The following is a 57,671-nucleotide window of genomic DNA, read 5'->3' on the forward strand; positions in this document are numbered from 1 at the left end:
TCGCTGGTGTCGGTAATCGGTTTTGAAGAGCTTACCCGGCGCGGCCAGCTGATTATTGCCCGTACCTATGGCTCATTTGAAATTTGGCTGACTGTCGCTTTTATTTACCTGATTATGACCTTTACCATATCCCGCCTTGTGGATTATCTTGAGCGGAGGTACAAGACTGATGATAAGCATTAAAAATCTTCATAAAAAGTTTGGTAATTTGCATGTGTTAAAAGGCGTTAATGCCCATATCAGCGAACAAGAGGTTGTTGTTATTATTGGACCGAGCGGCTCCGGCAAGAGTACGCTGCTCCGGTGCATGAATTATCTGGAACAGCCTACAGACGGCGAAATCATTGTGGGCGGCATTCCCCTCACTAATGAGGCTAATATCAATAAAGTCCGAGAAGAAGTCGGCATGGTTTTTCAGCGCTTCAATCTGTTTCCCCATATGACAGTACTGCAAAATATTGCTTTGGCTCCGGTAAAAGTCCGTAAGCTGACGCAGCCGGAAGCCGACAAGATAGCCCGCGACCTGCTGGAAAAGGTTGGGCTGGAGGACAAAGCCGACGCTTACCCTGATCAGCTCTCCGGCGGCCAGCAGCAACGGGTGGCTATTGCCCGGGCGCTTGCCATGAAGCCGAAAGTCATGTTATTTGACGAGCCTACCTCGGCACTTGACCCGGAAATGATTAAGGAAGTTCTGGATGTTATGAAGACTCTGGCTAATGAAGGCATGACCATGGTGGTGGTTACCCACGAGATGGGTTTTGCCCGCGAAGTGGGCGACAGAGTCATTTTTATGGATGAAGGCCGGATTGTGGAAGAAGGCACGCCTGATGCGGTATTTTTGCATGCTAAAGAAGAGCGGACCCAGGCCTTTTTGTCGAAGATTTTATAAATTGACACTGCTGCCAATATATGTTATACTTCCTCTTGTGGCTGCATAGTGCAGTCGGTAGTTTATCTTAGGAGGAGTTTCACATGATTGGTAAAGTTAAATGGTTTAGCGCAGAAAAAGGTTACGGATTCATTGAAAGAGAAGATGGTGGCGACGTGTTCGTACACTTCTCGGCTATTCAAGATCAAGGTTTCAAAACCCTGAATGAAGGCCAGCAAGTTGAATTTGAAATCGTTGAAGGCGCTCGCGGACCTCAAGCCAGCAACGTATACAAGTGCAACTAAATATAAACATATACCCGGCAATGTAACTACATTGCCGGGTTTTAATTTAGTCTGCCAGAAAGTATATGTTTTCGTCTGGGTATAATTACCAATTTGCACGATTCTGAGTTTGTAGAAAACACAGAAAAAATATTGCAAATTAGGACAGGAATTTTACGTTTTATAGGGAATATTAAATATATAGGATCCAGAAAGGGGATGGGTAGTATGGCAATTACAGTACGAGGAAGAAATATTGAGATTACACCGGCACTAAAAGATCATGTCGCAAAACGCATTGGTAAAATTACCAAGTATTTTGACAGTGCCAATATGGGAGAAATTACTGCAATCCTCACTGTTAACAAGGGTAGGCATATTGTTGAGGTTACCGTACCGATTAATGGCATACTCTTACGCGGCGAAGAAGCTACCACCGACATGTACGCGTCCATTGACTTAGTTATTGATAAGCTGGAACGGCAAATTGAAAAATATAAGACGAAATTGTCCCGTAACCTTAAAAACGGTACTTTCAAGGCAGAACCGGTGCCTGCCGCAGCCTTAGCCAGTGATGATGAGGATTCCAATATTATTGTTAAAACCAAGCGCTTTGCCGTTAAACCAATGGCAGTTGATGAAGCGGTTATGCAAATGAATTTGATTAATCACGACTTTTTCGTATTCACCAATGCGGAAACAGAAGAAGTGAATGTTGTATACCGGCGTAAAGATGGCCAATACGGATTGATTGAGCCGGAATTCTAGACCTTAAAACCAAAAAATGAGCCGGGTACGCATCCGGCTCATTTTTGTGTAAAGTATTATTTTCGTTAACGCGGCTTTCGCAGTTCTGAGCGGCGTTTAATAATCATCTCGGCCAGGGAAGCTGATTCGAGTTCCTGCGTTTTTTGCGCGAACTCCTGTCTGGTAAAGAGCCCTTTATCAATTAATAACTCTATCAGTGCCGCAATTGCCAGTGTATTTTTATAATCAACATCTTTTAGGCTGGCAAGCTGACCGGCTATATCCAGTATCCCAAGCACATCACGACTCACAATGATACCTCCAGGAAAAATCGATACTTTATATAGTATGCACAAGGCGGGACATTTTTAAACCATTCTTTGAATATTTTGTCAATGAGTGAAATAAATAACTTGTTCAGACTATTCCAATATTTATTGACAAGTCCTGCTTTTTACACTACAGTTAAATCGTGGCAATTCTCTAATACCAAATAGGCTTTAAATGTTCCAAATTTCACAATACCAGTTTTGTACAGGAATTTTATATCAATTTTTATGGGGTGAGGAGGTTTTGTCTTGAAAGGTTTTCAATCACAGGAGTTAACCAGCATCATTGAGATTGACCGCAAGACATGCAAAGGCTGTGACTCATGCAAGTCGTTTTGCCCAACAGATGCAATTGAGGGCAAGTATGGAGCCGTTCACAGAGTCAACAGCGAGAAATGTATTTCCTGTGGTCAATGCCTTATCAACTGTCCGTTTGGGGCTCCCAAGGATACGGTTGACGTGGTGGATAAGGTAATTGAAAAACTCAAAAACAAACAACTGACAGTAGTTGGCACCATTGCACCGGCCGTTAGGGTGGCCATCGGTGAAGAGTTTGGCATGGAGCCGGGCAGCCTGGTAACGGAAAAATTGTATGGCGCGATGAAACAAGCCGGGTTCAAGGTGCTTGATACCAACTTTACTGCCGACCAGACAATCATGGAAGAAGGCATGGAACTGATTGCCAAAATCCGGCACTTCGCTCTGGGTGAACCGTCAGAGCATCATTTAGGGCCATTGCCGCAGTTTACTTCCTGCTGTCCGGCCTGGGTCCGGTATGTAGAGCTTTACTATCCGACACTGCTGCCGAATATGTCTTCCGCCAAGTCGCCGATGATGATGGCCGGCGCGCTGGCTAAGACTTATGGGGCTAAAGAGGTTTGGAAAGTTAATCCGGAAGACATTTATATGGTTGGGATTATGCCCTGTACGGCTAAAAAGTTTGAGGCTTCACGGCCTGAGTTCCACAGTGCGGCCCACTACTGGCAAAACCAGGGCAGAGCAGGCAGCTACCCGGATATTGATGTGGTTTTAACCACCAGAGATCTGGCCCGCCTGTTTAAAAAGCTGGGGATTGATTTTAACACAGTTCCGGAGTTTACCGATAAAGATAATCCGTTGGCCCAGTACAGCGGTGCAGGCACTATTTTTGGCAATACCGGCGGGGTAATGGAAGCGGCGCTAAGAACAGCCTACTTTGTTATTACCGGCCAGGAGCTGGATGTGCTGGACTTCAAGCCTGTACGCGGTCTGCAGGGTGTGAAAGAAGCCAGTGTTACGATGAAAGACGCCAAGACCGGCAAAGAGGTTACCCTTAAAGTTGCGGTGGCGCATGGCATTAAGGAAAATGTGAAGGCACTGCTGGAAGAAACCAAAGCCGGCAAATCACCTTATCACTTTATTGAGATAATGAACTGTCCCGGCGGCTGTGTCAACGGTGGTGGCCAGCCAATCAATCCGATGGGCACCTCATGGCTGGGTAAAGCCAAGGCCGTACTGCCTTGGTCATAAGGAGGGAACAAGAGTGGCGCGTTATGATTATGTAGAAAAGGCCGTCAAAGTAACACGGCGCGAATTTTTAGGAGTAATGGGTGTGGCTGGTGCAGTCTTGTGGACCGGCGCTTATGTGGCCACCGATTTGGTTCAGGACCGCACAAAGTACATTAAGATGCGGGCGCAGGGCATCTACAAAGATGATGTAAAAGCAAAAATCCGTCAAAGCCACAACAACCAGGCGGTAACAGATGTCTATAAAAAATTTGCTCAAAACCCACTGAGTCATTTGGCCGAAGAACTGTTTCATACCAAATATGTAGACAGAACTAAGTTGGTGTAGGAGGGATAATCAATGAGTCATCATGATGAACATGGTCCGCGGGTACTCAAGCACCCTCTTATCTCACGGTTGTTTCACTGGGGCTTGATTTTAGGTTTTTTACCGGCTGCCATTACCGGCTTTGCTATTTGGCTGCAGCCTTTTAGCGAGAATGTACAAAATCTGATCATGCAAATTCATATTATTGGTGCCAGCATTCTTACCATATCTTGTATACTTTACACCATATTTGGATTTGACAGAGTGATTGCCTTTACCCGCCGTATATTTTCCTGGGATGACCGGGATATTGCCTGGATGATGATTGGCGGCGGCTATCCGCAAAAAATGCTGCTCGGGAAAAAGATTCCTGTGCCGCCGATGGGAAAAATGAATTCAGGGCAGAAACAGATGGGAATTATGATGCTGTTCGGCGGTATCATTCTGATTGTTACCGGGTGGGCGCTGTACGCTTTCCTGCCGGTAGCTCCCAAAGCAACGATGTACTGGTTTGATATGGTGCATTTGGTTATCGGTATCTTCCTTGGACTATGTGTATTTGCTCATATTTTTCTTGGCATCTACAATTGGGGTGAGTTCCTGTGCATGTTTGGCGATGGCACTCAATCCATTGAAGAAGCCAAACATCATAATCCGGTATGGGTAGAAAATGAAATTGAGCCGGTTAAAGGTGGTCAAACCAACCTTCCCGGTCAGCATCAGGCAGGTTAAATCTTTATTTGACCTGAGTAGTTCGGAGAAAAAGTGAAAAGCGAGATTGCTTGCAAAGCAATCTCGCTTTTGCATGTTTTAACCAATCCAGTTTTTGACTTTGAACAGGGTTTCTGTTAAAATCATATATTAGGCACATACTAACCGTAGGACTGTTTATAAATGCGGCCTCTGCGCACTTGTAAGCCGTCTTTTGGGCTTACTGTGTATTCATTGTTTGGCGGGGAGTTGATATTTTGTTTAAATTTTTGAAGAACATATTTGGCGATGATAATGAAAAAGAAATTAAGCGCATGTTAAAGCTGGTGGAAACCATTAACGCGTTTGAACCCGAGCTTCAGAACATGAGTGATACGACGCTGACTGCCAAGACGGCTGAGTTTAAGCGGCGTCTGGACAAAGGGCAGACAGTGGATGACATTTTGCCGGAAGCCTTTGCCGTTGTGCGGGAAGCGTCCCGCCGGGTGCTGGCCATGCGTCATTTTGATGTGCAAATGTTAGGCGGCATTACCCTGCATGAAGGCAAAATTGCCGAAATGCGGACAGGGGAAGGTAAAACCCTGGTGGCCACCCTGCCGGTGTACCTGAATGCGTTAACCGGCAAAGGCGTGCATGTCGTTACTGTCAACGATTATTTGGCTCGCCGTGACAGCGAGTGGATGGGAAAATTGTATCGCTATCTTGGCTTGTCTGTGGGACTTATTGTGCATGGACTTGACTTTGATGAACGTAAATTAGCGTATAGCGCTGATGTTACATACGGCACCAATAATGAGTTTGGTTTCGATTATCTGCGGGATAATATGGTGATTTATCCGGAGCAGATGGTACAGCGGCCGCTTAACTATTCTATTGTCGACGAAGTTGACAGTATTTTAGTCGACGAAGCGCGGACACCGCTCATTATTTCCGGCCCTGGCGAGAAGTCTACCGAGCTTTATTATGTGCTGGCCAAAATTGTGCCAAAACTAAAAGCCGTCGAAGACTATACCATTGACGAAAAGGCCAATACGGTGGCACCTACCGAGGCCGGTGTTGCGAAAGCCGAGAAGCTGTTAAATGTGCAAAACCTCTATGACAGCGAAAATATGGAGATGTCCCATCACTTTAACCAGGCGCTCCGGGCGCATGCCTTGATGAAGCGGGATAAGGATTATGTGGTTAAAGACGGCGAAGTGGTTATTGTTGACGAATTTACCGGCCGTTTAATGTTTGGCCGGCGCTATTCCGAAGGTTTGCATCAGGCCATTGAGGCGAAGGAAGGCGTTAAAATTGAGCGTGAAAGCCAGACACTGGCCACCATTACCTTCCAGAACTATTTCCGGATGTACAAAAAATTAGCCGGCATGACCGGCACGGCCAAGACCGAGGAACCGGAATTCCGCAAAATCTATAATCTTGACGTTATTGTCATTCCGCCGAACAAGGATATGCAGCGGCAGGATTTGTCAGATGTAATTTATAAAACCAAGCGGGCCAAATATAAGGCTGTTGTGACTGAGATTGTGGAACGGCATAAAAATGGCCAGCCGATTCTTGTCGGTACGACCTCGATTGCCCAGTCGGAAGAATTGTCGGCCATGCTGAAGAAGCAAGGCGTGCCCCATAATGTGCTGAATGCCAAGTATCACGAAATGGAGGCCCAGATTGTGGCGCAAGCCGGTCAGGCGGGCGCGGTCACCATTGCCACCAACATGGCCGGACGCGGTACCGACATTGTATTGGGAACAGGTGTGGCTGAACGGGGCGGTCTTCATATTATCGGCACCGAACGCCACGAAAGCCGCCGGATTGACAACCAGCTGCGCGGCCGTGCCGGACGCCAGGGCGATCCGGGTTCCACCCGTTTTTATTTGTCCCTGGAAGATGATCTTATGCGCTTGTTCGGTTCTGACAACATTGCCGGTATCATGGATAAGCTGGGCATGGAAGAAGACGAACCAATTGAGCATGCGCTTATTACCCGTTCCATTGAACAGGCGCAGAAGAAAGTGGAAGCCCGCAACTTTGACATCCGGAAATATGTTCTGGAATATGATAATGTCATGAACCAGCAGCGGGAAGTTATCTATAGCCAGCGCCGGAAAATCCTCACAGGCGAGAATCTCAAAGAAAATATTTACAATATGATTGAGAAAATCATTGACCAGGGCATGGATGTATATGCCAATGAAAAGATCTATCCGGAAGAATGGGATTATGCCGGCCTGATTGAGTTCTGCGAGGGTTATTTTGCACCCGCAGGCGAGCTGACAGAGGCTGTGCTTGATAAAATGAGCCGGGATGAACTTCGGGAAGAGCTTATGCGGGTGGCCGATGCCGCTTATAGTGGCCGGGAAGCCCTGTTTGGCGCCGACAATATGCGCGAACTCGAAAAGGTGGTTATGCTCAAAACGCTTGACGCCAAATGGATGGAGCATCTTGACGCCATGGATATGCTGCGTCAGGGGATTGGCCTGAGAGCCTACGGGCAAAAAGATCCGTTGATTGAGTACAAAATTGAAGGCTATGACATGTTCCAGCAAATGATGGAGTATATCCAGGAGGATATTGTCCGTTATATGTTCAGGGTCAATATTATTTCCCAGGCGCAGCCGGAGGATCATCTGCGCGGCGCTCATGCAATGCGTGGCGGTGAAGAAGGTGAAGAACAGACTCAGCCGCTGGAGCCGATTGTCAATAAGGATGTAACCGGCCGCAATGAATTGTGCCCCTGTGGCAGCGGTAAGAAATATAAGCGTTGCTGCGGCGCTAACTAAGGCTGGCAGCCTAACCCGAGTTTGTAAGAGGGAGTTGAAAAAATGCTGTTGGAAGATTTACGCGGGGCTATTGAGACCCTGGCCCACAGGCTTGATGAAATGAGGGCTTCTCTTTGACGTTGCCGGTAAAACGGAACAGATTGAGGAACTGGAAGATAAAATGAGTGACCCGGCCTTCTGGGATAATCCGGACGAGGCGCAAAAAATTGCTCAGGAGGTCACCCGGTTAAAAGACAGTATCGGCCAGTACCGGGACATGGCTGACCGCCACAGCGATATGGCTGTTTTATGGCAACTGGGCATGGAAGAAAATGATGAAAGTGTTTATCCTGAGGTAGCGGCAGCACTTACCGCTCTTGAACGGGATATGGAACACCTGGAACTTACGCTGATGCTGTCAGGCGAATATGACGCCAATAACGCCATCCTGACCTTGCATGCCGGTGCCGGTGGTACCGAAGCCCAGGACTGGGCGCAAATGCTGCTCAGGATGTATGTCCGCTGGGCAGAAAAAAATAATTACAAACTGGAAACTATGGACTTTTTGGCCGGAGATGAGGCTGGGGTGAAGAGCGTTACCCTTATGGTGGCGGGTACTAATGCTTATGGTTACTTGAAATCCGAAAAAGGCGTCCACCGCCTTGTCCGGATTTCACCCTTTGACACCAGCGGCCGTCGCCATACCTCGTTTGCCGCTGTCGATGTCATGCCGGAAATTGATGATTCGGTGCAAATTGATATTAACCCGGCTGATCTTAGGGTAGATACCTTCCGCGCCGGCGGTGCCGGCGGCCAGCATATTAATAAAACCGATTCCGCTGTCCGCATGACTCACCTGCCGACAGGCGTTGTGGTGCAATGCCAAAGCGAACGGTCCCAGATTCAAAACCGCGAGCAGTGCATGCGCTTGCTGCGGGCCAGGCTGTTTGAGCTTGAACGGCAAAAGCAGGCAGACAAGAAGGCGGAATTGGGCGGCGAATATCAGGCAATCGAATGGGGCAGCCAGATCAGGTCTTATGTTTTTCATCCCTATAACCTGGTTAAAGATCATCGGACAGCTGCGGAGACAGGCAATGTTCAGGCTGTCATGGACGGAGAGATTGAATTGTTTATTGAAGCTTACTTGAAAAGCGGTACACGGTAAGCTTATTCGGTAGTTTGCTTAAGGGGGATTCCCGATGAATCGTTTTACCAGAATCATCCTGTTTCTCGTAATGGTGATAGCTGCCGTGCAAATGATCTTACCCAAGGTTGTGTCAGATGCGGTGGCCCAGGGACTGCGTGAAATGACCGGCAGCAAGCAGGTGACGGCTAAGGTTGATAAAAGTCCGGCCCTCTTAATGCTTGGTGGTAAGTTTGACAGGGTAACGGCAGAGGTCAGTGATGTAAAAACCGAAAAAATCACCTTTCGCACAATGAATATCAATCTCACCGATGTGGATGTTGATATTAAAACCTTGCTAACCGGCCGCAAACTGGTGCTGGAAAAGCTTGGCGACGCTGCGATTACGGCAACGCTTACCCAGGAAGAACTGGCCGCTTTTCTCAACAGCTCGGTAAAAGGGGTTAAAAACGCGGTTGTATCCATACATTCCGGCAAGGTTGAGGTCAGCAGCTCTTTGACGTTAGGCGGGTTTGCCCGTGTTGATGTCAAGTTTGAGGGACGGATTGCCGGTGACCGTGAGCAACAGCGGATTACCTTTGTTACCGACCGGTTTTTGTTAAACAACACCCCGGTAGGCAATATTGGCGGCTCGCTGCTGACCGAGGTGCCGCTGGTTGACCTCAAGAAACTTCCGTTTGGTGTGAATGTGCGTGAGGTTGTCATGGAAGATGGCCAGGTTATTATTTATACCGATAACCGGGAATAGTAATATTACAAAGTAGATAACACTTGAAACCGTACTTGACAGTTTCAAAAAGGTGGAGAGATTTTGTCAACCTTTCAATATAATAAAGGGCTGATTGCCTTGATTATCCTGGGCTTATTGGCTTCGCTTACAATTAACTGGCAGCGTCATACTGTTGAACAAGCCAATGCTACTGTTGAAATGGTCATGGAATATGAAGATATTATGGAATTGGCGCAGATGGAAGGCGCTGAGCCGGCCGGACTGTTTCAGCAATTTAAAGCAGCAGGCATTACTTCTTTGGCTGTCTATGAGACCACTCTGGAAAAGCTTAATAAAAGCGGCAAGCTTACTGCACTGCCTGGGGCGGATATTCTCCACCAGGACCGCACCGGCATGCTGACCGATCCTTTTTGGCGCAGCTTAATTGCCGGTGGCAGGGTATTGGCTGAGGATGTTTATATTGTCGGTCAGGATAAACAGGTTTTTGCGGAAGTCATGAGTGATTTAGAGCGGCGGTTAGGCCCGGACAGGGTGACGCTGCTGGCCGAGGGCGACCGCCCGGTACTGGCGGTAAAAGCCAACTTTGAAAAAGTGGTAAAATGGAATCTGGGATTACCGTCTGACGAACTTAGGGCTGTTGATAACCTGGGCTTCTACATAGTGGCCCGTCCAACCAACTATACTAAAGTAACGGCAGACGATGTCAATGCGGTATTTCAACGCCTGGCAAGCGCTAAAAACCTTTCGGCCATTATGTTTTCCGGGGATGAGGTACTGGGTTATCCGGATCTGCTGCCACTGACTGTCAGTTATTTTAAAGAGCGCCAAATAACCCTGGCCATGATTGAGCACCCGCTGCAATTGCAGTTTTTAAAACAGGAAGGTCTGACTCAGGTGGCGACAGCTATTAACTATCAAGCTGCCCGGGTATATGCCATTCCGAAAGATGAACAGCCTAAACTTAAAATGCGTGATGCCATTCAGCGTTGGGCGGTTACGGATCAGGAACGCAATATTCGTATCAATCTTATGCGCAAGTATGACAAGCCTGAGCCTGGAAAAACGCTGGTGGAGACTAACCTGCAGTATATTGCCGATACGAAAGCGGCATTACTGGCCGAGGGCTTTGTTATGGGGAAGGCGGCTATTTATCAGCCGTACTTTGCTGCGCCCTGGCTTTTAGTTTTAATTGTGCTGGGGGCCACTGCCGCCGGTGTATTGTTTTTGTCACAGGTGTATCCGTTTGCCGCCCGGTGGCAGTATCTGCTTACAGGGCTCATCGCTATCCTGTTAATCTTCCCGGTGCTTAAAGGCGGCGGGACTTTGAGCCGTCAAATGGCTGCCCTGGCCAGTGCCATTATTTTTCCCGTCCTGGCTATGACCTGGCAGCTTGACCGCTGGCGCAAACAGGAGGCGGCCGGCCAATTTGCCGGTTCTGTAGGCATTGGGCGCATTATTACCGCCGGTATCGGTGCGCTGATTGCCACCACCTGTTTATCGTTAATCGGCGGACTGTATGTCGGTGCCGTTCTTAGTGATGTGCGCTTTTTCCTGGAGATGGAAATCTATCGTGGCGTAAAATTAACCTTTGTTGCGCCGCTTATTTTAGTGACTGTCATATACTTAACCCGTTACAATGTATTTGATAAAGTTCAGACAGTCAATGCCCGGGGCTTGTGGCGTCAGCTAACCGGGATTATGGAACACCCGGTCACCATCAAAATCCTCTGCCTGTTCGGCGCAGCCGCCGTGGTGGCCTGGATATTTATCGGGCGTTCCGGACATACCGCCGGTGTGCCTGTACCAGCTATCGAACTCAAGCTAAGGGCACTGTTGGAGCAGGCCATGTACGCCAGACCCCGCAGCAAGGAATTTTTAATTGGTCATCCGGCCTTTTTGCTGGCGGCAATGGCTATATACCAGCAATGGCCGCGGCTGGCTCAGTTCCTCCTGATTGTGGCGGCTACACTGGCCCAGGGTTCACTGGTTGAGACTTTTGCACACCTTAGAACTCCGGTGTTGATGTCAACCATCCGCGGACTTGACGGTTTGCTGCTGGGGGCCGTGATTGGCGCGGCGGCGGTGGTTGGCGTATATGTGATCCAACTCATAGCGGCCCGGTTGGTGGGAAGGAGTCCGTCAGCCCATGAGTGATATCGTTGTTTCAGGCTATTATGGTTTTGGCAATGCCGGTGATGAAGCTATGCTGGCGGCCATGATTGAGGCTTTGACCGACATTGAACCCAATGTTCAGATTACGGTTATTTCCGGAAATCCTGATGATACTAAACGACGGCACGGTGTTTGTGCCGTCTATCGCCTCAATTATCCGGAGATTGTTAAAGCGCTGGCCAAAAGCCGGCTCTTGATTAGTGGCGGCGGCAGTTTGCTGCAGGACGTGACCAGTGATCGCAGTCTCTACTATTATCTGAGCATTATGATGCTGGCCAAAAAGCTGAACAAACCGGTTATGCTTTATGCGCAAGGCATTGGGCCGGTGCAGGGAACGCTGGCTCAGAGTGCCATGCGGTATATCGGCAATATGGTGGATTTGATTACCGTCCGTGATGACGGATCTTATGAAGAGCTTAAGCGGCTGAAGGTAACGGTACCGCCCATTTATGTAACAGCCGATCCGGTGCTGGCCATGCATCCGGTGGACAGGCAGATTGGCCGCAGTATTTTGCGCAAACACGGTCAGGAAGGGGTGGCGCCGCTTATCGGCATTTCGGTGCGGGAGTGGAAGGAATGGGGGCATTTTAAGCAGGTATTGTCCCACGCTGCCGACCGGATGATTGAGGAATTGGGCGTCCGGGTTGTATTTATTCCCATGCAGTGTCCTGATGACCTGGGTGTTTCACAAAAAATAGCCGGCCGGATGAAAAATAAAGCCGAAGTGCTGCCAGGTGAATATACTACCAGTGAGCTATTATCACTTGTCGGCAACTTGGATCTGCTAATCGGTATCAGGCTGCACGCCCTTATCTTTGCTGCGGTTATGCATGTGCCGATGGCCGGTATATCCTATGACCCCAAAATTGACCGTTTTTTGGAAACCATTGGTGAACGGCATGTTGGTACCTTAAAAACAGTTACTACCGACAGCCTGATGGCACGAATACTGCAATTGTGGGATGAACGCAAACATCCTAATAAGCAGCGGGAAGAACGGATTACTATGTTAAGAAATAAAGCTTTTCAGAATGCCGAACTGGCGCTAAGCCTGATGAAATAATGCAAGCAGGAGGTAGCCATGGTAAAATGGAAGTGGCTGCGGGGCTATCTGGGAATCGTGCTGGGTACGGTGATTACCGCCTTGGCACTGAATATGTTTCTCATTCCTAACAAAGTCGCGGCAGGCGGCACAAGCGGCCTGGCTACAGTACTTCACCATACTTTTGGACTGCCGGTGGGTTTGACCATGCTGGCCATGGATATTCCCATGTTTTTGCTCAGTATTAAATTATTAGGTGCCCGTTTTGGTGTGAATACGCTGCTGGGAGCGGGAGTTCTGGCGCTCACCATTGATCTGACGGCAGCGTATGTGCCGCTGTTAACCCGGGACTTATTGCTTAATTCCTTGTACGGCGGCGTTCTTTCCGGTATTGGCATGGGGATTGTGTTTAAGTTCAAAGGAACCACTGCCGGTACGGATTTAGCGGCCGCGATTATTAATAAATTAACAGGCATTAGCGTGGGGAAGGCACTTCTGTCTGTCGACCTGTTCGTTATTGCCCTGGCCGGAGTGGTATTCGGCAGCGCGGAATTAGCCCTGTATGGCATTATTTCTTTATTTATCACCACGCAGATTATCGACCTGGTGCAGGAAGGCCCCAGTGCCGCCAAAGCCTTTTTCATCATGTCCCGCTCCTCGAAAGAAGTGGCAGATGCCATTATGGACGAGCTTGGACGGGGTGTAACCCTGTTAGCCGGACGCGGCGGCTATACGCAGGCTGACGGCGAAATTGTTTTCTGTGTGGTCAGCACCAGGGAGGTTTCACAAATAAAAGAACTGGTGTACCGTATTGACCGCCAGGCGTTTGTTATTGTTGCCGATGCGCATGAGGTGCTGGGCGAAGGCTTCCAGTCCCCGCGCTGAAACTGGCAATAAACGCCCACCTGCCGATGCTGTTACAACGAGTATGCTGCCTACCATGCAGCGTATCGTAGTCTCGTAGGCGACGGTGTTGCTCCTGCGGGCGTTCCCTCCGCGTACTTCCCAGTACGACTGCGGTCACGTCCTCGTCGCGCCTCGCATCTGGGCATTTCTTGCCAGTTTCAGGCTTTGTGGTTATTCAGATATTTAGTGCATACCAGTTATATCGATTATAGGAGGTTGAAAGAATGACACAGAAACTTACCCCGGAACAGCTTAAGGAACTGGCTGTTCGGGCCACATCCATCAGACGCAATATTGTAAGCATGGTTACCGAAGCTAAATCCGGTCATCCCGGCGGTTCACTGTCGGCTGCGGATATGCTGGCGGTACTTTATTTTGCCGAAATGAAGGTAGACCCTGCCAATCCTACGGATGCCGGCCGTGACCGCTTTGTGCTGTCAAAAGGTCATGGCGCTCCGGTATTGTATGCTACCCTTGCGGAGAAAGGCTATCTGCCGGCGGCAGAATTGCTTACCCTGCGCAAAATTGACAGCCGCCTGCAGGGACATCCGGAAATGAAACACATTCCCGGTATTGATATGTCGACAGGTTCTTTGGGACAGGGCTTAAGCGCCGCCAATGGCATGGCGCTGGCCGGCAAACTGGATGCCAGGGACTATCGTGTATATGCCCTGCTGGGAGATGGCGAGCTGGAGGAAGGACAGATTTGGGAAGCCGCCATGTTTGCTGCTCACTACAAGTTGGACAACCTTACGGCCTTTGTTGATTTTAACGGCTTGCAGATCGACGGCCCGGTTGCCGAGGTTATGTCGCCGCTGCCTATTCCGGAGAAGTGGCAGGCTTTCGGCTGGCATGTACTGATTATTGACGGCCATGACTATAATGCCATTTATGACGCCATTCAAACGGCTAAGACCGTAAAGGGCAAGCCAACCATGATTGTGGCCAAGACCATTAAAGGCAAGGGTGTTTGCCAGATGGAAAATGTCGCCGACTGGCATGGCAAGGCTCCCAGCCGCGAGGAATGTACCAAGTTTTTGGCAGAGCTGGAAGACTTGAAAGATAAATAAAAGTTACCAATACATATCATCATTGTTTGCAACTTCAAACTGAAAGAACGAGGTGTGAGATACATATGGCTAATCAATTAGCAACCAGAGAAGCCTACGGCTTAGCCCTGAAAGACCTGGGCGACCGTAATAAAAATGTTGTAGTTCTGGACGCCGACCTGTCCAAGTCTACTAAAACCAATGTATTTGCCAAAGCCCATCCTGACCGGTTCTTCAATGTCGGTATTGCCGAGCAAAACATGATGGGGGTTGCGGCAGGACTGGCTGCTGCCGGCAAGATTCCGTTTGCTTCCACTTTTGCCATGTTCGCTACCGGCCGGGCCTTCGAACAAGTCCGCAATTCCATTTGCTATCCCAAGCTCAATGTTAAGATTGCTGCCACTCATGCCGGACTGACTGTCGGTGAGGACGGTGCATCCCATCAATCCATTGAGGATATTGCCATTATGCGGGTGTTGCCGAATATGACTGTTATCGTTCCGGCAGATCCGGCTGAAACCAGGCAGGTAATCGATTTTGCCGCCGAATATCAGGGGCCTGTATACATCCGGCTGGGCCGGGCGGCCGTGCCGGATGTTTTCGGCGAGGACTACCGGTTCCAGCTTGGCAAAGCGGCTTTACTGGCTGACGGCAAGGATGTAACCCTTATCGCTTGCGGCATTATGGTGGCTCCGGCGCGGCATGCGGCCGAGCAACTTATTTCCCAGGGAATAAGCGCCAGGGTGCTTAACATGGCCTCCATTAAACCGATTGACAAAGAGGCCATTATTGCTGCCGCCCGTGACACCGGTGCGATTGTTACCTGTGAAGAACACAGTATTATCGGCGGTCTTGGCAGCGCTGTTGCCGAAGTACTGGGAGAAAATGAGCCTGTGCCGCTGGAGCGGGTAGGTGTCATGGATACCTTCGGTGAGTCCGGTACACCTGGTGATCTGTTGAAAAAATATAATTTGACCGAAGCGGCTGTTGTGGCTGCTGCTAAGAAGGCAGTCAGCCGTAAAAAGGCTTAAAAAATCAGTCAAGAGCATTAAAGGAGCCCGCACGTGCATATGTATTATGTATGTGCGGGCTTCTTTTGGCTGTCTGGCGGACGGCCGTCATGCAACGCTGCGACGCTGGTGCTTAACCTCCGCTTATGCATAACGGCCGTCCGCGCCTTAGCAGTATTGACGGCGCCTGTGGTTTTTCTCATTTAGAAAGGAGGGACGGCAGTGAACTCCTGGAGAGTGATTAATCTGGGCCGGCGGGTAGTGCGCCGGGCCGGAATTGGTTTAGTTGGCCTGCTGGCGCTGGTACAAATGGGCGGAGCCTTGTCAACCACGGCATCGATGCTGGTGTCACTGGCCTTCTATGCAATGGCTTTTGGCTTTAAGTTTGCCGTTGGCTTTGTCCTATTGCTGCTTGTGCATGAATTAGGTCATGTAGCTGCCTCGCGCATTGTCGGGCTGCGGGCAAAGGGGCCTACCTTCATTCCGTTTATTGGTGCTGTTATCAGCCTGAATCGTGCGCCGGTTAACGCTAAAATGACGGCTAATATCGCTATTGGCGGACCGGCTGCCGGTACTCTCAGCGCGCTGGTGTGTCTGGCGTTTTACCTGTGGAGTGACAGTACCCTGATGCTGGTATTGGCGTATACCGCCTGTTTGCTGAACCTGTTTAATCTTATTCCCTGCGCGCCGCTTGACGGCGAACGGATTGCTGCCGCTATTTCCCCGCGGCTTTGGTGGCTTGGCAGTTTGGTTATCGGTATTGTGTTCTTATATACACACAATATATTGGTTTTAATTATTTTTCTATTTTCGCTGTTTGCCTTATGGCGCGGCGAGGAAGAACAAGATGAGCGCTATTATCAATTAACCGCCACCCAGCGTCTTAATGTTGCTTGGTGGTATTTTGGTCTGTTAACTGTCCTTGCCCTGACAACACTCTATACGATGGATCTGCTAAAGTGACCCGGGTTTCAGGTGGAGCGCCTGCTCCGCCTGAACCGACACCGTCTGCAGCGGCAAGAGCCCGGGGCGGCGTTTATGAGAAAAATGTATGGAAAAATATAGAAATAAAGGTATTAAATTTATAGAAAAAAGAGGTTTTGCATGACAAATGTCGAATAAGTAATCGTTTTGTCTTTCACTTTACAATGGAGGTACTTTAGTATTGATTTACATGAATGAAGTGTCGAAAGTATATAGTAGCGGCTCGGTTGCATTATCAGATATTACAGTGGAAATTGGCAAAGGCGAGTTTGTTTTCGTAGTAGGTCCGAGCGGTGCAGGCAAGTCGACCTTCATAAAGCTTATCCTCCGGGAAGAATTGCCTACCAGCGGGCGGCTTGTAGTTAATGGCCGCAGCTTGCTTGAGATGCCGTCAAACCAAGTGCCGTATTTACGGCGGGGCCTGGGGATTGTTTTCCAGGATTATCGCCTGTTACCCAATAAAACGGTATATGATAATGTGGCCTTTGCTATGCAGGTCATTGAATCTTCCCGCCGGGAGATGCAGAAGCGGGTACATAATGTGCTTGATCTAGTAGGTCTTAGACATAAGGTGCGTACTTATCCGTCAGAACTGTCAGGCGGTGAGCAGCAGCGGGTGGCGATTGCCCGGGCCATTGTCAATAACCCGGCAATTGTTATTGCCGATGAACCGACAGGCAACCTGGACCCGGAGACTTCATGGGAAATTATGAAGGTTTTTGACACCATCAACAAAGCCGGTACCACTATTGTTATGGCTACCCATGATAAGACGGTGGTTGATGCCATGCGAAAACGGGTTATCGCCATAGAAAGAGGCCGTATTGTCCGTGACCAGGTGAAAGGGGTATACGGCTATGAAAATTAGAACCTTGGAATATTTTGTGCGGGAGGCTGCTTCCTCCATCCGCCGCAATGGCCTTATGAGCATTGCTTCGGTGAGTACGGTGGCGCTGTCGCTCCTGATATTGGGCATGTTTTTGGTTATGGTGCTTAATCTTAACCATATGGCCTCCACCTTGGAAACCCAGGTGCAGATTACTGTCTATATGGAAGACGGTTTGTCCGATTTGGAAATGCGGGAAATCGGCACCCGGATTACCCGGTTGCACGGTGTTACCCAGGTTATGTTTGTGGATAAAGAAGAAGCAATGACCCGGTTTAAGGAACGTTTGGGAGAACAGCAAGGCTTGCTTACGGCATTAGGGGAAACCAATCCGTTGCCCAATGCCTTTGAAGTGAAAGTGGACAGGCCTGAGTATGTTAAGCCGGTGGCCCAGGCCATTGGCGAGCTAAAAGGGATTGAAACGGCCAAATATGGTCAGGAAGTTATTGAACAATTGTTCTCGTTGACAAAAATGATTCGGATTTTTGGCTTGATCCTGATTGTCTTCCTGGCGCTAGCCGCTTTGTTCATTATTTCCAACACCATCCGGATTACCGTTTTTGCCCGCCGCCGGGAGATCGGAATTATGAAGTATATTGGTGCTACCGATTGGTTTATCCGGCTGCCGTTTATGATTGAAGGCATGATTCTGGGCTTTGGCGGTGCGTTGTTCGCGGTGCTGATTCTTAGTCAGACCTATAGATCGCTTACCGAAAAAGTGTATGAGTCACTGGCGTTTTTGCCGCTGATTCCGCAGGATCCGTTCTTAACCCATATCAGTATTGTGCTGCTCATTGTCGGTACGGCGATTGGGGCGCTCGGCAGCACGATTTCCTTGCGTCGGTTTATGAATGTCTAGGAGGGAGAATTTTGCCAAGTAAACGAATTTTATCGGCAGGGCTGGCCGTTGTTCTGGGCATTAGTGTGCTGGGAACCGCGCTGGCGGATGAGCTTGACCAGAAGCAGCGTGAACTGCAAACGATTCAACGGCAGATGGAGGCGCAGCAAAGCAAGGTTGCGCAGGCACAGCAGCAGGTAGACAGCGTATCAGACCAATTGCGGCTGATCCAGGGAGATTTGGATGCTGCTGCCGCCGATTATAAATCAATCTTAGCCAAACTGGAAGCCACAGAACAGCAAATCGAGCTTAATACGGAATTATTGGCTAAGGTGGAGAAGAATCTGGCTGAGCGCAGCCAAATTCTTAACAAGCGGATGCGGGATATTTATAAGAATGGACAAGTCAATTATCTTGATGTACTGTTTGGCGCAGCCGATTTTGTCGATTTTACCACCAGAGCCGATTTGTTGAAGCGGGTGGTTAACCTTGATATGACACTGGTTGCCCAGGTAAAGGCCGAGCGCGAGCTGGTAGTGCAGAAGCGGGCTGAGCTGGAGCGGGATAAAGCCGCTATTACTGAGCTTAAAGCCGAGGCTGCTGCCAAAAAAGCCATTATTGAAGCCAGGAAAAATGACCGGGAAAAGGTTCTGGATGATGCGGTGAGTGAACGCGATACTGCTGAGCGCGCGTATCAGGAACTTATGGAAACTTCCCGCCAAATTGAACAAATGATTCGCCGCAGTCAGAAGGGCGGTGCTGTCGAAGGCACCGGCGCACTCTTATGGCCGGCTTCCGGTCCGATTACTTCCCCCTTCGGCTGGCGGACCCATCCGATTTTTGGCACCCAGCGTTTCCACAGCGGTATTGATATTGGCGCCGACTATGGCGACGCCATTGCTGCAGCCGACAACGGTACTGTTATTTTCAGCGGCTGGATGGGCGGTTATGGCAAGGCTGTTATTATTGATCACGGCGGCGGCATATCAACCCTGTATGCTCATAACTCCGAACTGCTGGTGGAGGAAGGCTACCGGGTATATAAAGGCCAGACAATTTCCCGCTGCGGTTCGACCGGTTACTCGACCGGCCCGCACCTGCATTTTGAAGTACGGGAAAATGGTTCGCCGGTCAGTCCGATGGGATATTTGCCCTAGAGGAGTATTAGAATATTTACAGCCATTTTGACATATAGTTAAAAGGATGAAATGAAAAAAGGCGTAGTCCGGAGCGAGGCGGCTGCCGGGTTCTGCGAATGCGCAGAACCCTGTATCCATCCAACCCGCGACTCTTGCGAGGTGTGTTGATTGAGCCGCCGTAAAATACTTTTTGGCGCAGTACTTTTGGTTTTGATGACATTTTTGGCTACATCTGCCGGCTTCTTATATTTGATGAATGCCTGGTCATCTGATGTTGTGAGCACGCTCAGAGTGCTACGTGCATTGCAGGTCGTTAAGTCACGGTATGTCGAGGATGTGTCTGTTGACACCCTGATGGCCGGGTCAATCAAGGGAATGGTCAACTCCCTGAATGATCCGCACTCCATCTATATGGACAACAAGATGTTTAAGGATTTCATGATTGAGACAGAAGGCTCTTTCGGCGGTGTCGGTATTGTTATTGGCACCAAAGATAAACTGCTTACCGTGGTAGCCCCCATTGAAGGAACCCCTGGTGAAAAAGCCGGCATTAAGAGCGGTGACCAGATCATCAAAATAGACGGCCAGGATACCAAAGATCTGGCCCTGGACGAAGCCGTCAATAAAATCCGCGGGCCGGAAGGCAGTAAGGTGGTCCTGACCATTAAGCGCGGTGAGGATACCCAAGACTATACCTTAACCCGTTCAAACATCCAGATTAAGACAGTTGCCGGAAAAATGATGGATAATCATATTGGCTATATTCGCATATCCATGTTTAACGAAAATACCGGTGACGATTTTATTCATAAGCTGCAGGAACTTGAGAAACAAGGGATGAAGGCAATCGTACTGGATTTGCGGGACAATCCGGGCGGCCTCCTGAACGAAAGTGTTGAAGTGGCCAGCCAGCTTGTACCCAAAGGTCCGGTGGTTTCGGTAGTTACCCGGGACGGGCAGCGGGAGACGCATTCCTCTAACCTGGCAGTACCGAAATATCCGGTAGCTGTTCTGGTTAACGGCGGCAGTGCCAGTGCTTCCGAAATTGTAGCCGGAGCTGTCCAGGATACCGGTGTCGGCACCCTGATTGGCACCAAAACCTATGGCAAAGGTTCTGTTCAAACGGTTATTCGGCTTGATGAAGCTTCGGCTGTCAAACTGACCATTGCCAAATACCTGACGCCAAAAGACCGCTCCATTAACGGGGTAGGTATTGAACCGGACATTACTATTGAACTGCCTGAGACCAAAGACAAAGATGTACAGCTTGAAAAGGCGCTTGAGGTTTTGCAAAGCAAATTATAATAAAAGGTGAGGTTGGTTTATATATATAAACCAACCTTATTGTTCATTGAGGTGAGGACAAGTTGTTTCCATGGTCTGATATTATGCTGCTTATTGTTCGCGGTGCTGTAGGTATCGTATTTAATTTTAACTTTTGGCTGATCCTGGCGCTGGTTGGTTATCAGTACTGGCAGATGCAAAAACGTCAGCTCCAAATGTTTGGCGTATACAACTACTCGCTGACCCAGCAGATTATGCTGGCCGGGGCTTACGGCCTGCTTGGCGGCATAGCGGCCAGCTGGCTGCTGACCCTTGTCGGTGTCACCATCAACCAACTTGGTCTTGCCTACATTTGGCCGGTGGCGCTGGCACTTATGCTGATTAACATGCGGTTTTTGTGCTTTGCCTATGCCGGTGGTTTGGTGGCTTTGTCCAATGTATTGTTTGGCTGGCCTGAGGTCAATGTGCCGCAGGTATTGTCGCTGGTTGCCGTACTGCATATAACCGAGAGCTTGTTAATTGCCGTCAGCGGCGGTTACAGCTCCATGCCGATGATTATTAAAAAGAGCGATGGCACCTTGGTCGGCGCCTTCAGTCTGCAAAACTTCTGGCCTTTGCCGCTGGTTATCCTGGCCGCGGTGGCTGTTCCCACAGGTACCGGAACCGGTGGCATCCTCAACATGCCGGACTGGTGGCCGCTGCTGCCGTTAGTGCAGGAAGCACCGGCCGGTTCGGCCTGGGTTTATGTTATGGCACCGGTGGTAGCCGCCCTTGGTTATGCCGATATGGCCATTGCCAGCCTGCCGCAGCAGCGGCGGCGGCAATCGGCATTGCATTTGGCTGCCTACAGTATCGTGCTGCTGGTGCTTGCCATATTATCGGCTAAATACACCTGGCTTCAGGCCATTGCCGCCGTACTGTCGCCCCTCGGGCATGAATTTCTTATTCAGCGTGACAACCGGCGCGAGATGGACGCTCCTCCCCGTTTTGTTCCGCCGCCGTATGGCGTAATGACGCTTGATACGGTTGTTGATGCACCGGCAGCCAGGGTGCTGGCGCCGGGAGATATTATTACCCATATTGCAGGCTTTACCATCAACAGCCGTTATGACCTGGCAGTGGCTCTCGCTCAAGCGCCGGAACGCTTTGAGCTTGTGTTTGAACGTGAAGGGACCACGCAGGTTAAAACTATTAAATTCAAGCGCGGCGAGCGCCGTTTGGGGGTAATTTTGGTCCCCGACGGAGATGAACAGTTTTACGCCGTGATGACAGAGGAACGCTATGGACTGTTTGACTGGGTCCGGGATAAATTGAGAAGACTTTGAAATGCTGAGATATTTGACCAGAACATATGTGCGTGCTATAATAAAAATAAAGCAAACATATGTTCTGGATAGTGATATTTATGAAAAACTTTCTTATCTGACGGGGATGCAGATGGGGTTGGAGCCTCATCTGCATCAAGTCTCCATTTATTTATAAAGTAAGATAGGTGATAACTATGGCAACCGTACCAAAACTCAATACCGTCCACCATGAGGGCAGTATTCCGTTCAAGGTGGAAGCGCCCTTCGTGCCGACAGGTGATCAGCCGGCAGCTATTGTCCAATTGGCTGAAGGCATCAAACAGGGTGATGCCGCTCAGGTGCTGCTGGGAGCTACCGGTACCGGTAAGACCTTTACTATGGCCAAAGTTATTGAGGCTGTACAAAAGCCGACTTTGGTCATAGCCCATAACAAAACCCTGGCCGCCCAGCTGGCCAGTGAGTTTAAGGAGTTTTTCCCCAATAATGCTGTTGAATATTTTGTCAGCTATTATGACTATTATCAGCCTGAGGCCTATATTGCGCAGACCGATACCTATATAGAAAAAGACGCTTCCATCAATGATGAAATTGATAAGCTGCGCCACTCGGCCACCAGTTCGCTGTTTGAACGGCGGGATGTTATTATCGTGGCCAGTGTTTCCTGCATTTATGGTTTGGGTTCGCCGGATGAATACCGGGGGCTGGTGCTGTCGCTGCGGCAGGGTCAGCTAAAAGACAGGGACGAAATCCTGCGTAAGCTTGTCGATATCCAGTATGAGCGCAATGATTACAATTTTACCCGGGGAACCTTCCGGGTCCGTGGTGATGTTGTGGAAATTTTCCCGGCAGCCTACGGGGAAAAGGCTTTGCGGGTCGAATTGTTCGGCGATGAAGTGGAACGTATTTTGGAGATTGACACCCTGACTGGTGAAATTGTCGGGGAAAGGAAACATATTGCGGTTTATCCGGCCTCTCACTATGTTACCTCCCGGGAAAACATGCTGCGGGCAGTGCAGGACATTGAAGCCGAACTAGATGACCGCCTGGCCTCTCTGCGGGCCGGCAATAAGCTGCTGGAGGCCCAGCGCCTGGAGCAGCGCACCCGCTATGACCTGGAAATGATGCTGGAAATGGGCTATTGTTCAGGCATCGAAAATTACTCCCGCCACCTGACCCAGCGTCAGCCGGGAGAGTCTCCCTATACGCTGGTGGATTATTTTCCGGAGGATTTTCTGATTGTTATTGACGAATCTCATGTTACCCTGCCCCAGATTAGGGCCATGTATGCCGGCGACCGTTCACGCAAAGAATCGCTGGTTGAAAATGGCTTCCGTTTACCCTCGGCGTTCGATAACCGGCCGCTGACCTTTGATGAGTTTGTCGAGCGGATTAATCAGATTGTCTATGTTTCGGCCACACCGGCTGCTTATGAACTGAAGGCAGCCAGTCAGGTAGCCCAGCAAATTATCCGGCCAACCGGACTTATTGATCCTGAAATTGAAGTACGTCCCATCAAAGGGCAGATGGACGATTTGCTGGATGAAATCAAGCTGCGCACAGCCGCCAATGAGCGGGTGCTGGTTACTACCCTGACCAAGAAGATGGCGGAAAACCTGACAGAATATCTAAAAGGCATGGGCATCAAAGTAACCTATCTCCATTCCGATATTGCGACAATCGAACGGGTGGAGATTATCCGGGATTTGCGGGCCGGGGTGCATGATGTGCTTGTCGGTATCAACCTGCTCAGGGAAGGCCTGGATATGCCGGAAGTATCGCTTGTCGCTATCCTGGATGCCGACAAAGAGGGTTTCCTGCGTTCGGAGACCTCGCTGGTACAGACCATCGGCCGCGCTGCCCGTAATGTCCATGGCAAGGTTATTATGTATGCCGATACCATCACCGACTCCATGCGGCGGGCGATGGGTGAGACCGAACGACGCCGCGAGATTCAGATGGCTTATAATACCAAGCATGGGATTACGCCGAAAACCATTGAAAAACGGGTTAAAGAACTTATCGAAACCACCAGGGTTGCCGAAACTCCGGCTGAATATAAAGCCGACCGTATTGGCAATATGCAGCGTGCCGATATGCTGGACTTGGCGGACAATTTGGAGAAAGAAATGCGTCAGGCCTCCAGACAGCTCGAATTTGAGCGGGCGGCTGAACTTAGAGATATGATTGTCGAACTCCGGCAAAAAGCCGGGGGTGGAACAGGTAAAGGCAAAACAGCCGGCAAAACCGGCAGTAAGACGAATAAAGCCAGGAAGAAGTAGCAGCTCCTGTTGCCCTTATCCGCTGGCTAAACTCGCTATAAGACTCCCGCTTCTAAAAGCGGGAGTTATACCCATACGGGCACAGGCGAGCGAGTAAGCCCCCTGGATAATTCCGGGTCGCTTTGTAATTTTACGCTGACAAGATGCTACCATTATCATTAAGATACTGGTATAATATAAAACGAATAATTGCTATCCATTAATATGCAGTAGTTAAAAGAGGGGAATAAGACAAGCATGACAGACAGTATTATCATTAAAGGTGCCAGACAACACAATTTAAAAAACATTGACATAACTATTCCACGCGACCAACTGGTGGTTATTACCGGGCTGAGCGGCTCAGGCAAATCATCACTGGCGTTTGATACCATTTATGCCGAAGGGCAGCGGCGCTATGTGGAGTCATTGTCCGCCTATGCCCGGCAGTTTCTGGGCCAGATGGACAAACCGGATGTCGACTATATCGAAGGCTTATCGCCGGCGATATCCATTGACCAAAAGACCACCAGCCGCAACCCGCGTTCCACCGTGGGGACCGTTACTGAGATTTATGATTATCTTCGCCTGCTGTTTGCCCGGGCCGGACGCCCGTATTGTCCCAAATGCGGCAAGCCTATTGCGCAGCAGACGGTGGAACAGATAGTCGACCAATTGCTGGCTTTGGGCGAGGGTGCCCGACTGAGCATTATGGCACCGGTAATTCGCGGGAAGAAAGGCGAGCACCAGAAAGTCCTGGAGGATATCGGCAAGCAAGGCTATGTCCGGGTGCGGGTGGACGGCGAGGTCCGTGATGTTACGGATGAGATTAAGCTGGAGCGGCACAAGAAACATACCATCGAAGTCGTGGTAGACCGCATTGTGGTGCGTGACGGGATTGCTACCCGTCTGGCCGACTCTATTGAAACTGCGCTTGAACTGGGCGGCGGCATTCTTACTGTCGATACCGGCGGCACCAACGAACTGATATTCAGCCAGAATTTTGCCTGTGTGGATTGCAGTATCAGCCTGCCGGAGATTGCCCCGCGGATGTTTTCTTTTAACAATCCTTTTGGCGCCTGCCCGGACTGCACCGGTCTCGGCAACAACCTGGAAATAGACCAGGCGCTGGTCATTCCTGATCCGGGCAAGTCTTTTATTGACGGGGCTATTGCGGCCTTGAGCAAGAATACCAATTCCTATTTCATGTGCCAGCTGGAAGCCGTGTTGGAACGCTATGGCAAAACCCTGTATGACACCTGGGAAAATACCCCTGATGATCTGAAGGAGATTATTCTTCATGGCGGCGGGGCTGAGAAATTCACTTTCCGTTATGATAATATGTATGGCGAAACCAAAACCTATTACTCGGTGTTTGAAGGGGTATTGCCGATGCTTTCCCGGCGGCACCGTGAGTCCACTTCCGACTGGTCCAGGGAAGAAATTGAAGAATACATGAGCTCCAAGCCCTGCCCGGCGTGCAAAGGGGCAAGACTTAAGCCGGAAGCGCTGGCCATCAGGGTTGGCGGCAAAAATATTTATGAAATCACCCGCCTGACGGTGGCTGAGTCCCAAGCCTTTTTCAGCAAGCTGGAGCTTACTGAGCGGGAAAAAGTCATTGCCAACCAGATATTAAAAGAGATTAATGCCCGTCTGGGCTTTTTGCTCAATGTCGGCCTGGATTACCTGACGCTTGACCGGGCTGCCGGTACGCTTTCCGGCGGTGAAGCTCAGCGCATCCGGCTGGCAACGCAAATTGGTTCAGGCTTGGTCGGGGTGCTGTACATTCTGGATGAGCCCAGCATCGGCCTGCACCAGCGCGACAACAACCGTCTCCTGGACACGCTGAAGCATTTGCGCAATCTGGGAAATACGCTGCTGGTGGTGGAACATGATGAAGATACCATGTATACCGCCGATCATATTATCGACATTGGCCCGGCTGCCGGTGCGCACGGCGGCAATATTGTCGCCGCAGGTACTGTCGATGACATCAAAGCCTGCGAAGACTCGGTAACAGGCCAGTATTTAAGCGGACGCAAAGCCATTCCCGTACCGGCCGAGCGCCGTCAGCCAAACGGCAAATGGCTGGAGGTTATCGGAGCTAAGGAAAACAACCTCAAAAAGGTCAATGTCCGGTTCCCGTTAGGCGTGTTTACCGCTGTTACCGGGGTGTCGGGTTCTGGCAAAAGCACGCTGGTCAACGAAATTTTATATAAGGGCCTGGTCAGTCAGCTGTATCGTGCCAGCCGCGCACGGCCGGGAGACCATGACAGTATTCGCGGTCTGGAATATATTGATAAAATTATTGATATCGACCAGTCGCCTATTGGCCGGACACCGCGCTCCAATCCGGCGACCTATACCAGTTTGTTTGACAGCATCCGGGAACTGTTCAGCCAGACGTCAGAAGCCAAGATGCGGGGCTACCGTCCGGGCCGCTTCAGCTTTAATGTCAAAGGCGGCCGTTGCGAAGCCTGCAAAGGTGACGGCATTATTAAGATTGAAATGCACTTTTTGCCTGATGTCTATGTGCCTTGTGAAGTGTGCAAGGGAGCCCGCTACAACCGTGAGACGCTGGAAGTCCACTACAAGGGGAAAAGCATTGCCCAGGTTCTGGACATGGTGGTCGACGAAGCGGTTGAATTTTTCCAGAATCTCCCCAAGATTCACCGCAAGCTGCAGATTATGAAGGATGTGGGCCTGGGGTATATCAAGCTTGGTCAGCCTGCGACCCAATTGTCGGGCGGCGAGGCGCAGCGGGTTAAGCTGGCCACCGAACTGGCACGGCGCAGTACCGGCAAAACGCTGTATATTCTGGATGAGCCCACTACCGGTTTGCATACCGCCGATATTCACCGCCTGCTGGAGGTGCTGCAGCGGCTGGTTGACGGCGGCGATACGGTTGTGGTTATTGAACACAACCTGGATGTAATTAAAACCGCTGATTATATTATTGACCTGGGGCCGGAGGGCGGCAACCGGGGCGGCACCATTGTTGCGCAGGGTACACCGGAGCAGGTGGTAGCTGTGGCGAAATCGTACACCGGTCAGTATTTAGCCCCCATCCTGGCGCGCGGGCCGCGGCAGCAGCGTGAGTAAAGGAGGTGTCCGGCCATTTCTGTAATATCTCCTGCAGTTGAGGAAAAACTGGCATTGTTGCCTGACAAGCCTGGCGTCTATCTGATGAAAGACGGGAAAAACCGGATTATCTATGTCGGCAAAGCCATTAATTTGAAAAACCGGGTGCGCTCCTATTTTCAGTCAAGCCGTAATCATTCGCCCAAAGTAATTGCTTTGGTGGCGAGGATTGCCGACCTGGAGTATATCATTACTGCTTCTGAGATTGAAGCCCTGATACTGGAGTGCAATCTGATAAAAAAACATCGTCCCAAGTACAATATCAGCCTACGGGACGACAAAAGCTACCCCTATATTAAGGTGACGAAAGAAGACTATCCCCGGGTATATGCCACCCGCAAGGTGGTAAAAGACGGCGCCAGGTATTTCGGGCCGTACACCAGTGCCGGCGCGGTGCACGAAACGCTCAAGCTCTTAAAAAACTTGTTCCCGCTGCGTTCCTGCCGCCAGCTTGACTCCAAGCGTCCTTGCCTGGAACACCATATTAAACGCTGCCTGGCTCCCTGTGCCGGGAAAGTGGATCAGGAAACCTACGGCGCGATGATTAAAGCCGTGGGCCTGTTCCTGGAAGGCCGCAGTGACGCGGTTGTTAAACAGCTTAAGCAGGCCATGGGACAAGCGGCGGAAGACCTGGAGTTTGAACAGGCTGCCAGGCTGCGCGACCAGCTTGCGGCTGTCGAGAAAATTATTGAAAAACAAAACATGGTAACAGGCAGCGGCGATCAGGATGCCATTGGCTTGGCCAGGTCGGCTGCCGGGATTTGTGCCCAGGTATTCTTTATTCGCAGCGGCAAAATGGTGGGACGGGATCACTTCATGCTGACAGGCGGCGAGGATGAAACCGACCAGACTATCCTGGAAGCCTTTGTTAAACAGTACTACAGCCAGGCTGCCTTTATTCCCCGGGAAATCCTGCTGCCGCTGGCGCTGGCGGAGCAGCATCTTTTAGCCGAGTGGCTGAGCGGTGTCAAAGGCGGGCGGGTACAGGTAGAAACCCCAAAACGAGGCACGAAGAAAGATTTGGTCAATATGGCGGCAGGCAACGCGGCTACCGTACTGGAAGAACAGGCGGTGCGGCTGGAAGCCGATGCCGGCAAGACGGCCGGCGCCGCAGCCGAGCTTGGACAGTACCTGGGTTTGCCGGGTGCGCCTGAACGGATTGAGTGTTTTGACATTTCCCACATCCAAGGTTCGGAAACGGTGGCATCGATGGTGGTGTTTGAGGGCGGGCAGCCCAATAAGAATGAATACCGCCGCTATAAGTTAAAAACCGTTGAAGGCAAGCCGGATGACTTTAAGTCCATGCAGGAGGTAGTGGGGCGGCGTTATCGCGAGGCAATCGAAAAAGGACCTGTGCCGGATTTGATTATTATCGACGGCGGCAAAGGCCAGCTTAGCTCGGCCCTGCCCATTATTCGCGCTGCCGGGCTTACAGAAGTGACGGTAGTGGGGCTTGCCAAGGAATTTGAACATATCTTCCGTGAAGGAATCAGCGAACCGCTCATTCTGCCACTGCATTCCCAGTCGCTGTATTTGGTGCAGCGCATCCGTGACGAGGCCCACCGTTTTGCCATTACCTACCACCGAAAACTGCGGTCCAAGCGTAATCTGGTGTCAGTGCTTGACCATATCCCCGGCATTGGCGCCAAACGCCGGAAAGCGCTGTGGGATCATTTCGGCAGCCTGGCCAAAATTAAAGCCGCCGAGGTAGCGGAACTAACGAAAGTTAACGGCATGACGCTGCCTGCGGCTGAAGCGGTGTACAATTTCTTTCGCAAGAAAGTGTATGAATAAGAACAGGTACTTATTGGCAGCTTTTGTTTGCAATCTTCTTGTAAAAATAGTAAAATATTAGACAAGTAGTTTATTATTAATAAGGAGTGGATAGTAATGGAAAAGTATAGATGTATGGTATGCGGTTATGAGTATGATCCGGATCAGGGCGACCTGGACCATGGCGTTCAGCCGGGAACAGCATTTGCCGATGTATCGGAAGACTGGCAATGCCCGGTTTGCGGCGTAGGCAAAGACCAGTTCGAGCAAATATAGCAAATAAACAAAGACTTGGCTTATGCCAAGTCTTTGTTTTATTTAATAGCAGGTGTAAGGCTTGTAATGGTGATTATTTCACCGGCAGTAATGAACAATAATATCATGAGGAAGTATATTATCCTTGTCGTAAATCATAAAGGCAAAAAGCCAGTTGAATCCGGCAACGCTCTTGTGCGGAAGACAAGTCGCTCTGGAGTAAGCTTTTGATTTTGGCAATACGGTAGTTGATGGTATTTCGATGGGTAAAGGTGTGCTCAGCAATGAGTTGTACACTGGAGTTAAATTCAATATAATAGCGCAGCGTTTCTAAATAATTGGATTTGTGTTGTTGGTCGTACTCTACAATAGGCTTCAGCGTTTGCGCATATAAATTGTCTAATATCGCCTCATTGGAAATACCTAATATAATTTGATACAAACCTAAGTCATTATAGAAGCAATAAGTTTTGCGGGTAGCCATTGCTACTTGCAGGGCTTTATCTGCTTCTATTCGTTTATCAAATAGCGAGTGTATGCCCTGCCCCAAAGCGGCAATGCCATAATGAATAGACCCGGTGCTTAAGGACTTATGCAGGAAAGCTATTACAGCCGAAAAATTGCTTTCGGTTATGTTATACAGGATGGCATACTGTATCGTTTTTTTCGTCAAAATCAAATATTTTTGTTCCACTTGATTTAACACCGCAGTTAATTTATCGGCAGCAATGTTTTTAAAAGCGATAATTCCATAGGTGGAATAGACATACTGCTCCATATCTTCATGTTCAGCAATAAGTGCATTATCAATCCGATTATCAAACATGGCACTGGAGAATATTTTGCTAAAATATTGTGCTTCTTGTTTCTCTTTAATAGTATCATCATAGTAATCCTGCATAATATCAACCATGCGTATTTCCCATGGTATGATAAGCAGCGGCAAGCCATTGGCATTGCAGTATTCAATAAGAGAATCCGGCACATCCTTAATATAAGTTCCAATACATAAGATAATACCGCTTACCCCTTTTTTATGTACTGAATAAATGAACTCTTCAAGCCAGCGGTCATAATTGTTGGCAAGCCCGGTCGTAATTATTAACTCTCTGCCGCGCAGGTATTTAACATTATTCAGGTCCTCTAGCAGATAAACCCATTCGACAGGCTCATAGATACCCTTTTCACCAGCTAGTAGTGTTAGCTGGTGCTTTTTTTGAAACTTTTCATAAAATTGTTTTAGCGTCAATGATATACCCCTCATTTCATTTACTGAAACTATAAATAGTATAAATCAATAGCAGTTGGTTGTGCAGCACGAAAAAGCAGAGTTTTTTTTAGGCTCCAATCTCATTGAACGCCGAAAAAACAAGTGCTAAAATACATACAAATTCAAAAATACACCAATGGGAGGGAATTGTTATGGATGCTGAAAAACCACTGAAAGATGTAATAAAAAACTATGTAGAGGAATATCACAAGTGTCCAATCTACACACAGATTGTAAAATACATGTCTGTATTGGACAAAATCCCCGATATAAGCAGTCAGCGAAAGAGCAAGAAGCAGGGGAACATTCACTTTGCTTTGGAATAATCTGGTTTCCCGAACACACCAGTTACCTGTTCTGATCATCAAACGATACCTGCGAGACAGAGGTCAGCGGATTTTTTGCGTCCGTTGACCTTTGCCGTTTCTAATATAACCGTCTTTCTGCTTCACTGCTGTAAGTCATAAAGACAAAATGCCAGTTGAATCCGGCAACGCTCTTCCATGGAAGACAAATCGCTCTGGAGTATTTTTTTGATTTTTCCAATACTGTAATTGACGGTATTTCGATGCGCAAAAGTGTGTTCAGCAACCCGTTGGACGCTGGAATTAAATTCGATATAATAGCGCAGTATTTCTAAGTAATTGGAATTATGCTCATTGTCGTAGTCGACAACAGGCTTCAGCGACTGTGTATATAAATCGTCCAATATCGCCTCATCGGCAATACCTAATATAATTCGATAAAGGCCTAACTCATTATAGCAGCAGTAAGTCTTGCGGGTAGCCATTGCTACTTGCAACGCTTTATCTGCTTCTATTCGTTTGTTAAATAGCGAGTGTATACCCTGTCCCAGAGTGGCAATCCCATAATGAACAGGCTCGGTACTTAGAGACATATGCAGCAAAGCTGCTGCTGCCGAAAAATTGCTTTCAGTTATGTTATATAAAATGGCATACAGTGTAGTTTTTTTCGTCAGAATCAGGTATTTTTCCTCAGTTTGATTCAGGACGGCAGTTAATGTGTCCTTAGCAACATTTTTAAAAGCAACAATCCCATAGGTAGAATAAGAATACGGTTTCATATCCTCGTGGTCTGCAATAAATTCATTGTCAATAGTATTGTTAAACATCGCATTGGAGAATATTTTACCAAAATATTCTCCTTGTTGTTTCTCTTTAAAAAAATCATCATAATATTCTTGCATAATATCAACAATATATATGTCCCAAGGTATGACAAGCAGCGGCAAATTGTTATAGTTGCAGTATTCAACAAGAGGAAGCGGTATCTCGGTAATATAAGCCCCCATACATAGGATAACACCGCTTGCGCTTTTTCGTCTCGCCGCACAAAGGAGTTCTTCAAGCCAGTAGTCGTCATAATGGTTGGCAAGTCCGGTTGTAATAATCAAGCCTCTGTCGCGCAGAAATTTAATATTATTCAAATCCTCTAACAGATAGATGCCTTCAATAGAAGCATGAATACCCTTTTCGCCAGCTATTAATGTCAGCTGATGTTTTTCTTTGAACTTCTCATAAAATTGTTTCAGTGTCAATGCGCTACCTCGCCTCTCACTATATTTTTTATAGATAGTATAAAATAGTACAAGTTGGTTGTACAGCACAAAAATGCAGAGATTTTTTAGGCTTTAGTTTTGTTGATTAGTTTAAAAAACAAGTGCTAAAATACATATAAATTCAACTAGTAGTCCGCCAAGCCTAAGATATAGGATGAATTGTGCGAGATTTTTCGTCCAGCAAGGCGGAGGAGCCGCGCATATCGGACATATGTAAGGCGACGACAACGAAGCTGGGCGGAAAATATCGCGACAAGAACACTATAGATTTAGGCTGGGTGGGCTACTAAGGAAATTAGGTGGAGAACAAAATGAAGAATAAGATAAGAATTTGGACAAAGCAACATGAAAACATCCTCAAAGATTTAGAAGCCAATGACCGGTATATCGTAAAAAAAGAATACATAGTGGGTAAAATGGAAGAACACGCCTCGCTGTACCTGGATGTATACAATTGGTATTATTCAGCAGCAAGCAAGTTGGTTATGCCTCCTCAAGATGTACAATACCCTATCTGGGTGTCTTTAGCAGAGGAAGAAAAAATAGCGAACAGTCCTGGCAATGTGCAGATAGAAATCCTGGTAGACGAAGATCAGCTTATTACCATGGATTTTGATAAATGGGGCCGGATCGTCAACTATATGTATATCCCTGCTGATGCACAGGATGAACAAGAACATGCGGCACTCCTGCGCCGTTATGGAGTTGACGATTGTACTGCTTATATGAAACCTTTCTACCCCAATATCAGACAAAAGATCATTAAAAGCTGGGATCGACTATTTGACGAGAGTATCGTTTTGACTGAAGCCAGGGTGGGAACTATATGGGAGTTGAAGAAAGAATGGATTGTCAGCATAACCAGATAACACTGTACACAGCCCAGACAGATGAAGTAGTCGCCAACCTCTTGGCGCATGGGCATCATTATGTTAAACTAGAGTACATTTCCCGGAAATATGCCGAAGTATCTGCTGTGTTTCTCCAGGCATATGCCTGGTATACTGAACATGCGCAGCGTATTGTTCCCAAACCGCAGCAAGCCGAATCGGCTGTCTGGTCTTTTTGTGATATAAAATACCTGGAACGTCATCCCGGCCATCAAATACTGAAGCTCAGCGTTCCCCTTGCGAGTGCGGTATTTTTTCGGATGAGCGACTGGAACAAGATACTGAACCTTAACTATATTGGTGAATCAGCAGCAGAGGAAGCTCTATTTGCTGAAAAGCTAGCTCGCTATGGCATTCGTTACGCAGGGGATATACACACAACCCCCTTTTACCCCCACCTCAAAAAAGAGTGCCGGGACAGCTGGCAAAATCTGTTTCGCTATGACCAAAAGGTAAAGGCGACCGGATCCTGCCTGTATCCGGATATGCAGGCAGGTCTGTGGCAGGTCAAAAAAGAATGGATTGTTGCAAAGGTGGGCGACTGATTGCAGCACCGGTTTGCACCGCTTTTCATCATTCTTGCGGGCTCGTGTTGGGGGGCTCAGGGGATTTTTGTCCGCTTCTTCAATGAGTTCCCTGTGTACTTTTAGCTGATTTCGGTCAGATTGCCGGTGCGGTGAAGACAGGCGGGGCTATGGCCGTTCTGCTGATGATGTCCCTTGCCGTGGTTACGACCTTGATCCCGAACTTGTCGTATCTTGAGGGGTTGAAGTACGTGGAGACAGGCAAGGCAGCCGTCATGTTGGCGACAGAATCCGTAATGGCAACAATATTCGGATTGCTGCTGTTCAAGGAAGTGCCGACGATTTGGGGGTTTATTGGCATGTGTCTCGTCGTGACGGCCATTGTTTTGCTCAACGTAAAGGTAAAGCCGGAACCAGTAACAATATCGAAACCGGCAATAAAGGGTGAGCCGGTCGGGGAAATCTCAAAGTAGGTGTATTGTTACAAGACATGAAACACAGCAGGGGACAAGGGACGGTGGAATTGTCTTAATTCAAATCATTTTTTCGATAAGACAGTATCTCTGTCTCCAGTCCTATCGGTTTTAGATTTATCTTATTACATTTACATTTTGATTTAAGAAGCAAAATGAACGTCAGACTGTGCGAAAACAAATTCCCATAATTTCCATTCACCACTTAGATATTAAAAACAGGCACTAACATTGAATTTAGGAACAAAATAATAGCAGAATATTGCTAATGCTCTCCACTTTTTCAGTATTTTCCCAACTAACCTGGAGTTTTCGCACAACCTGACGTCCCCTTGCTTCTACAAATTGCCACTCTGATGCACCTTGTGGTGGAGATTTACAAAAATGCAAAGAATGTGGCGGTACTTATTGTGGCAATTGTTCTGGTAATGGTTATGGAGGAAGTTGTCCGTTTTGTGGCAATAATGAGTCAAAGTCTTTCTGATTCATCAGATTTGATTTTCAATAGGTAACATTATCCAGTTGTTGTTTGTTCACCAGACGACACCTGAGAGAAAAGAGAGGTCAGTGGATTTTTATGTCCACTGACCTTTCGTTGTTATTCATATAAAAAATTCGATATTGTCCCTTTTCCTATTATTTTTGATGCATTTTGTATTTTGAACTCTCTACCAACACACAATAATGATTGAATTTCTTCGTATGCCTCCTGCTCTATTGTGGGCATTTCAATAATTACATTATAAGTTTTACCGCTTATTAATACATCAACATTTTTATCAACGACTATTGTACCTGAGAAAAGTAAATCATTACCAAAATTAATGGAAGGTCTTATTATATTTTTAGTACTTAAGCCGTAAGATAAACTTTTTGCACTGTCGCTTTGTTGATCAAAACTTACTCTAGCTTCTAAAATCAGCATTTTCTACTCCTCAATATTTATGAGTAATCTCTTGAATGATTTTATTAAATTCACCTAGTTTGTCTGCTTGAATAGTGACTGTCCCATTCTTAAATATGAATTTATCAACCTGTGTAAAATCGCCTAATTTATTTAGCATATTGGCTGATACTTTAACCTCAATAACAGCACCAATATCAGAGTATTTTTCCGCAAATTTAAGAGTTTCTTCAAAGCTTAGTCCAAATTGTTTTGCTTGTAATCCACTTGGAATAACTGTAAATTCACTAGTTTTCATGACTTGATAAAACTCTTTAGGCCCTACAGCTCTATATAGGCTAACTAATTTAGGAGCATTACTCGTTACGCCCCCAACAACCTTTAAACCACCCCCAATAGAAGCCATAACGCTATCCTGTACTTCTTTTGTCACTTGTATCTGCTTTTCTACTTCTGTTACTAATAATTGTGCATTTCTTGGATCATTAGGGTCAATTCCTTGCGATTTTAAAGAAAGTTCTGCCCAAAATAATGCATTTTCAGTTTCTGTTTTTACTAACCATGCTGTATATGGATTATTGAGATTTACTACTTCCGTTGATAATTCGGGAAACAAAGAGGTTGTACTACCATCCAAGTTATAGCCAAGATCTTTTCCTATTGCAACCCACTTATCAATTTGTTCGTTAGATATCTTACCCCATTTCTCTTTTATCGCGGCAGTTTCTTCATCATTTTTACTGTTGCTTAATTCGATAAGCATTTGCTGATATTGATGTTTTTCTAGAGCTATTTGTATAGAACCAAAGTCTATCAATATTGCTTCTATGTTATTATCTGCAAGCCACTGTTTATTTTGCTTCTTATCAATATCTGCCCAATAACTTACTACATCTTTTACAGCTTCACTATATTTTTCTGGGGTAATATCCCCATTTTCTAGCGCTGCTTTGAGTTTCTCCAAATCCGCTTGATACTTAACATATTGTTCGTGAGTCAAATAGTTATTCTTCGTACCACTAGCCGCTGTACTAGCTCCGGTCTGCGCATTTCCGCCGACTACTTTCGCTGCAGCCGCTCCAAGAACAGCACTTGCCCATTGGTGCATGGCAGGGTTATCTTTAAATTTCTCTGCCAATGCTTTTTGTACGGCTTCATTTACTGCTGCTCCCATCGCACCGGAAGTAAAGCTGCCTCCACCAAGCTGTGCCATGAGGCCACCGGCAACGGTATGGAGGAATACCTTATATTCTCCGCCATCTGCCCATTTGGCTTTTTCTTCTGGCGTTGTAGCTTTCTCCTGCATTCGGAGCGCATAATCACCAATTTCCTTAAACGCTACTTCGCCAAATACCTTAGCCAGTTCCTGTTGTTCTTGAACAGTCTTCTTGTCAAATATCTGACCAAGTGCATTCAACGCTTCACTTGGGTTACGACTGAGGTCTGATAAGTTCTGCTCAGGATTGGAGCGTACTTCAATGGTTCCGGGGGCAATAGCTGAGTGCGTAGTGCTGCTGGCGTCACCGGAGACGGGAATGCCAATATCAGGAGTTAAGCCTGCGTTCTTTGCTTCCGCACCTTTCCGGGTATCAAGATTAACGCCAACACTGCTCGCACTGTACTCCGCCTTATTCTCAATATCCGAATAGGTCAGTGTATCGGTACTAAGCCTGTTCTTATCCGGCGTAGCCTCGCTGCTAATATACGAAGCAAAGGGACGTTCATTTTGCTTCGTCATATTCCAGTATTAAAAAGCTATGTAACCGTTTCGCAGTATCACAACTGATAATGAAAATTAACATCAACATAATTATCCTTATTATGATAAAATTTGGAAAAGTTGTCAATATTTTTTCGGGGAGTTAAGAATTGAGAATGAATACAAATTAAAAATTATAATTGTCTTTGCGGTTTTACCGGCAGGATTTTGACAGACAAACAAGAATTCCATCAAAATACTGAATGTATAATCAGGAGGGACGAAATGGATATTATAAGCATTAAGACGGCTGCAAAAGAAAAATTTCAGGGTGCCTGCCGGCTTTGTCCTGTATGCAATGGGATTGTCTGTGCCGGAGAAGTGCCAGGCATGGGCGGTTTGGGTACAGGTGCGGCCTTTCGGCATAATGTAGAAGCTCTGGCTGACTGCCGCCTGAATTTAAGAACTATTCATAGTGTGAAAAATCCTGATATGTCCTGTCGGATATTTGGTTTGGAATTAACGCTGCCCATTATTGCCGCAGCTATTGGCGGCATTGCGATGAATATGAAAGGTGCACTGACAGAGGAAGAATACGACACAGCCATTGTCAGCGGCTGTCGTAAGGCCGGCACTATCGGTATGACCGGTGACGGCCCCAATCCGGCGGTTTTTTCCACAGGTATGGCGGCAATTGGCAAGGAACAGGGCTGGGGAATACCGATTATTAAGCCGCGTGAGACAGATAAAATTGTTGAACTGGCTAAACAGGCGGCTGCTGCCGGTTGTCCGGCTTTTGGCATAGATATTGATGCCGCCGCGCTGGTTAATATGACTAATGCCGGACAGCCTGTCGGTCCTAAGACCATTCAGGAACTGGAATACATCAAAAACCACACAAATATTCCTTTTATTGTCAAAGGCATTATGACTCCCGATGATGCTGAGGCCTGTTGGCAGGCCGGTGTTGATGCCATTGTCGTATCCAATCATGGCGGACGGGCGCTGGATTATACACCTGGCACGGCTGAGGTGCTCCCGTATATTGCCGAAGCTGTAAAAGGCAAGATGACCGTGTTGGTTGACGGCGGCATCAGAAGTGGAGCCGATGTGCTGAAAATGCTGGCCCTGGGTGCTGATGCCGTGCTGCTCGGACGGCCGCTGGCCATTGCTGCAGTAGGCGGCGGGGCGGATGGTGTGGAATTTATGATCAATAAATACCGGGCCGAACTTAGTGCGGCCATGACCTTGACAGGTACAGCCCAGACCAATGACGTGCCTGTAGAAATATTATGGTAAAGCCCACAGCAAAGCCACCGGCCTTGTATTGTGATCTGATTTCCACTGCCTGGGGTCCGATTGCTGCCATATGGTCTGATGTAGGTTTATGGGAATTAGGGTTTCCGAGTGCTGATGAAACGGCTGCCTTGGCCGATATCCGTGTTAAAGAGTTCACCATGCTGGAGGCAGGCCGGGAAGCTTGCCTCTGGTCTGAGGAACTGAGCCGGGAGTTGCAACTATATTTTCAGGGGTTTCCGGTTGCTTTCAGCGTACCGGTTGACTGGCGGCTGTATACTCCGTTTCAGACGGCGGTGCTCACCTATACGGCAGGCATCCCGTACGGCATTACTGTCAGTTATCAGGCGGTAGCCCAGGCTGTCGGCAATCCAAAGGCGGCCAGAGCGGTTGGCGGTGCGCTGAACGGCAACCGGACGCCGCTGGTGGTGCCCTGCCACCGGGTAGTGGGGGCTAATGGCAGTCTGACAGGTTTTGAGGGCGGTATCGACCTGAAACGGGCGCTGTTATTGCTGGAAACAGAGATTGTAGAGTAAAGCCGCAGCTGGTATGATGACAACTGCAAAAAAAATGGTAATAACCATATTGCCGAATTTTTGTCTCTTGGGATATAATAAATAGTGTCGGTTGATTTTGCCAGACCTTGGTGGAAGGAGTAGTACGGTGAGTGGTTTTTTGCTGCGGATTATTATTAATGCGGTAATTCTATTTATGGTAGTGGTTGAACTACCGGGTATTTTTGTGGATACTTTAGGCGGGACTTTGTTGGGTGCGACTATCGTCGGGGTGGCTAATGCCGCCATCAGGCCGCTCTTGTCAATTGCCGATTTGCCGCTTTCATTCATGAATCTGGGCGGTATTACTGTTGTGACCAATGTGTTTACTCCGTTCATGGTGGTCAAAGCATTGCCGGGGTTTCAAATCACTGGTATGGTAGCATCGCTGGCGGGGATTTTGCTAATAACCCTATGCAGTGTCACGCTGTCAAAAGTAATACATGACAGGTAGATAATTGGCAGGAATTTTGCGTGCAGCGAGATTCCTGTTTTTCATTATGGAGAAAAAGGAGAGTAACATGGCAATAAAATTAGTAGCATTGGATTTGGATGATACCTTATTAAACAGTAAACTGGCCGTTTCGCCGCGGGCGTGTGAGGCCATTCGCCAAGCTGTGGCGCAGGGGGTAACGGTGACGATAGCCACCGGGCGGATGTACCGTTCGGCCTTACCGTATGCCCGGCAACTGGGGTTGGATGTGCCGATTATTACCTATAACGGGGCGCTGATTAAGTCCTGTTTGTCAGGAGAGGTATTACTGGATCAACCCATTGAGCGGAAGCTGTCGCAGCAGGTGCTGGCCCTGTGCAAAGAACGGGGCTGGTATATTCAAAATTATGTCCGGGATGAACTGTATGTGGAAAAAATCAACCAATACGCCGAGCAGTATTCGCGCCTGGCGGCGGTACCGGTCACCGCTGTGGGGGACAGGCTGTATGACGGGGAAGAATCTTCCAATAAAATGCTGATTATGTCCACGCCGGCAGGCATTGTTGAGATATATGACATATGTAAGGCTCTGTTTGGCAATCAGCTCAGTATCGCAATATCCAAGCCAACATATCTGGAGATAACTGACCCGCTGGCCAATAAAGGCAGAGCGCTGGCTTTTTTAGCCGATAAGCTGGGAATAACAAAAGAGGAAACAATGGCTGTCGGCGATAGCGGCAATGATGTCGACATGCTCAAGTACGCCGGTTGGAGTGTGGCGATGGGCAACGCCAGTGCGGCCGTGAAAGCCATTGCCCGTTTGGAAACGCTGGCCAATGATGCCGATGGCGTGGCGGAAGCTATTGAAAAATATGTGCTGGCATAACGGTATGCATGCCTGTTACGTCCGGCAAGCTAGCAAATTAATTATGTAACTTGCTGTCACAGGCAGGAAAATCCGGCCAATGGTAAGAACTACCTATGGTAACTGGTAGTCAGGGGGGCGCAGTATGCGGGATAAGAGCATGAACATTCTGCTCATCGAAGACGATGAAGTCGATATAATGAATGTTGAGCGGGCTTTTAAACGAATTAACCTTACGAATCCTCTCTATATTGCCCGTAATGGTGTTGAGGCGTTAGCCATGCTGCGTGGTCAGAATGGCAAAGCCATTGTGCCCTGGCCCAGATTAATTTTGCTTGATATCAATATGCCCCGGATGAATGGTATCGAATTTTTACACGAAATCAGACAAGACCCTGCCTTAAAAATGATAACAGTGATTGTTCTGACAACCTCGAATGAAGAACGGGATGTTGTTGCTGCTTACCAGTTCAACGTTGCCGGCTATATTATTAAGCCGGTTTCATTTGAAGAATTTGTTAAAACCTTGGGAGCGCTTGACCATTATTGGACGTTAAGCGAGATGCCGTAAGGAGTTGTTTGGCTATGGCGGAAGAACTGAGAATACTGTTAATCGATGATGATGAAGTTGACCGGATGATGGTTAAGCGAGCACTCAGGGCTGCTCATGCTCAGATTATTATTCACGAAGCTGTTACCGGCAGCCAGGGGCTTAATGAGGCGCAAACAGGCAGATATGACTGTGTTTTTCTTGACCAATGTCTGCCAGGGGACAGCGGCCTGGCTGTACTGTCAGCCATTCGGGCCGCCGGGGTCAAAACACCGGTCATTATCCTGACAGGTCAGGGCGATGAACAGCTGGCTGTTGATGTAATGAAAGCCGGTGCTACCGATTATATGGTAAAAAACAAGCTTTCGGCCGACAGCCTGTCCCAGTGCCTGCGGGCAGCCATCAGGCTGGGACGGGCGGAGGCTATGATTGAATATCTGTCCTATTATGATGCTGCCACCGGGCTGCCTAACCGTCTCCTCTTAATTGACCGCTTAGTGATGGCTTTAGCAGGTATTGAGCGCAGCGGCGGCATGCTGGCGTTGTTGTTTGTCGGTGTTGACCGTTTTAAATTGGTAAACGATACCCTCGGACATGGTCTGGGTGACAAACTCATCCATCTTGTTGCCAACAGGCTGAATGCCTACGTAGGCAAACAAGCCGTGGTTTCCAGGGTAGGCGGTGACGTGTTCGGGATTTTGCTGCCGGAACTGGCTGATTCCCAGGTGGCGGCCAGTATTGCCGAGGACCTGATCGAGGGCATCAGACAGCCGGTTGACTTGAACGGCTATGTCTGGCATACCTCTGCCAGTATCGGTATTGCCGTATGCCCTGACGACGGGCAGAATGTGGATGTGCTGCTAAAAAATGCCGAGTCGTCCATGTACCGGGCGAAAGAACAGGGTGGCGACGCGTACCAGTTTTATACTAAAAGTATGAATGAACGGGTTCTTGAGCGGATGCTGCTGGAAAATAGCTTGCGTCAGGCGATCGATAATAATGAACTGGTGATTCATTATCAGCCGCTCATTGATGGCACAACCGGACGTACCGTCGGCGTGGAGGCCCTGGTACGCTGGCTGCATCCTGAGCGTGGCCTGATACAGCCGATGGAGTTTATTCCCCTGGCGGAGGAAACCGGACTGATTGTACCCATTGGCGAATGGGTGCTCCGTACGGCGTGTGCGCAGAATAAAGCCTGGCAGGATGCCGGTTATCCGCCGGTGGTGATGGCTGTTAATTTATCCGGACGCCAGTTCCGTCAGCCGGATTTCACCGGCAGGATCAGCAAGGTGCTGGCCGCTACCGGCTTGGCGCCGGAGTATCTGGAACTGGAAATTACCGAGAGCATTGCGCTGGAAGATGTGGAATATACCATTGCGATTCTCAAAGAATTAGGTGCTATGGGTATCGGCATTGCCATTGATGATTTCGGCACAGGGTATTCTTCCTTAAGTTATCTGAAACGCTTTCCGATAACAACCCTGAAGATCGACCGGATTTTTGTTCAGGATGCTGCCAAAAGCCAGCAGGATGCCGCCATTATATCGGCCATTATTTTACTGGCGCACAATCTGAATCTTAAAGTTGTTGCCGAAGGGGTGGAAACCCCCGAACAGCGGCTATTGCTGCGGGAACGGCATTGTAATATGATGCAGGGCTTTTTATTCAGCCGGCCGCTGCCGGCAGAGCAGGTGGCAAGTCTGTTTGATTTTTGCTGGTGAACTTGCAGTTCCCATTAATAAAAATAATGGGAACTGTATTTTGCTTTTTTGCCAATACTACCCTATAATTAAAGTAACAATCGCCTAGAAGGAAAAATTGAGGTGTATGTATATGCTGGATAACTTTCGCCTGGTAATTATCACCGGTATGTCCGGTGCCGGTAAATCACAGGTGATGCGGGCTATGGAAGACCTGGGTTATTTTTGCGTGGATAACCTCCCGCCGATGTTAATTCCCAAATTCGCCGAATTATGCGCCCAATCAGGCGGTAAGGTCTCCAAGATCGCGCTGGTGGTTGATATTCGCGGCGGCGAATTTTTTGACACACTGGTTCAGGTGCTGGAAGATATGGAGAAGCAAGGCTTTCTTTATGAGATAGTATTTTTGGAAGCAGCGGATGCCACCATTATCCGCCGCTACAAGGAAACCCGCCGCCGTCACCCCATGGCCCCTCATGGCCGCATCAGCGAAGGCATCTGCCGCGAACGGGACCGGCTGGAACAAATCCGGGGACGGGCCAATCACATCATTGATACTTCCGGACTGTCAACCGCTGAATTGCGTGGTAAGATCACGACACTGTTTACCGAAGAGCGTGAACATGAGCGCATGACAGTTACAGTAGTGTCATTTGGCTTCAAATACGGTATTCCGCTGGATGGCGATATGGTATTGGATGTCCGTTTCCTGCCTAATCCCTTTTATGTGGAATCACTGCGGCGCAAAAGCGGACAAGAGGCTTTGGTCGGGGAATATATCTGGAAATGGCCGGTTACCCAGCAGTTTATGGAAAAGCTGTCAGGTCTTATTGATTTTCTTATTCCGCATTATGTTAAAGAAGGCAAGAGCCAGCTGGTTATTGCTATCGGCTGTACCGGCGGCTTGCATCGTTCTGTTTTTGTCGCCGAAAAAATGTTTGAATATCTCAAAGGCAAGGGCTTTAAGGTTAACGTCGAACATCGGGATATTAAACACAATATTATTGAATAGCAGGGAACATAGTATAAGTTCAGAACAGGTCGGAATATCCGGTTGGGAGCGCCATGAGGCGCAAGACCGTCGCCTGTGAGACTGCGATACGCTGCTGGCAGACAGTGTGCGTTGGCAACAGCAGCGGCAGCTAGGTGTTTAATCACCTGTTCGGGGGTGAAAAAGTGCATTTTTTAAAGTGGTTGTATCCTGGTATGAAGTTCAAGCGTTGGCTGCTCCTGTTTTCGGCAGGTGTTATCTTTGTCAGCATTGGCTTGGCCATTGTTTTTAACTATAAATATATCGGTGTGGTGGAAGAAGCCATCTTCCGCCTGTTTTATCTGACAACAGGCAGCTATTACTATGCTGTCACTACCATTGCCGGCAGCGCGATTGTTGTCCTGGGGCTGGCAACCATGCTGGCGGCAACCCGGCAGATTATTAAGTCTGTCATTAGTGTGCTGGTGCCGGAAGGCTCTGACAAGCTGGTTGAGATTATTTTTGAAAAACGCAAACTCAACCGGGGACCGGCAATTGCCGTAATTGGCGGCGGTACCGGCCTGTCGGTGCTGCTGCGCGGCATCAAGAGCATTACCAGCAATTTAACTGCCATTGTAACGGTGGCTGACGACGGCGGCTCGTCCGGACGCTTGCGGGAAGACCTGGGGATTATTCCTCCCGGTGATTTGCGCAATTGCCTGGTAGCGCTGGCCGATACCGAGCCGCTGATGGAAAAATTATTTCAACACCGGTTTGGCGGCCATGGTGAATTGGCCGGTCACAGCTTCGGCAACCTGTTTATTGCCGCTATGGCCGAAATTGTCGGTGATGTTGAGCTGGCGCTCAAGGAATCCAGCAAAGTACTGGCCGTACGGGGGCAGGTACTGCCTTCCTCTACCGAACGGGTGCTGCTGGCAGCTGAAATGACAGACGGAACGCTGGTGGAGGGCGAATCGAAAATTTCGCTGGCAGGCAAGACAATTAAACAGGTATTTATCAAACCCGCTGATGTCGCGCCGGTAAAAGGGGCGGTAGAGGCCATCCATGAGGCTGATGCCTGTATTTTAGGGCCGGGAAGCCTGTATACCAGCATCATTCCCAATCTACTGGTCCAAGGCATAGCCGAAGCTTTACGGGAGAGCGATGCCGTTAAAATTTATATTTGCAACGTAATGACCCAGCCGGGGGAAACTGACGGCTATACTGCCTGTGACCACATTAAGGCCATCATCGATCATGCCGGTCCCGGCTGTATTGATATTGCCGTCATCAATGTGCAGGAAGTGGCACCCGAACTGCGTGAGCTGTATGCAGAGCAGGGAGCGCAGCCGGTAGTGCCTGATGTGGAAGCCATTGAAGCCCTGGGGATTAAGGTAGTCAAAGCCAACCTTATCAGTGAGACTAATTTAGTACGGCATGATCCGGGGAGATTGTCGCGCACCATTATGTCAATGGTGTATGATTTGAAAATTAATTCAGACCGGATGCGGCTCCTGGATTACTACATCATGTCGGAAAGTATAAAAAAACTAAAAGATTAACCAAAGGACTGACGCATTTGTCTTTTTCAGCAGATGTAAAAAATGAGTTGGCCCGCATAGCCGAAGAAAATAGCTGTTGCTGTGGCGCCGAACTGGCGGCATTAATCCGGATGGGAGGCGCGATGGCTATTGGCGGCAATGCCAACTTAGGAATTAATTTCAGCAGTGAGAATGCCGCCGTTACCCGCAAGGTACTCAGCCTGATCAAACAATATGCCAATATTAAAACCGAAGTGATGGTTACCCGGGGACGACGGCTTAAAAAGAATAATACCTACCATGTGCGGGTGGTGCCGTCACCGGGAGTGAATAAGCTGTTGGCATCACTGGGAATTATGCGCGGCGATGCCCTGAACGTCCACTCTGACGGCGCTATTTTGCGCAAATCCTGCTGCCGCCGGGCCTATTTGCGGGGGGCGTTTCTGGGCGCCGGTTCTGTTAACCGTCCGGAAGGCTCTTATCATCTGGAACTGGTGACAGGCAACGCCGAACTGGCCAAGTCACTGGTCAGGATTATGAAATCGCTGGGCCTGCCTGGCCGGATTACCGACCGCAAAGATGATTATATTGTGTATTTGAAGGACGGTAACGCGATTACCGCTTTTCTCCAAATCATTGGTGCCCACAGTGCCCTCCTGCAATTTGAAAATGTGCGGGTAGTTAAAGATATGCGCAATCAGGTTAACCGCTTGGTTAACTGCGAGACAGCCAATCTGCAAAAAACGGTAAATGCCGCTGTGCGGCAGATTGAGAGCATTCGCCTTATTGAACAGTTCATGGGGCTTGACAAGCTGCCGGCACCGCTTAAAGAAGTGGCTGAAGTCCGGCTGGCTTATCCGGAAGCCACCTTGACCGAGTTGGCAGCCATTATGGAGAGGCGGGTTGGCAAGTCGGGCATTAATCATCGTCTGCGCAAGCTGGGAGAGATTGCCCAGGCCCTGGCCGCCAATCGTTCGTCTCAGCCTGAGTTGGGGAGCAAATGATCAGAATTCTGCAAAGTGCTGCTGCCGTTATTTTGCTGATAAGTGTTTGGCTGCTGGCACCCGGCACCGGTGTTCCTATTTTGGCCTATCATCAGGTTAGCAGTGCAGCTGAAATATATAGTATTGATCCGGCAGATTTTGAACAACAAATGCAGTATTTGGCCAATCACGGCTATACGGCTGTCTCGTTGTCCGAACTTTTTGCCGCCAGGGAAGGGACCGGCCGGCTGCCGGAGAAACCTGTCATTATTACTTTTGATGACGGCTATGCCGATAATTATCTGACCGCATTGCCCATCATGGAAAAGTACCGGATGAAAAGCACGGTATTCATCATTACCGGCCAGGTGGGACAGCCGGCATATCTGACCTGGGAACAGATCCGGGATATGCAGGCCAGAACCACAGAAATTGCCTCCCATACTCACAGTCATGTGGCGTTAAATCAAATCGACCAGGCTATGGTGGCACAGGAGCTTGGACGTTCCAAACAGCTATTGGAAGAGCATTTGCAGCGGCCTGTCGAATTTCTGGCCTATCCTTTTGGCCAGTATAACCGGCAAACCATGGCTGCCGTGCAGCAAGCCGGTTATCGCGGTGCTTGTACCGGGCTGCCCGGTCTGGGCACAACAGCCGGCGATGCCTATCAGCTTAAACGGGTTAATGTGCCGCGACCCAAGTACGGTTTATGGGAGTTTCGCCTCAGACTGCTCCGGGCCCAGTTATATGCCAAGCTTTCCCGGCAGTGACAGGCAATTGGTAAAGTATCCTAACGGTTGAAGGCCGGACCATAGTCTGTTATAATTTTTGTTAGGTGGCCAAGCATTGTTAGGAGGTATGTATTTGTTAAAATGGTTACGCCAGGCAAGTGTGGCAGTTGCTGTCACAATTGCTGTCAGCGTTATTTCTTCTCCCCAGCTGGTGCTGGCCAAATCCGGCGTTCTGTCTCCCGCTGATTTGGAAAGGCCGTCCGAGCTGCCTGCTGTTGTGACAGAGCAGAGCGGCACGCTGCTGTTGTCAGACAGCCCTGAGATGGTACCTGATGACGGTATTATGTATCAGGATACGGTAAGTGGAGATATCCGGCTATTTTTCCATCATGTTAATGCAACTATGGAACCGAAGAAAATTGTGGTGCTGCTGGTTAACGACACCACTGAGGCTGCCGATGTGATTGTCAGCAGGCATGGGCTTGGCGGTCCGGATGTGGATTATCTGGCAGTAGGTAAAATTGCGCAAATGGAGTATCTGAATCAAGAGGAAGTCGAACTGATACATGTGCCGGCAAATGGCACGGCCCATCTGGTATCAGTCTTAAGAGATACTGTTGTTTTACCCAATGAGCTGGTTAACGGCATCTACGATTTTAGAACCAAAATTCCGCTTAAAGTTGTTGTCATGATGCTGCCTGTCGAGGCGGAAGCGGCCGAATTTGCCGCCACTGCGGCGGTATTGCCTGCCGATAGTCAGCGGCTGCGGGGAACCTTTCACGGCAGTGACCGCCTGATTGTTCCCAGTAAGGTGTATAATGCCAAAAAAGACGGCATAATTGCGATTACCCTGGCTGATCATAAGCGGGATATGTATGTGTCCGGTATTGATGCTACCGATGGTTCGGAGACGCTTAACTACGGGAATTATGGTGTTGTGTACAAAGTATTTCTGCCGACAGCTTTTGAACAAAAATACGCTGTCTACTTAAATCCCCGGGGTGGGGAATATGCCGGTGGGATAAAAGTAAAATATCGCCACCAACACGAAAATACCATCGGCACTCCGGCAGACAAATTATTTTTTGGCACTAAAACGGTAACCGACGCGGCTCACCTTGGCAACTATGAGGGCGGCCAGTCGCTGTGGCTGACCTTTTCACCACCAGGTGCTTCTAACCTGCCGGTAAAAATTGTTTTGGCTCCGGCCGGTAAAACGGAATAACCCGCACATTTCCCCTGTTTCTGCTTTTCCTATTGATTCCTGGCGGCAAAAAAGCTAAAATAATAGAGTAGCAGTTTAGTAAGGAGGGAATTTGAATATGAAAAAACATGTTGTGACAATTAATAAAGCATCACTTGCCCAAACTGTACATACCGGCGGCTGCGGGGAATGTCAGGCTTCCTGCCAGTCGGCCTGCAAGACTTCCTGTACTGTTGGCAATCAGGTCTGTCAGAAGTAGGCCGTGGGACAAGCCCCTTGCACAACAAGGGGCTTAATTTTTTGGGCGACGGCTTACAAACGCCCATTTGCTTAGCTGCTCCTTAAAACGCTTGCTTGCGTACGCACCCATGTACGCGGCGCTGCGCGTTTTCCGGGGGCATTGCATGTGGACATTTCTAAGCCGCCGCCAATTTAGAAAGGATTAACTATTTCATGCAAGTTCATAAGTTTCAGTTAAACGGATTATATATTGTACTGGATATCAATAGCGGCGCCGTGCATGTTGTGGACAAGATGACCTTTGATATCATGGATTTTTTTACCGGCGCCAATGATGAGGAAGTTATTGCCGCACTTAAAACTGCCTATGCTGTCGAAAATTTGCGTGAGGCGCTGGAAGAGCTTAAAGAACTTGTCAGTGCCGGGCAGCTGTTAGCCCCTGAACTGACTGTGCCGCTTACCTTCAGTGAGAAGCCGCTGGTTAAGTCGCTTTGCCTGCATGTGGCGCATGATTGTAACCTGCGCTGCGGCTATTGCTTTGCCGGGACAGGTGATTTCGGCCACAGCCGTGGTCTGATGCCTAAAGAAATTGGCGAGCGGGCCGTTGATTTTATTATTGAAAATAGTGGGCAGCGCCGCAATTGTGAATTGGACTTTTTTGGCGGCGAACCGCTCTTAAATATGGATACCGTGCGTCATGTTGTCAGCTATGTGAGAAAACGCGAAGGCGAGACAGGCAAGGTGTTTAAACTGACACTGACCACCAATGCCGTACTGCTCACCGACGACATCATTAATTATCTGAATGATAATAACATCAGCCTGGTGCTTAGCCTGGACGGACGGCCTCAGGTCCATGACCGCATGCGTCCTGCCGCTAACGGTAAAGGCAGCTATGAGAAGGCTGCCCGGTTGTCCAAACAGGTAGTGGATGCGCGCGAGGGTCAGAATTATTATTTGCGTGGCACCTTTACGGCCTATAACCTTGATTTTGCCGCCGATGTGCTGGCAATGGCCGATGCGGGCTTTGCCCAATTGTCGGTGGAGCCGGTAGTGGCTAAAGACGCGGACTATGCTTTGACTGAAGCTCACCTGCCGGAGCTGTTTCAGCAATATGAAATTCTGGCTAAAGAGTATCTGGCCCGCAAGCTGGCCGGCAAAGGCTTTGAGTTTTTTCACTTTAATCTTGATCTAAGCAACGGGCCCTGTGTTGCCAAACGCCTGAGCGGCTGTGGCGCCGGACATGAGTATTTTGCCGTAACGCCGGAGGGGGATTTGTATCCCTGCCATCAGTTTGTCGGCCGTGACGAATACAAATTAGGCAGTATTTATGAAGGTGTGACCAACACTGCCATGCCGGTACAATTCCGTCAGGCGCATGTGCTGAATAAGCCGGCCTGTCGCGAATGCTGGGCCAGATTCTACTGCAGCGGCGGTTGCCATGCCAATGCTGATTTGTTCCATAATGACCTGCATCAGCCCTATGAGCTGGGCTGTGAACTCCAGAAAAAGCGTCTGGAATGTGCCATTATGATCCAGGCCAGGCTGGCGATTGCAGGCCAGGAGTAAGCTGGTCTCAGCGGCATGACCCACCGATTAAGCTAAAACGGGAGCAGTAAGGAGTCTGTTTATGACTAACACAGCTGTTCATATTCATATAACCGGTATCGTCCAGGGGGTGGGTTTCCGCCCCTTTGTCTATAAGCTGGCTGAGCAGTATGGGGTATGCGGCTGGGTGTCAAATAATGCCAACGGTGTGGAACTGGAGCTGGAGGGAAGCCAGACGGCCATTACCGGCTTTATCGCGGCCCTGAAGCATCAGGCTCCGCCGCTGGCCGTCATTGAGGCCATTACGGTGGCTTGCCGTGAACCTTGCGGCTATGCCGGCTTCAGCATCAGGCCCAGTGTTGACGGCCAGTGCAAGACGGCGCTGGTTTCGCCCGATGTAGCAACCTGCCCTAACTGTGTCAGGGAACTTTTGCAGCCGGCCGACAGGCGTTACCGCTATCCTTTTATCAACTGCACCGATTGCGGTCCCCGTTTTACCATCATTGAGGATATTCCCTACGACCGGCAGGCTACCACCATGCACCGGTTTACCATGTGTCCGGCCTGCCAGGCGGAATATGACAACCCTGCCAACCGCCGTTTTCATGCCCAGCCTAACGCCTGTCCGGTATGCGGCCCGGCTTACAGGCTGCTGGATAATGCAGGACGGCCGCTGAGCGACGGGGATATATTTGCTATGGCCGCACAACTCATAGCAGGGGGGGCTATTCTGGCGGTAAAAGGGATTGGCGGTTATCATCTGGCAGTTAACGCCAGGGAGGAAGCTGCGGTGGCCCGGCTGAGAGCGCGCAAAGTCCGGGAAGATAAGCCGTTTGCCGTGATGGCCGGCAGTCTGGCAGCCGCCAAAGCTCATTGCCTGGTAGCTGCTGCCGAAGAACAGCTGCTGACCAGTGCGGCCAGACCGGTGGTACTCCTGGCGAAAGGCGACAACTACCGGCTGGCTGGCAGCATTGCCCCCGGCAATCCCTATATCGGCATGATGCTGCCCTATACCCCGGCACATTATCTGCTGCTGGGCGAGGACGATATCTGGGTTATGACCAGCGGCAACAGCAGTGATGAGCCTATTGCCTATCAGGATGATGACGCATTGGCGCGTCTTAATACCATTGCCGATTACTTTTTGGTGCATGACCGGGATATTTATTGCCGGGCTGATGATTCGGTAGTCAGAGTGGTGGAGGAGCAGCCTTATTTTATCCGGCGCAGCCGGGGGTATGTACCGGCGCCTGTCAACCTGGCGCGTGAGCTGCCGCCGGTGCTGGCCGTGGGCGGTGAACTGAAAAACACCTTTTGCCTGACAAGAGGCAAGCAGGCTTTTTTAAGCGCCCATACCGGCGATCTGGAAAATCTGCCTACCTATCAGTCCTATGTGGAAGCCATTGCGCACTATCAGCGGCTGCTTAGTGTTACGCCGCAGGTGATTGCCTGTGACCTGCATCCCGGGTATCTGTCCACCAAATATGCGGCGGCGCTTGACTTGCCGGTAGTGGCGGTGCAGCATCACCATGCCCATATTGCCGCCGTTATGGCCGAACATCATTTGCAAGGTCCGGTTATCGGCATTGCTTTTGACGGTACAGGCTATGGTCCGGACGGTACCTTGTGGGGCGGCGAATTTTTGCTGGCCGACCTGAAAGAATACCGCCGGGCAGGACATCTGGCGACACTGCCGCTGCCGGGCGGGGCTAAAGCCATCCGCGAGCCCTGGCGGCCGGCTCTCTGGTGGCTGCAGGAACTGTATGGCCAGGACTTTGTTAACCGGAATATACCGCTGGCACAGGCGCTGCCGCCTGGCTGGGAATTGGTGCTGGCGGCTGCGGCAAAAGGCATTAATACCCCGCTGGCCTCAGGTGCCGGCCGGTGGTTCGACACTGCCGCCGCGCTGCTGGGTATTCGCCGCACCATTAACTATGAAGGCCAGGCCGCTGTTGAGCTTGAACTGGCGGCTCAGGGCCATAACGGTAGGGTGCTGCCATATGCTGTCAGTGAAACTGAGGGAAGCTGGATACTGGAATACCGGCCGCTATTTGACGCCCTGTGCCGGGAAATCCAGGCAGGCACAGCCAGCGCGCAGCTTGCCGCCGACTTTCATACAACGCTGGCGGCAGCCACCTGTGAGGTTGCACGACATATCAGCAGGGCCGCCGGCATCCGGGACATCGTCTTAAGCGGTGGGGTTTTCCAAAATATTACCTTGTTACAACAAATTATCGGAATGCTCGCGCAACACGGACTGACAATATATCTTCACCGGCAGGTGCCGGCCAATGACGGCGGTCTGGCGCTCGGCCAGGCCGTCATTGCCGGGGAAAGGAGCAGATAATTATGTGTTTGGCCGTTCCTGCCCAAATAACAGAACGCAGCGAATATATGGCCACCGTTACGGTCAGCGGCGTAACCCGTCAGGTTAGCCTGATGCTGCTGCCGGAGGCGGCGGTGGGCGACTATGTGTTAATCCATGCCGGTTTTGCCATTCAGGCCATTGACGAGGCAGAAGCAAGGCGTACTTTGGAATTATTTAAGGAGCTGGAACAATATGCGGTTGACAGCTGAGGAAACAGCCCGCGCTGCTGCCTTTTTCACTGCAGGCATAGCCAGGCGGGTCAGCCGGCCGGTGCGCCTGATGGAAGTATGCGGCACCCATACGGTGGCCATTTTTCGCAGCGGTATCCGGCAGCTGCTGCCGACGTCTGTGGAACTGGTCAGCGGGCCGGGCTGCCCGGTATGTGTCACGCCCAATGAGTATCTGGATACCGCGATAGCTTATAGCCGGCGGCCGGACACTATTATCACCACCTTTGGCGATATGCTCAAGGTGCCGGGTTCTGAATCCACGCTGATGGCGGAAAAAGCGCGGGGAGCCGATATCCGCATTGTTTACTCGCCTTTGGAAAGCCTGCCGGTTGCCCGGGATAATCCGGGGAAAAACGTGATTTTTCTGGCGGTTGGTTTTGAGACAACCGCTCCCACTGCGGCGGCTACCGTGCTGCAGGCTGAGCAGCAGGGCCTGGACAACTTTTTGGTGCTGTCGGCGCATAAGCTGGTACCCCCTGCCTTGCAGGCCATCCTGGCGGCGCCGGACGGCAAGGTGGACGGCTTTTTGCTACCAGGGCATGCGGCAGCCATCAGCGGCCTGGAACCTTACCGGTTTGTTGCGGAAACCTATCAGGTGCCTGCTGTCGTTACCGGCTTCGAAGCTCTCGATATCCTGCAGGCCATCTATATCTTAATCGAACAGCTTGCCGGCGGCAAAGCCGAGTTGGCCAACCAATACCGGCGGGTGGTAAAACCGGAAGGTAATCCGTCAGCCAGGAAGATCCTTGAACAGGTATACCAGCCTGCTGCTGCCAATTGGCGCGGGTTTGGCGGTATTGACGGCTCAGGCCTTGCCTTACGGCCGGAGTACCGGCATTTTGACGCGCAAACCAGATTGCCGTTAGATAATGTGGTAACCCGTGAACCGGCCGGCTGCCGCTGTGGTGAAGTGCTGCGCGGTCTGATTGTGCCGGACGCCTGCCCGCATTTTGGCCGGAGCTGCACGCCGGAGCAGCCGGTGGGCGCCTGTATGGTGTCGGTGGAAGGGGCCTGCGCCGCCTGGTATAAATATGGCCAAGGACGGTGGACCTATGCATAAAAAACAGGAACAGATTCTGCTGGGTCATGGCAGCGGCGGCCGCCTCAGCCATGACTTGCTGAAAAGTATTATTCTGCCGGCTTTCAGCAATCCGGCACTGGACGAACTGCATGACGGGGCCAGAGTCCTTGCCGGCGGTGCCAGCCTGGCGTTTGCCACCGACAGCTATGTGGTAAAACCGCGCTTTTTCCCCGGCGGCGATATCGGCAAATTGGCTGTTTGCGGTACTGTCAATGATTTGGCCATGTGCGGTGCCGTGCCGCTGTATCTGAGCGCCGGGTTCATTTTAGAAGAAGGGCTGCCTGCCGCTGAGCTTGAGAAAATTGTAGCCTCCATGCGGCTGGCTGCCCGGGAAGCCGGTGTTCAGATTGTTACCGGTGATACGAAGGTTGTGGAAAAAGGGGCGGTGGACGGTATCTATATCAATACCGCCGGCATTGGCCTTGTGCAGCCTGGGGCAGACATTACCGTCAAACGGGTTAAACCGGGACAGGCCGTCATTGTCAGCGGTTATCTGGGGGATCATGCCATTGCTGTTATGAGTGAACGGCATGGACTGACACTGCCGGCAAAGATTGTCAGCGATTGCGCGCCGCTGAACAAGCTCATCCAGGCCATGCTTACCGAAGTGCCGGCGATTACTATGCTGCGGGACCCTACCCGGGGCGGGCTGGCGACGACGCTGAATGAGATTGCCGGCGACGCCGGTGTTGGGATAATTCTGGAGGAAAGCCTTTTGCCGGTGAAGCCGGAAGTACAGGCTGTCTGCGAAATATTGGGATTTGACCCTTTATACCTTGCCAATGAAGGAAAAGTGGTTGTTTTTGTCGAAAAAGAATATAGTGATAAAGTTCTGACAATCATGCACCAGCATCCGTTAGCCGGTGAGGCCTGTATTATCGGCAGTGTGACCGAGCAGCCGGCCGGGCAGGTGGCACTTAAAACCACAGTAGGCGGATTGCGTCTCCTGGACATGTTGTCAGGTGAACAATTACCGCGAATTTGCTGACATGAATTAGTAAGAATTGTCATAGTATTATGATAGAAGGACAGGCATAGACCTGAGGGGGGGTTAACGCTGTGCAATTGGATTACGGGCTTAAACTGGAAACCACACAAAAGTTAATAATGACTCCCCAATTACGCCAGGCAATTGCGATTCTCCAACTGCCGGCCACCGAGCTGGCGGCATTGGTGGAAAAGGAATTACTGGAAAATCCGGTACTTGAACCAACCGCAGACGGGAACGGGGAGGAACCTGCAATGGAAGCCGAAGCACCCGTCCGTGAGTACGACACCCAGCCGGAAGCCGATGGCTGGATGGAATATTTATTAAGCGGCAAACAAACAGCCGGCAGTACCCATTCAGGAGCCGCCGAACCGGCACCGCGGCGGGAAATCGCTGATACTGACGCCGTTTCGCTGCAGGACTATCTGGAAATGCAACTGCATTTTGCCGTGTTTGAGGCCGCGCACCTGATGATCGGAAAATATCTTATCGGCTGCATTGATGATAATGGTTATTTATGCGAAACAGCCGCCGAGGCTGCGCTCCGGCTAGGGGTAGAAGAAGCGGCGGTAATTGAGGTGCTGCAAATTATTCAAACCTTTGATCCCCTGGGCGTAGGCGCCCGCAGCCTGCAAGAATGCTTGCTCCTCCAACTGGAACACAAACAGTCGGAAGGCGGCAACGCGAAAATTGATTTGGCAATTGCCGTGATCAAAGACCATCTTGACCAGGTGGCCGCAGGCCGGTATAAGCAAATTGCCGACAAACAGCATTGTTCGATGCATGAGGTGCAGCAGGCTGTTGATATAATCCGTACCCTTGATCCCAAACCGGGGCGGGCCTTCGGTGGCGGTCAGGCAGCCTATATTATTCCTGATGTTACTGTCGAACGTGTGAACAACGGCTATAGCATCCATATTAATGATAATTATGTGCCGCAGATATCCATCAATCCCTATTACCGTGAAATTGCCCGGGATGCCGACAGCGATGCGCGGAAATATGTGGAAGGCCGGATTAATGCCGCCGTTTGGCTGATCAAAAGCATCGAACAGCGCCGGCGCACCTTATATAATGTGACAGAGGCCATCATTGGCCTGCAGAGTGAATTTTTTGATGCCGGCCCCAAATGCATCCGGCCGCTGACCATGAAAAAGGTAGCCGAGCAGATCGGGGTTCATGAATCAACGGTAAGCCGGGCTACAGCCAATAAATATATGGCCACGCCGCATGGGGTTTTCGGTATGCATAGTTTTTTCACCTCCGGCGTACAGGGAGCCGATGGGGAAGACGTATCGGCCAGCCGGGTGAAACAGGAGATCAAGGAACTGATTGCCGCCGAAGACCAGAGCCAGCCGTTAAGCGACCAGGCGTTGTGCGATACGCTTAACAGCAAGGGAATTATGCTTTCACGGCGGACTATTGCCAAGTACCGGGAAGAATTGGGAATTGCCGCCTCCAGCAAGCGCAAAAGGCATTAAGTACTGGAAAAGCTGTAAATTCACTGTTACCTTTTCAGGTTGACAGTGAATTTACTTTTGAAATTTTACATTAAATGGGAACTAAATATTGTAATGCCGAAAGGTATCTGTAAAGCAATGGCGAATTAAGAACAAAAAAACTATTATTGAGGCGGTGAATGCCTGATGGCAGCGTGTAGTATTGTAAAACTGCTATGTAACGGCTATGTCATACCCGCACCACGTAATTATGAGGATTTTAAGTATGCGCTGGAGCATTCCTCCAGTCCCAGTATCAGCCTGCTGTTTGGTGATATCAACATATTGCCGGAGCTGTTGCTGCAAGCCCGGGCCAAAAAGAAGCGCGCCCTGGTGCACCTGGATCTACTGGGCGGTGTTGGCAAGGATAAAGCAGGTATTGTATTTTTAGCCCGCATGGGTGTGGCAGCTGTTATTACAACTAAACCGCAACTGGGAAAACTGGCCCGTGAATCCGGGATGCTGGTTATTCATCGCTTATTTTTAATGGATTCGGAAGCCATTAAAACCGGCGTAAATTTACTTAAAGGCTATAAACCGGATGCGCTGGAACTGCTGCCTGCTTCTGTTCCGGCGAACGTGGTGGCAGAATTGGCCGCTTTGACCGGGCTGCCGATTTTGGGCGGCGGACTGATGCATACGGCGGAAGATATTAAGCAGGCCATTAACAGTGGTCTAAGTGCCGTGAGTGCCAGCAAGCGCGAATTATGGGGATGACTCAGGCAGGGAGTCTGCCTCTTCCCGGTAGCGCCGCAGCTGCAGCCGGAGTCATAATGCGTGAAGTAAATAAGCTGGAAGATGAGTGAAAATAATAACTTTTCAAACTCTTCAAAATAAGCAGGAATTATAAAAAGGGAGTAGAATATATATAATCATAAGAATATGGGACAGAGATAAAGAAAAGTCCGAATTTCCATCTGGACAGCATTGGCTGTTCTGGTGTTAATTTTGACTTTATTTTTTTGTCCCTGTAAGGAGGCGGTCAGACGGCAGACAGGATCAGCAGCTATTGTCAGGAAGTCTAATGCGTTATAGAAGAAGAGGAGGGTCTTATTTATGACAAATTTGTTTGGTGAATTTTTTGGCACAATGGTTCTGTGTATTTTTGGTTGCGGCGTTGTCGCTAACTGCCTTTTGTCGAAATCCAAAGCCGAGGGTTCCGGCTGGCTGACTATTGTAACAGGCTGGGCCATGGCTGTTATGCTTGGCGTATTCAGCGCCATCGCTACCGGCGCGCCCCAGGCCGATCTTAACCCGGCAGTTACTTTTGCTAAAATGTTCTTAGGCGTATATGAGCCTGGTCATGCGGTTGTTACCATGCTGGCTGAAATTGCCGGCGGTATCGCCGGTGCCACGATTGTTTGGCTGGCCTTCCTGCCACACTGGGAAGCTACGGAAGATAAAGGCTTAAAATTGGCGGTATTCAGTACAGCTCCTGCAATCCGTAATACCTTTTCCAACCTCTTATGCGAAATTATCGCCACTGCGATGTTAGTTATCGGAATATTTGCTATCTTCTCCAAGCCTGTTGGCGGTCTGGCTCCTGGTTTTGGCCCTTATCTGGTAGGTATGCTGGTATGGGCACTGGGTCTCAGCCTTGGCGGTCCTACCGGTTATGCGCTTAACCCTGCCCGTGACCTTGGTCCCCGTATTGCCCATGCTATTTTGCCGATTGCCGGTAAAGGCGGTTCTGACTGGGGGTATTCCTGGATTCCGGTGCTTGGCCCAATGATGGGCGCAGGGCTGGCCGTAATAGTGGCTAAAGCCGCCGGAATGCTGTAATTGGGATTTCACACAAGAAATCTCCAAATATAAATTAAAAATAAGGGAGTTGCTGTCATGTCTAAAAAGTACGTACTTGCGCTTGACCAAGGAACAACCAGTTCGCGGGCCATCGTCTTCGATTCGGAATCCAATATTGTTGCAGTTGCCCAAAAAGAGTTTACTCAGATTTTTCCCAAACCAGGCTGGGTAGAGCACAATGCCGATGAAATCTGGGGCTCCCAAATTGGTGTTGTCGCTGAAGCTGTGGCCAAAGCCGGCATCAGCACTGCCGATATCGCCGCCATTGGGATTACCAACCAGCGTGAAACCACGGTGGTATGGGAGAAAGCAACAG

54 protein-coding genes and 1 pseudogene (2 of these 55 cut by a window edge) are annotated in these 57,671 nt (G+C 49.4%); 50 read left to right on the forward strand and 5 right to left on the reverse strand.

What is annotated here, in order from left to right; all coding sequences use genetic code 11:
* The 4 genes from GT1_RS13350 to hpf all read left to right on the forward strand — a co-directional run.
* On the forward strand, positions 1-183 hold the final stretch of the coding sequence (locus GT1_RS13350; protein ID WP_188399240.1) for an amino acid ABC transporter permease. It extends 483 nt beyond the left edge of the window; the window shows 183 of its 666 coding nt (coding positions 484-666); its start codon lies off the left edge, out of view; its stop codon occupies positions 181-183.
* The gene (locus GT1_RS13355) at positions 170-889 is read left to right on the forward strand and encodes an amino acid ABC transporter ATP-binding protein (RefSeq protein ID WP_188399184.1); all 720 of its coding nucleotides are present in this window, start codon (positions 170-172) and stop codon (positions 887-889) included. Before GT1_RS13350 ends, GT1_RS13355 begins: the two co-directional genes overlap by 14 nt.
* A gap of 83 nt (positions 890-972) precedes the next feature.
* Positions 973-1,173 (forward strand): cold shock domain-containing protein, encoded by a 201-nt coding sequence (locus GT1_RS13360; protein ID WP_075757363.1) that lies wholly within the window; start codon positions 973-975, stop codon positions 1,171-1,173.
* Positions 1,174-1,380: 207 nt separating this feature from the next.
* Positions 1,381-1,920 (forward strand): ribosome hibernation-promoting factor, HPF/YfiA family, encoded by a 540-nt coding sequence (gene hpf, locus GT1_RS13365; protein WP_188399185.1) that lies wholly within the window; start codon positions 1,381-1,383, stop codon positions 1,918-1,920.
* A gap of 65 nt (positions 1,921-1,985) precedes the next feature.
* Here hpf and GT1_RS13370 read toward each other — a convergent pair whose 3' ends face one another.
* The gene (locus tag GT1_RS13370; RefSeq protein ID WP_223226254.1) at positions 1,986-2,210 is read right to left on the reverse strand and encodes a hypothetical protein; all 225 of its coding nucleotides are present in this window, start codon (positions 2,208-2,210) and stop codon (positions 1,986-1,988) included.
* Between the two features lie 267 nt (positions 2,211-2,477).
* On the opposite strand from GT1_RS13370, the gene GT1_RS13375 reads away from it, so the two are divergent.
* From GT1_RS13375 to rd, 21 genes are all read left to right on the forward strand, one after another.
* Positions 2,478-3,737 carry a [FeFe] hydrogenase, group A gene (locus tag GT1_RS13375; RefSeq protein WP_188399186.1) on the forward strand — a complete coding sequence of 420 codons (1,260 nt, stop codon included), beginning with the start codon at positions 2,478-2,480 and terminating at the stop codon, positions 3,735-3,737.
* 13 nt (positions 3,738-3,750) lie between these two features.
* Positions 3,751-4,062, forward strand: a complete 312-nt coding sequence (locus tag GT1_RS13380) for an iron hydrogenase small subunit (RefSeq protein ID WP_188399187.1) — start codon at positions 3,751-3,753, stop codon at positions 4,060-4,062.
* A gap of 12 nt (positions 4,063-4,074) precedes the next feature.
* A complete protein-coding gene (locus GT1_RS13385) occupies positions 4,075-4,773 on the forward strand; it encodes a cytochrome b/b6 domain-containing protein (protein WP_188399188.1) in 699 nt (232 codons plus the stop codon).
* A 236-nt stretch (positions 4,774-5,009) separates the two neighbouring features.
* Entirely contained in the window at positions 5,010-7,532 is a 2,523-nt protein-coding gene (gene secA, locus GT1_RS13390; RefSeq protein WP_188399189.1) for a preprotein translocase subunit SecA, read from the forward strand.
* A 42-nt stretch (positions 7,533-7,574) separates the two neighbouring features.
* Positions 7,575-8,676, forward strand: a protein-coding gene (gene prfB, locus GT1_RS13395) for a peptide chain release factor 2 (RefSeq protein WP_188399190.1) whose coding sequence is annotated in 2 segments (ribosomal slippage) — positions 7,575-7,646 and positions 7,648-8,676 — 1,101 coding nt in all. Because the reading frame shifts where the segments join, the coding sequence is not laid out codon by codon here.
* Between the two features lie 34 nt (positions 8,677-8,710).
* On the forward strand, positions 8,711-9,403 hold the full coding sequence (locus GT1_RS13400) for a DUF2993 domain-containing protein (RefSeq protein WP_188399191.1): 693 nt from the start codon (positions 8,711-8,713) through the stop codon (positions 9,401-9,403).
* 63 nt (positions 9,404-9,466) lie between these two features.
* Positions 9,467-11,539 carry a DUF5693 family protein gene (locus GT1_RS13405; protein WP_188399192.1) on the forward strand — a complete coding sequence of 691 codons (2,073 nt, stop codon included), beginning with the start codon at positions 9,467-9,469 and terminating at the stop codon, positions 11,537-11,539.
* Complete coding sequence (csaB, locus tag GT1_RS13410; protein WP_075757371.1) at positions 11,532-12,620, forward strand: polysaccharide pyruvyl transferase CsaB; 1,089 nt, start codon at positions 11,532-11,534, stop codon at positions 12,618-12,620. Before GT1_RS13405 ends, csaB begins: the two co-directional genes overlap by 8 nt.
* Before the next feature lie 18 nt (positions 12,621-12,638).
* Positions 12,639-13,484 carry a YitT family protein gene (locus GT1_RS13415; RefSeq protein ID WP_075757372.1) on the forward strand — a complete coding sequence of 282 codons (846 nt, stop codon included), beginning with the start codon at positions 12,639-12,641 and terminating at the stop codon, positions 13,482-13,484.
* 245 nt (positions 13,485-13,729) lie between these two features.
* Positions 13,730-14,575 carry a transketolase gene (locus GT1_RS13420; RefSeq protein WP_188399193.1) on the forward strand — a complete coding sequence of 282 codons (846 nt, stop codon included), beginning with the start codon at positions 13,730-13,732 and terminating at the stop codon, positions 14,573-14,575.
* Positions 14,576-14,640: 65 nt separating this feature from the next.
* Positions 14,641-15,585: a transketolase family protein gene (locus tag GT1_RS13425; protein WP_075757374.1), complete on the forward strand. Its 945-nt coding sequence runs from the start codon at positions 14,641-14,643 to the stop codon at positions 15,583-15,585.
* Between the two features lie 201 nt (positions 15,586-15,786).
* Entirely contained in the window at positions 15,787-16,527 is a 741-nt protein-coding gene (locus GT1_RS13430; protein ID WP_188399194.1) for a site-2 protease family protein, read from the forward strand.
* A 202-nt stretch (positions 16,528-16,729) separates the two neighbouring features.
* Entirely contained in the window at positions 16,730-17,416 is a 687-nt protein-coding gene (gene ftsE, locus GT1_RS13435; protein ID WP_188399195.1) for a cell division ATP-binding protein FtsE, read from the forward strand.
* A complete protein-coding gene (gene ftsX, locus GT1_RS13440) occupies positions 17,406-18,293 on the forward strand; it encodes a permease-like cell division protein FtsX (RefSeq protein WP_075757378.1) in 888 nt (295 codons plus the stop codon). The genes ftsE and ftsX overlap by 11 nt, the downstream gene beginning before the upstream one ends.
* Before the next feature lie 8 nt (positions 18,294-18,301).
* Positions 18,302-19,429, forward strand: coding sequence for a murein hydrolase activator EnvC (locus GT1_RS13445; RefSeq protein ID WP_188399241.1), 1,128 nt, complete (start codon positions 18,302-18,304; stop codon positions 19,427-19,429).
* Positions 19,430-19,579: 150 nt separating this feature from the next.
* Positions 19,580-20,716, forward strand: a complete 1,137-nt coding sequence (locus GT1_RS13450) for a S41 family peptidase (protein ID WP_075757380.1) — start codon at positions 19,580-19,582, stop codon at positions 20,714-20,716.
* A gap of 62 nt (positions 20,717-20,778) precedes the next feature.
* On the forward strand, positions 20,779-22,020 hold the full coding sequence (locus GT1_RS13455; protein WP_075757381.1) for a trypsin: 1,242 nt from the start codon (positions 20,779-20,781) through the stop codon (positions 22,018-22,020).
* Positions 22,021-22,196: 176 nt separating this feature from the next.
* Positions 22,197-24,281, forward strand: a complete 2,085-nt coding sequence (uvrB, locus tag GT1_RS13460; RefSeq protein WP_075757382.1) for an excinuclease ABC subunit UvrB — start codon at positions 22,197-22,199, stop codon at positions 24,279-24,281.
* A 237-nt stretch (positions 24,282-24,518) separates the two neighbouring features.
* The gene (gene uvrA, locus GT1_RS13465) at positions 24,519-27,362 is read left to right on the forward strand and encodes an excinuclease ABC subunit UvrA (protein ID WP_188399196.1); all 2,844 of its coding nucleotides are present in this window, start codon (positions 24,519-24,521) and stop codon (positions 27,360-27,362) included.
* A gap of 24 nt (positions 27,363-27,386) precedes the next feature.
* Positions 27,387-29,195 carry an excinuclease ABC subunit UvrC gene (uvrC, locus tag GT1_RS13470; RefSeq protein WP_188399242.1) on the forward strand — a complete coding sequence of 603 codons (1,809 nt, stop codon included), beginning with the start codon at positions 27,387-27,389 and terminating at the stop codon, positions 29,193-29,195.
* Positions 29,196-29,291: 96 nt separating this feature from the next.
* Positions 29,292-29,450: a rubredoxin gene (gene rd, locus GT1_RS13475; RefSeq protein WP_075757385.1), complete on the forward strand. Its 159-nt coding sequence runs from the start codon at positions 29,292-29,294 to the stop codon at positions 29,448-29,450.
* A gap of 118 nt (positions 29,451-29,568) precedes the next feature.
* Here the strand turns inward: rd and GT1_RS13480 are convergent, their stop codons facing one another.
* Positions 29,569-30,678, reverse strand: coding sequence for a PucR family transcriptional regulator (locus GT1_RS13480; protein WP_188399197.1), 1,110 nt, complete (start codon positions 30,676-30,678; stop codon positions 29,569-29,571).
* A 173-nt stretch (positions 30,679-30,851) separates the two neighbouring features.
* Here GT1_RS13480 and GT1_RS13485 point away from each other — a divergent pair, with 173 nt between their 5' ends.
* Positions 30,852-31,025, forward strand: a complete 174-nt coding sequence (locus GT1_RS13485; RefSeq protein WP_188399198.1) for a hypothetical protein — start codon at positions 30,852-30,854, stop codon at positions 31,023-31,025.
* Between the two features lie 122 nt (positions 31,026-31,147).
* Here the strand turns inward: GT1_RS13485 and GT1_RS13490 are convergent, their stop codons facing one another.
* On the reverse strand, positions 31,148-32,257 hold the full coding sequence (locus tag GT1_RS13490) for a PucR family transcriptional regulator ligand-binding domain-containing protein (RefSeq protein WP_188399199.1): 1,110 nt from the start codon (positions 32,255-32,257) through the stop codon (positions 31,148-31,150).
* A gap of 332 nt (positions 32,258-32,589) precedes the next feature.
* Between GT1_RS13490 and GT1_RS13495 the strand changes: the two genes are divergently transcribed.
* The 3 genes from GT1_RS13495 (at position 32,590) to GT1_RS13505 (ending at position 34,165) form a co-directional block, all read left to right on the forward strand.
* Positions 32,590-33,147, forward strand: coding sequence for a DUF3841 domain-containing protein (locus GT1_RS13495; protein WP_188399200.1), 558 nt, complete (start codon positions 32,590-32,592; stop codon positions 33,145-33,147).
* Positions 33,105-33,713, forward strand: a complete 609-nt coding sequence (locus GT1_RS13500; RefSeq protein ID WP_075757390.1) for a DUF3841 domain-containing protein — start codon at positions 33,105-33,107, stop codon at positions 33,711-33,713. Before GT1_RS13495 ends, GT1_RS13500 begins: the two co-directional genes overlap by 43 nt.
* Positions 33,714-33,862: 149 nt before the next feature.
* A complete protein-coding gene (locus GT1_RS13505; protein WP_188399201.1) occupies positions 33,863-34,165 on the forward strand; it encodes a DMT family transporter in 303 nt (100 codons plus the stop codon).
* Positions 34,166-34,763: 598 nt separating this feature from the next.
* Here GT1_RS13505 and GT1_RS13510 read toward each other — a convergent pair.
* Together GT1_RS13510 and GT1_RS13515 are read right to left on the reverse strand one after the other, a co-directional pair.
* A complete protein-coding gene (locus GT1_RS13510) occupies positions 34,764-35,090 on the reverse strand; it encodes a hypothetical protein (protein WP_188399202.1) in 327 nt (108 codons plus the stop codon).
* Positions 35,091-35,100: 10 nt separating this feature from the next.
* Complete coding sequence (locus GT1_RS13515; protein ID WP_223226255.1) at positions 35,101-36,807, reverse strand: hypothetical protein; 1,707 nt, start codon at positions 36,805-36,807, stop codon at positions 35,101-35,103.
* Between the two features lie 246 nt (positions 36,808-37,053).
* Here GT1_RS13515 and GT1_RS13520 point away from each other — a divergent pair, with 246 nt between their 5' ends.
* From GT1_RS13520 to glpK, 21 genes and pseudogenes are all read left to right on the forward strand, one after another.
* On the forward strand, positions 37,054-38,067 hold the full coding sequence (locus GT1_RS13520) for an alpha-hydroxy-acid oxidizing protein (protein WP_188399203.1): 1,014 nt from the start codon (positions 37,054-37,056) through the stop codon (positions 38,065-38,067).
* A complete protein-coding gene (locus GT1_RS13525) occupies positions 38,061-38,600 on the forward strand; it encodes a methylated-DNA--[protein]-cysteine S-methyltransferase (protein WP_188399204.1) in 540 nt (179 codons plus the stop codon). The genes GT1_RS13520 and GT1_RS13525 overlap by 7 nt, the downstream gene beginning before the upstream one ends.
* 127 nt (positions 38,601-38,727) lie before the next feature.
* On the forward strand, positions 38,728-39,072 hold the full coding sequence (locus tag GT1_RS13530; RefSeq protein WP_075757392.1) for a phage holin family protein: 345 nt from the start codon (positions 38,728-38,730) through the stop codon (positions 39,070-39,072).
* 67 nt (positions 39,073-39,139) lie between these two features.
* On the forward strand, positions 39,140-39,937 hold the full coding sequence (locus GT1_RS13535; RefSeq protein ID WP_188399205.1) for a Cof-type HAD-IIB family hydrolase: 798 nt from the start codon (positions 39,140-39,142) through the stop codon (positions 39,935-39,937).
* 124 nt (positions 39,938-40,061) lie between these two features.
* Entirely contained in the window at positions 40,062-40,487 is a 426-nt protein-coding gene (locus GT1_RS13540) for a response regulator (protein ID WP_188399206.1), read from the forward strand.
* A gap of 14 nt (positions 40,488-40,501) precedes the next feature.
* Complete coding sequence (locus GT1_RS13545; RefSeq protein ID WP_188399207.1) at positions 40,502-42,190, forward strand: bifunctional diguanylate cyclase/phosphodiesterase; 1,689 nt, start codon at positions 40,502-40,504, stop codon at positions 42,188-42,190.
* A gap of 115 nt (positions 42,191-42,305) precedes the next feature.
* Entirely contained in the window at positions 42,306-43,181 is an 876-nt protein-coding gene (gene rapZ / locus GT1_RS13550) for an RNase adapter RapZ (protein ID WP_075757585.1), read from the forward strand.
* A gap of 164 nt (positions 43,182-43,345) precedes the next feature.
* A complete protein-coding gene (gene yvcK / locus GT1_RS13555; protein ID WP_075757396.1) occupies positions 43,346-44,701 on the forward strand; it encodes a YvcK family protein in 1,356 nt (451 codons plus the stop codon).
* A 17-nt stretch (positions 44,702-44,718) separates the two neighbouring features.
* Positions 44,719-45,684, forward strand: a complete 966-nt coding sequence (whiA, locus tag GT1_RS13560) for a DNA-binding protein WhiA (RefSeq protein ID WP_188399208.1) — start codon at positions 44,719-44,721, stop codon at positions 45,682-45,684.
* Positions 45,681-46,433, forward strand: a complete 753-nt coding sequence (locus tag GT1_RS13565; RefSeq protein WP_188399209.1) for a polysaccharide deacetylase family protein — start codon at positions 45,681-45,683, stop codon at positions 46,431-46,433. The genes whiA and GT1_RS13565 overlap by 4 nt, the downstream gene beginning before the upstream one ends.
* Before the next feature lie 94 nt (positions 46,434-46,527).
* Positions 46,528-47,619: a copper amine oxidase gene (locus GT1_RS13570; RefSeq protein ID WP_188399210.1), complete on the forward strand. Its 1,092-nt coding sequence runs from the start codon at positions 46,528-46,530 to the stop codon at positions 47,617-47,619.
* Between the two features lie 97 nt (positions 47,620-47,716).
* Positions 47,717-47,857, forward strand: a complete 141-nt coding sequence (gene scfA / locus GT1_RS13575) for a six-cysteine ranthipeptide SCIFF (RefSeq protein ID WP_075757400.1) — start codon at positions 47,717-47,719, stop codon at positions 47,855-47,857.
* Between the two features lie 194 nt (positions 47,858-48,051).
* Entirely contained in the window at positions 48,052-49,407 is a 1,356-nt protein-coding gene (scfB, locus tag GT1_RS13580) for a thioether cross-link-forming SCIFF peptide maturase (protein ID WP_188399211.1), read from the forward strand.
* A gap of 61 nt (positions 49,408-49,468) precedes the next feature.
* Positions 49,469-51,733, forward strand: coding sequence for a carbamoyltransferase HypF (gene hypF, locus GT1_RS13585; RefSeq protein WP_188399212.1), 2,265 nt, complete (start codon positions 49,469-49,471; stop codon positions 51,731-51,733).
* 2 nt (positions 51,734-51,735) lie between these two features.
* A complete protein-coding gene (locus GT1_RS13590; RefSeq protein WP_188399213.1) occupies positions 51,736-51,963 on the forward strand; it encodes a HypC/HybG/HupF family hydrogenase formation chaperone in 228 nt (75 codons plus the stop codon).
* Positions 51,947-53,044 (forward strand): hydrogenase formation protein HypD, encoded by a 1,098-nt coding sequence (gene hypD, locus GT1_RS13595; RefSeq protein ID WP_188399214.1) that lies wholly within the window; start codon positions 51,947-51,949, stop codon positions 53,042-53,044. The genes GT1_RS13590 and hypD overlap by 17 nt, the downstream gene beginning before the upstream one ends.
* Positions 53,037-54,053 carry a hydrogenase expression/formation protein HypE gene (gene hypE, locus GT1_RS13600; RefSeq protein WP_223226256.1) on the forward strand — a complete coding sequence of 339 codons (1,017 nt, stop codon included), beginning with the start codon at positions 53,037-53,039 and terminating at the stop codon, positions 54,051-54,053. Before hypD ends, hypE begins: the two co-directional genes overlap by 8 nt.
* A gap of 71 nt (positions 54,054-54,124) precedes the next feature.
* The gene (gene rpoN, locus GT1_RS13605; RefSeq protein ID WP_223226257.1) at positions 54,125-55,534 is read left to right on the forward strand and encodes an RNA polymerase factor sigma-54; all 1,410 of its coding nucleotides are present in this window, start codon (positions 54,125-54,127) and stop codon (positions 55,532-55,534) included.
* Between the two features lie 165 nt (positions 55,535-55,699).
* Complete coding sequence (locus GT1_RS13610; protein WP_188399216.1) at positions 55,700-56,269, forward strand: glycerol-3-phosphate responsive antiterminator; 570 nt, start codon at positions 55,700-55,702, stop codon at positions 56,267-56,269.
* 336 nt (positions 56,270-56,605) lie between these two features.
* Positions 56,606-57,334: pseudogene (locus GT1_RS13615) on the forward strand (MIP/aquaporin family protein); the annotation flags it as partial.
* Positions 57,335-57,391: 57 nt separating this feature from the next.
* Positions 57,392-57,671, forward strand: the 5' portion of a protein-coding gene (glpK, locus tag GT1_RS13620) for a glycerol kinase GlpK (RefSeq protein ID WP_188399218.1). Its footprint extends 1,217 nt past the window's final position; 280 of the gene's 1,497 nt are visible here — the first part of the coding sequence; it begins with the start codon at positions 57,392-57,394; its stop codon lies off the right edge, out of view.

This window comes from Sporomusa sp. GT1, assembly GCF_014634905.1.
GTDB lineage: Bacteria > Bacillota > Negativicutes > Sporomusales > Sporomusaceae > Sporomusa > Sporomusa sphaeroides.

Bases quoted from the DNA above. Each gene is read 5' to 3' on its own strand.
- GT1_RS13355 (WP_188399184.1), top strand. From the start codon at position 170: ATGATAAGCATTAAAAATCTTCATAAAAAGTTTGGTAATTTGCATGTG.
- GT1_RS13360 (WP_075757363.1), top strand. From the start codon at position 973: ATGATTGGTAAAGTTAAATGGTTTAGCGCAGAAAAAGGTTACGGATTC.
- hpf (WP_188399185.1), top strand. From the start codon at position 1,381: ATGGCAATTACAGTACGAGGAAGAAATATTGAGATTACACCGGCACTA.
- GT1_RS13385 (WP_188399188.1), top strand. From the start codon at position 4,075: ATGAGTCATCATGATGAACATGGTCCGCGGGTACTCAAGCACCCTCTT.
- GT1_RS13400 (WP_188399191.1), top strand. From the start codon at position 8,711: ATGAATCGTTTTACCAGAATCATCCTGTTTCTCGTAATGGTGATAGCT.
- csaB (WP_075757371.1), top strand. From the start codon at position 11,532: ATGAGTGATATCGTTGTTTCAGGCTATTATGGTTTTGGCAATGCCGGT.
- GT1_RS13415 (WP_075757372.1), top strand. From the start codon at position 12,639: ATGGTAAAATGGAAGTGGCTGCGGGGCTATCTGGGAATCGTGCTGGGT.
- GT1_RS13420 (WP_188399193.1), top strand. From the start codon at position 13,730: ATGACACAGAAACTTACCCCGGAACAGCTTAAGGAACTGGCTGTTCGG.
- GT1_RS13425 (WP_075757374.1), top strand. From the start codon at position 14,641: ATGGCTAATCAATTAGCAACCAGAGAAGCCTACGGCTTAGCCCTGAAA.
- ftsX (WP_075757378.1), top strand. From the start codon at position 17,406: ATGAAAATTAGAACCTTGGAATATTTTGTGCGGGAGGCTGCTTCCTCC.
- uvrB (WP_075757382.1), top strand. From the start codon at position 22,197: ATGGCAACCGTACCAAAACTCAATACCGTCCACCATGAGGGCAGTATT.
- uvrA (WP_188399196.1), top strand. From the start codon at position 24,519: ATGACAGACAGTATTATCATTAAAGGTGCCAGACAACACAATTTAAAA.
- rd (WP_075757385.1), top strand. From the start codon at position 29,292: ATGGAAAAGTATAGATGTATGGTATGCGGTTATGAGTATGATCCGGAT.
- GT1_RS13485 (WP_188399198.1), top strand. From the start codon at position 30,852: ATGGATGCTGAAAAACCACTGAAAGATGTAATAAAAAACTATGTAGAG.
- GT1_RS13495 (WP_188399200.1), top strand. From the start codon at position 32,590: ATGAAGAATAAGATAAGAATTTGGACAAAGCAACATGAAAACATCCTC.
- GT1_RS13500 (WP_075757390.1), top strand. From the start codon at position 33,105: ATGGGAGTTGAAGAAAGAATGGATTGTCAGCATAACCAGATAACACTG.
- GT1_RS13505 (WP_188399201.1), top strand. From the start codon at position 33,863: ATGGCCGTTCTGCTGATGATGTCCCTTGCCGTGGTTACGACCTTGATC.
- GT1_RS13510 (WP_188399202.1), bottom strand. From the start codon at position 35,090: ATGCTGATTTTAGAAGCTAGAGTAAGTTTTGATCAACAAAGCGACAGT.
- GT1_RS13515 (WP_223226255.1), bottom strand. From the start codon at position 36,807: ATGACGAAGCAAAATGAACGTCCCTTTGCTTCGTATATTAGCAGCGAG.
- GT1_RS13520 (WP_188399203.1), top strand. From the start codon at position 37,054: ATGGATATTATAAGCATTAAGACGGCTGCAAAAGAAAAATTTCAGGGT.
- GT1_RS13525 (WP_188399204.1), top strand. From the start codon at position 38,061: ATGGTAAAGCCCACAGCAAAGCCACCGGCCTTGTATTGTGATCTGATT.
- GT1_RS13535 (WP_188399205.1), top strand. From the start codon at position 39,140: ATGGCAATAAAATTAGTAGCATTGGATTTGGATGATACCTTATTAAAC.
- GT1_RS13540 (WP_188399206.1), top strand. From the start codon at position 40,062: ATGCGGGATAAGAGCATGAACATTCTGCTCATCGAAGACGATGAAGTC.
- GT1_RS13545 (WP_188399207.1), top strand. From the start codon at position 40,502: ATGGCGGAAGAACTGAGAATACTGTTAATCGATGATGATGAAGTTGAC.
- GT1_RS13565 (WP_188399209.1), top strand. From the start codon at position 45,681: ATGATCAGAATTCTGCAAAGTGCTGCTGCCGTTATTTTGCTGATAAGT.
- scfA (WP_075757400.1), top strand. From the start codon at position 47,717: ATGAAAAAACATGTTGTGACAATTAATAAAGCATCACTTGCCCAAACT.
- scfB (WP_188399211.1), top strand. From the start codon at position 48,052: ATGCAAGTTCATAAGTTTCAGTTAAACGGATTATATATTGTACTGGAT.
- hypF (WP_188399212.1), top strand. From the start codon at position 49,469: ATGACTAACACAGCTGTTCATATTCATATAACCGGTATCGTCCAGGGG.
- GT1_RS13590 (WP_188399213.1), top strand. From the start codon at position 51,736: ATGTGTTTGGCCGTTCCTGCCCAAATAACAGAACGCAGCGAATATATG.
- hypD (WP_188399214.1), top strand. From the start codon at position 51,947: ATGCGGTTGACAGCTGAGGAAACAGCCCGCGCTGCTGCCTTTTTCACT.
- hypE (WP_223226256.1), top strand. From the start codon at position 53,037: ATGCATAAAAAACAGGAACAGATTCTGCTGGGTCATGGCAGCGGCGGC.
- GT1_RS13610 (WP_188399216.1), top strand. From the start codon at position 55,700: ATGGCAGCGTGTAGTATTGTAAAACTGCTATGTAACGGCTATGTCATA.